44 protein-coding genes (1 of these 44 running past the window's edge) are annotated in these 57671 nt (G+C 72.3%); 17 read left to right on the top strand and 27 right to left on the bottom strand.

Annotation, left to right across the window (positions count from 1 at the left end; genetic code table 11):
- The 12 genes from ACZ3I3_RS33000 to ACZ3I3_RS32945 form a co-directional block, all read right to left on the bottom strand.
- Positions 1 to 25, bottom strand: the start of a protein-coding gene (locus ACZ3I3_RS33000) for a snapalysin family zinc-dependent metalloprotease (RefSeq protein WP_467371011.1). 539 nt of this gene lie to the left of the window's left edge; the window shows 25 of its 564 coding nt (coding positions 1–25); it begins with the start codon at positions 23 to 25; its stop codon lies beyond the left edge, outside the window.
- A gap of 125 nt (positions 26 to 150) precedes the next feature.
- A complete protein-coding gene (locus ACZ3I3_RS32995) occupies positions 151 to 822 on the bottom strand; it encodes a hypothetical protein (protein ID WP_467371009.1) in 672 nt (223 codons plus the stop codon).
- A gap of 207 nt (positions 823 to 1029) precedes the next feature.
- Positions 1030 to 2235, bottom strand: coding sequence for a glycoside hydrolase family 64 protein (locus tag ACZ3I3_RS32990; RefSeq protein WP_467371008.1), 1206 nt, complete (start codon positions 2233 to 2235; stop codon positions 1030 to 1032).
- A gap of 186 nt (positions 2236 to 2421) precedes the next feature.
- On the bottom strand, positions 2422 to 9768 hold the full coding sequence (locus tag ACZ3I3_RS32985; RefSeq protein WP_467371007.1) for a MupA/Atu3671 family FMN-dependent luciferase-like monooxygenase: 7347 nt from the start codon (positions 9766 to 9768) through the stop codon (positions 2422 to 2424).
- A complete protein-coding gene (locus ACZ3I3_RS32980; protein WP_467371005.1) occupies positions 9765 to 13106 on the bottom strand; it encodes a type I polyketide synthase in 3342 nt (1113 codons plus the stop codon). Before ACZ3I3_RS32980 ends, ACZ3I3_RS32985 begins: the two co-directional genes overlap by 4 nt.
- Positions 13106 to 14386, bottom strand: a complete 1281-nt coding sequence (locus ACZ3I3_RS32975) for an MFS transporter (protein ID WP_467371004.1) — start codon at positions 14384 to 14386, stop codon at positions 13106 to 13108. Before ACZ3I3_RS32975 ends, ACZ3I3_RS32980 begins: the two co-directional genes overlap by 1 nt.
- Positions 14387 to 14706: 320 nt before the next feature.
- Positions 14707 to 16860 carry a glycoside hydrolase family 127 protein gene (locus tag ACZ3I3_RS32970; protein ID WP_467371002.1) on the bottom strand — a complete coding sequence of 718 codons (2154 nt, stop codon included), beginning with the start codon at positions 16858 to 16860 and terminating at the stop codon, positions 14707 to 14709.
- A 59-nt stretch (positions 16861 to 16919) separates the two neighbouring features.
- Complete coding sequence (locus tag ACZ3I3_RS32965; protein ID WP_467371001.1) at positions 16920 to 21062, bottom strand: Ig-like domain-containing protein; 4143 nt, start codon at positions 21060 to 21062, stop codon at positions 16920 to 16922.
- 2 nt (positions 21063 to 21064) lie between these two features.
- Positions 21065 to 23041: a glycoside hydrolase family 127 protein gene (locus ACZ3I3_RS32960; protein ID WP_467371000.1), complete on the bottom strand. Its 1977-nt coding sequence runs from the start codon at positions 23039 to 23041 to the stop codon at positions 21065 to 21067.
- A 39-nt stretch (positions 23042 to 23080) separates the two neighbouring features.
- The gene (locus ACZ3I3_RS32955; protein ID WP_467371118.1) at positions 23081 to 23902 is read right to left on the bottom strand and encodes a carbohydrate ABC transporter permease; all 822 of its coding nucleotides are present in this window, start codon (positions 23900 to 23902) and stop codon (positions 23081 to 23083) included.
- A 29-nt stretch (positions 23903 to 23931) separates the two neighbouring features.
- Complete coding sequence (locus tag ACZ3I3_RS32950; protein WP_467370998.1) at positions 23932 to 24888, bottom strand: carbohydrate ABC transporter permease; 957 nt, start codon at positions 24886 to 24888, stop codon at positions 23932 to 23934.
- Between the two features lie 44 nt (positions 24889 to 24932).
- The gene (locus ACZ3I3_RS32945; protein ID WP_467370997.1) at positions 24933 to 26249 is read right to left on the bottom strand and encodes an ABC transporter substrate-binding protein; all 1317 of its coding nucleotides are present in this window, start codon (positions 26247 to 26249) and stop codon (positions 24933 to 24935) included.
- A gap of 244 nt (positions 26250 to 26493) precedes the next feature.
- Between ACZ3I3_RS32945 and ACZ3I3_RS32940 the strand changes: the two genes are divergently transcribed.
- On the top strand, positions 26494 to 27522 hold the full coding sequence (locus ACZ3I3_RS32940; RefSeq protein WP_467370996.1) for a LacI family DNA-binding transcriptional regulator: 1029 nt from the start codon (positions 26494 to 26496) through the stop codon (positions 27520 to 27522).
- Positions 27523 to 27658: 136 nt separating this feature from the next.
- Here ACZ3I3_RS32940 and ACZ3I3_RS32935 read toward each other — a convergent pair whose 3' ends face one another.
- Positions 27659 to 28894 (bottom strand): glycosyltransferase, encoded by a 1236-nt coding sequence (locus tag ACZ3I3_RS32935; protein ID WP_467370994.1) that lies wholly within the window; start codon positions 28892 to 28894, stop codon positions 27659 to 27661.
- A 256-nt stretch (positions 28895 to 29150) separates the two neighbouring features.
- Between ACZ3I3_RS32935 and ACZ3I3_RS32930 the strand changes: the two genes are divergently transcribed.
- Complete coding sequence (locus ACZ3I3_RS32930) at positions 29151 to 30014, top strand: LLM class flavin-dependent oxidoreductase (RefSeq protein ID WP_467370992.1); 864 nt, start codon at positions 29151 to 29153, stop codon at positions 30012 to 30014.
- 19 nt (positions 30015 to 30033) lie between these two features.
- Here ACZ3I3_RS32930 and ACZ3I3_RS32925 read toward each other — a convergent pair whose 3' ends face one another.
- The 4 genes from ACZ3I3_RS32925 to ACZ3I3_RS32910 form a co-directional block, all read right to left on the bottom strand.
- The gene (locus tag ACZ3I3_RS32925; RefSeq protein WP_467370990.1) at positions 30034 to 31176 is read right to left on the bottom strand and encodes an NADAR family protein; all 1143 of its coding nucleotides are present in this window, start codon (positions 31174 to 31176) and stop codon (positions 30034 to 30036) included.
- Between the two features lie 120 nt (positions 31177 to 31296).
- Complete coding sequence (locus ACZ3I3_RS32920) at positions 31297 to 32304, bottom strand: trypsin-like serine peptidase (RefSeq protein ID WP_467370988.1); 1008 nt, start codon at positions 32302 to 32304, stop codon at positions 31297 to 31299.
- A gap of 239 nt (positions 32305 to 32543) precedes the next feature.
- Entirely contained in the window at positions 32544 to 33026 is a 483-nt protein-coding gene (locus ACZ3I3_RS32915) for an SRPBCC family protein (protein ID WP_388055917.1), read from the bottom strand.
- A 141-nt stretch (positions 33027 to 33167) separates the two neighbouring features.
- Positions 33168 to 33797: a flavin reductase family protein gene (locus tag ACZ3I3_RS32910; protein WP_467370986.1), complete on the bottom strand. Its 630-nt coding sequence runs from the start codon at positions 33795 to 33797 to the stop codon at positions 33168 to 33170.
- Between the two features lie 65 nt (positions 33798 to 33862).
- Between ACZ3I3_RS32910 and ACZ3I3_RS32905 the strand changes: the two genes are divergently transcribed.
- On the top strand, positions 33863 to 34588 hold the full coding sequence (locus ACZ3I3_RS32905; protein ID WP_467370985.1) for an ArsR/SmtB family transcription factor: 726 nt from the start codon (positions 33863 to 33865) through the stop codon (positions 34586 to 34588).
- 32 nt (positions 34589 to 34620) lie between these two features.
- On the opposite strand, the gene ACZ3I3_RS32900 is transcribed toward ACZ3I3_RS32905, so the two are convergent.
- Entirely contained in the window at positions 34621 to 34911 is a 291-nt protein-coding gene (locus tag ACZ3I3_RS32900) for a zinc-ribbon domain-containing protein (RefSeq protein ID WP_399416528.1), read from the bottom strand.
- A 173-nt stretch (positions 34912 to 35084) separates the two neighbouring features.
- Here ACZ3I3_RS32900 and ACZ3I3_RS32895 point away from each other — a divergent pair, with 173 nt between their 5' ends.
- Positions 35085 to 35576: a DUF5949 family protein gene (locus tag ACZ3I3_RS32895; protein ID WP_467370983.1), complete on the top strand. Its 492-nt coding sequence runs from the start codon at positions 35085 to 35087 to the stop codon at positions 35574 to 35576.
- Between the two features lie 54 nt (positions 35577 to 35630).
- Here ACZ3I3_RS32895 and pgm read toward each other — a convergent pair whose 3' ends face one another.
- Together pgm and ACZ3I3_RS32885 are read right to left on the bottom strand one after the other, a co-directional pair.
- Positions 35631 to 37271, bottom strand: a complete 1641-nt coding sequence (gene pgm, locus ACZ3I3_RS32890; protein ID WP_467370980.1) for a phosphoglucomutase (alpha-D-glucose-1,6-bisphosphate-dependent) — start codon at positions 37269 to 37271, stop codon at positions 35631 to 35633.
- Between the two features lie 237 nt (positions 37272 to 37508).
- Complete coding sequence (locus ACZ3I3_RS32885; protein ID WP_399416524.1) at positions 37509 to 37937, bottom strand: hypothetical protein; 429 nt, start codon at positions 37935 to 37937, stop codon at positions 37509 to 37511.
- 137 nt (positions 37938 to 38074) lie between these two features.
- Between ACZ3I3_RS32885 and ACZ3I3_RS32880 the strand changes: the two genes are divergently transcribed.
- Both ACZ3I3_RS32880 and ACZ3I3_RS32875 read left to right on the top strand, forming a co-directional pair.
- Complete coding sequence (locus ACZ3I3_RS32880; protein ID WP_274813646.1) at positions 38075 to 38221, top strand: hypothetical protein; 147 nt, start codon at positions 38075 to 38077, stop codon at positions 38219 to 38221.
- A 91-nt stretch (positions 38222 to 38312) separates the two neighbouring features.
- Positions 38313 to 39185: an SCO4651 family lipoprotein gene (locus ACZ3I3_RS32875; RefSeq protein WP_467370977.1), complete on the top strand. Its 873-nt coding sequence runs from the start codon at positions 38313 to 38315 to the stop codon at positions 39183 to 39185.
- A 7-nt stretch (positions 39186 to 39192) separates the two neighbouring features.
- Here the strand turns inward: ACZ3I3_RS32875 and ACZ3I3_RS32870 are convergent, their stop codons facing one another.
- Positions 39193 to 40143, bottom strand: coding sequence for a DUF1731 domain-containing protein (locus ACZ3I3_RS32870; protein ID WP_467370975.1), 951 nt, complete (start codon positions 40141 to 40143; stop codon positions 39193 to 39195).
- A gap of 114 nt (positions 40144 to 40257) precedes the next feature.
- Here ACZ3I3_RS32870 and ACZ3I3_RS32865 point away from each other — a divergent pair, with 114 nt between their 5' ends.
- Complete coding sequence (locus ACZ3I3_RS32865; RefSeq protein WP_467370974.1) at positions 40258 to 40587, top strand: antibiotic biosynthesis monooxygenase family protein; 330 nt, start codon at positions 40258 to 40260, stop codon at positions 40585 to 40587.
- 31 nt (positions 40588 to 40618) lie between these two features.
- On the opposite strand, the gene ACZ3I3_RS32860 is transcribed toward ACZ3I3_RS32865, so the two are convergent.
- Together ACZ3I3_RS32860 and ACZ3I3_RS32855 are read right to left on the bottom strand one after the other, a co-directional pair.
- Entirely contained in the window at positions 40619 to 41347 is a 729-nt protein-coding gene (locus ACZ3I3_RS32860) for a response regulator (protein ID WP_467370972.1), read from the bottom strand.
- Positions 41344 to 42666 carry a sensor histidine kinase gene (locus ACZ3I3_RS32855; protein WP_467370970.1) on the bottom strand — a complete coding sequence of 441 codons (1323 nt, stop codon included), beginning with the start codon at positions 42664 to 42666 and terminating at the stop codon, positions 41344 to 41346. Before ACZ3I3_RS32855 ends, ACZ3I3_RS32860 begins: the two co-directional genes overlap by 4 nt.
- A 237-nt stretch (positions 42667 to 42903) precedes the next feature.
- On the opposite strand from ACZ3I3_RS32855, the gene ACZ3I3_RS32850 reads away from it, so the two are divergent.
- On the top strand, positions 42904 to 44133 hold the full coding sequence (locus ACZ3I3_RS32850) for a serine hydrolase domain-containing protein (RefSeq protein ID WP_467370968.1): 1230 nt from the start codon (positions 42904 to 42906) through the stop codon (positions 44131 to 44133).
- Positions 44134 to 44157: 24 nt separating this feature from the next.
- Here ACZ3I3_RS32850 and ACZ3I3_RS32845 read toward each other — a convergent pair whose 3' ends face one another.
- On the bottom strand, positions 44158 to 45510 hold the full coding sequence (locus tag ACZ3I3_RS32845) for a diacylglycerol/lipid kinase family protein (RefSeq protein ID WP_467370966.1): 1353 nt from the start codon (positions 45508 to 45510) through the stop codon (positions 44158 to 44160).
- A gap of 323 nt (positions 45511 to 45833) precedes the next feature.
- Here ACZ3I3_RS32845 and ACZ3I3_RS32840 point away from each other — a divergent pair, with 323 nt between their 5' ends.
- From ACZ3I3_RS32840 to ACZ3I3_RS32825, 4 genes are all read left to right on the top strand, one after another.
- Positions 45834 to 46346, top strand: a complete 513-nt coding sequence (locus ACZ3I3_RS32840; protein WP_467370965.1) for an SRPBCC family protein — start codon at positions 45834 to 45836, stop codon at positions 46344 to 46346.
- A complete protein-coding gene (locus tag ACZ3I3_RS32835; RefSeq protein ID WP_467370963.1) occupies positions 46346 to 47404 on the top strand; it encodes an LLM class flavin-dependent oxidoreductase in 1059 nt (352 codons plus the stop codon). The genes ACZ3I3_RS32840 and ACZ3I3_RS32835 overlap by 1 nt, the downstream gene beginning before the upstream one ends.
- Before the next feature lie 70 nt (positions 47405 to 47474).
- On the top strand, positions 47475 to 48173 hold the full coding sequence (locus ACZ3I3_RS32830) for a hypothetical protein (protein WP_467370961.1): 699 nt from the start codon (positions 47475 to 47477) through the stop codon (positions 48171 to 48173).
- A 767-nt stretch (positions 48174 to 48940) separates the two neighbouring features.
- Complete coding sequence (locus ACZ3I3_RS32825; RefSeq protein ID WP_467371116.1) at positions 48941 to 50044, top strand: GNAT family N-acetyltransferase; 1104 nt, start codon at positions 48941 to 48943, stop codon at positions 50042 to 50044.
- A gap of 48 nt (positions 50045 to 50092) precedes the next feature.
- On the opposite strand, the gene ACZ3I3_RS32820 is transcribed toward ACZ3I3_RS32825, so the two are convergent.
- The gene (locus ACZ3I3_RS32820; RefSeq protein ID WP_467370959.1) at positions 50093 to 50680 is read right to left on the bottom strand and encodes an AMIN-like domain-containing (lipo)protein; all 588 of its coding nucleotides are present in this window, start codon (positions 50678 to 50680) and stop codon (positions 50093 to 50095) included.
- Positions 50681 to 50828: 148 nt separating this feature from the next.
- On the opposite strand from ACZ3I3_RS32820, the gene ACZ3I3_RS32815 reads away from it, so the two are divergent.
- Both ACZ3I3_RS32815 and ACZ3I3_RS32810 read left to right on the top strand, forming a co-directional pair.
- Positions 50829 to 53396, top strand: coding sequence for a SpoIIE family protein phosphatase (locus tag ACZ3I3_RS32815; RefSeq protein WP_467370957.1), 2568 nt, complete (start codon positions 50829 to 50831; stop codon positions 53394 to 53396).
- Positions 53397 to 53511: 115 nt separating this feature from the next.
- A complete protein-coding gene (locus ACZ3I3_RS32810; RefSeq protein WP_467371114.1) occupies positions 53512 to 54177 on the top strand; it encodes a GAF and ANTAR domain-containing protein in 666 nt (221 codons plus the stop codon).
- Between the two features lie 19 nt (positions 54178 to 54196).
- Here ACZ3I3_RS32810 and ACZ3I3_RS32805 read toward each other — a convergent pair whose 3' ends face one another.
- Positions 54197 to 54400 (bottom strand): hypothetical protein, encoded by a 204-nt coding sequence (locus ACZ3I3_RS32805; RefSeq protein ID WP_467370955.1) that lies wholly within the window; start codon positions 54398 to 54400, stop codon positions 54197 to 54199.
- A gap of 87 nt (positions 54401 to 54487) precedes the next feature.
- Between ACZ3I3_RS32805 and ACZ3I3_RS32800 the strand changes: the two genes are divergently transcribed.
- On the top strand, positions 54488 to 55216 hold the full coding sequence (locus tag ACZ3I3_RS32800) for an ankyrin repeat domain-containing protein (RefSeq protein WP_467370954.1): 729 nt from the start codon (positions 54488 to 54490) through the stop codon (positions 55214 to 55216).
- Between the two features lie 13 nt (positions 55217 to 55229).
- Here the strand turns inward: ACZ3I3_RS32800 and ACZ3I3_RS32795 are convergent, their stop codons facing one another.
- The gene (locus ACZ3I3_RS32795; protein ID WP_467370953.1) at positions 55230 to 55412 is read right to left on the bottom strand and encodes a hypothetical protein; all 183 of its coding nucleotides are present in this window, start codon (positions 55410 to 55412) and stop codon (positions 55230 to 55232) included.
- 217 nt (positions 55413 to 55629) lie between these two features.
- On the opposite strand from ACZ3I3_RS32795, the gene ACZ3I3_RS32790 reads away from it, so the two are divergent.
- Both ACZ3I3_RS32790 and ACZ3I3_RS32785 read left to right on the top strand, forming a co-directional pair.
- The gene (locus ACZ3I3_RS32790) at positions 55630 to 56451 is read left to right on the top strand and encodes a chitosanase (RefSeq protein ID WP_467370951.1); all 822 of its coding nucleotides are present in this window, start codon (positions 55630 to 55632) and stop codon (positions 56449 to 56451) included.
- Between the two features lie 87 nt (positions 56452 to 56538).
- Positions 56539 to 57528 (top strand): EamA family transporter, encoded by a 990-nt coding sequence (locus tag ACZ3I3_RS32785; RefSeq protein ID WP_467370950.1) that lies wholly within the window; start codon positions 56539 to 56541, stop codon positions 57526 to 57528.
- The last annotated feature ends 143 nt before the right edge of the window (positions 57529 to 57671 follow it).

Genomic DNA, 57671 nt, shown 5'->3' with positions numbered 1-57671 from the left:
CGCCGGTGAGCGTACGGACGTACATGATCGACCTCCTTGTGGGGGAAGGCAGTCGTGCTCATGACATTCCCTGGCTCACTGCCCCGCGGACAGGGAGGCGAATCCGTCAATCGCGTCCGCGGTCCGAGCAGCGGGAGGTACGGGCCGCGCTCAGGCCTCTTGCGTGAAGAGCTTGCCCCGGGTGGAACCCGTGGAGCACAGCTTCTTTTCCTCGGCCGTCATCTTGCGGGACTTGACCACGACCGCGCTGTGCTTGCCGTCCGTACCGTTCGGGGCCGGGCCGGTGACCACGTCGGGGACGAACCAGTAGTAGTGGCCCCACTTGGGGTCGTCGTAGTGGGTCTGCCACGTGCCCGTTATCTGCCGCATCACCTGGGCGCGGGAGATCCAGCCGACCTCTCCGGGCTTCACGTTCACGGTGAAGGAACTCGTCTCGGTGTGCGAGCTCTGCCACGTGTAGTTGTAGGTCGCGGTCACGCTGGCCGTGATGATGCCTTCGATGCCCCCGCCCGCCGTGACCGAGCCGCCCACCGAGTGGGAGGAGCCCACCGTGTCGGCCCAGGACATCGACTGGGAGGCGGGCGAGTCGGTGCAGTTGTAGAGGAGTTCGGAGACCTGGCGCGGCTCACCGAGGTACGCCCGGCCGAGTTGCGGGGAGTTGAAGGTGCACTTGCCTTCCCCGGACGCGCAGTCGGCCATGATCTGCTCGGCGGTGGGCTGTTCCTCGGCCGCTGCGGGTACGGCCGTCGCGATCACTCCGAGCGCGGTCGCCGTCAGCGCCAGCGTGCGGCTGCCGTAGCGCACTGTGCGGTTCTTCGTCATGGTTGGTGCCTCTCACCCTTGCATGGGGGGACAGTGACGACACCCCCCTGGTGCAGGAGGGTGTCCAGTCACCGCCTGGTGCCCATGAGGCTCACGTAAACCGCAGTCCATCTACACCAAGGAAAAGCAAAGTTGTAATTGATTTCCAGAAATGATGAAGACTCAACAGTGCTGTGGTGAGCCGGAGTTGGGCGGTCGGAGCCCAGGTCAGTTGAGGGGGTCGAGGGTGAGGTAGGCCTGGCGCGGGTTGCCGTCGTGCACGAGGGACTCGTGGTGGCCCACGTCGTCGAACGCGAAGGCGTACGCCTTGCCGTCGGCCATCTGGGCGTGGATCTTGCGGGCGTAGTGGTTGGTGACGACGTCCTTGTAGAAGGCGTCGGCATTCGAGTCGGGCTGCTGGGGGTTGACCAGCAGGGTGGAGCGGTTGAAGCCGGCGCACAGGGTGCGGGAGATCGGGCCGCGGACCTGGTCGTTCGGCGCGTCGAGCCGCCCGTGGCAGCCGAAGACGGAGGAGGCGTCCGGCTTCTGGAAGCTGGTGACGGTGGCACCGGCGCTGTTGGTGAAGTTCATGACGCCGCCGGAGACCCGGCCGTAGTACTTGGTGCCCGGCCGGTCGGCGAACGGGGTGACCGTGAGGGTCGAGGTGGAGTACTTCTGCCAGACGCGGTTGATGTAGTCGTCCATGACGGTGGCCGGCAGCGCGCCGGTCTCCAGGCCGTACAGCGGGGACAGGGCGCGCAGTACGGTGCCGTCGGCGCGGGTCTGGATCAGGTTGGCCCAGCCTCCGGGCTGCCCCCTGAGGGCGTTGAAGAAGCCGTTGTAGCCGCCGGGCTTGAGGCGGCCGGTGTTCGCGGTGGTTCCGTCGGACCGCTGCACTCCCACCGCGTACGGTGCGGAGAACATGTCGACCTGTGTGCTGTTGATCCACAGGCCCGCGTCGTTGAGTGTGTACTCCGACCAGTTGAACAGGATGTTCCGGTTGGGGTCGGACGGGTTCTGCACGGCGGGCTGGACCAGGCCGCCCGTGGTGAGTCTGAACACGAGTTTCTGGCCGTAGGAGAAGTAGACGCGGCCGGAGAACTTCGGCATGCGGATCGTGGTCGACCGGCCCGCCGCCGGGCCGGGGATCGACGCGTCGGGGGCGGGAGTCGGCGGATTGCCGCCCGCGGGCCAGGGGTGGAACGTGCCGTTGGCGTCGGCCCAGCCCTGCCGTCCTGTCGACAGGTCGGTGCCGAGGTTGTAGATGTACACCTGCTCGCCGCGGGCCGAGTTGTTGGTGATCTTCAGGGGGATCGTCGCCGGGACGGCGGCGTGGGCCGGCGTACTCGCTCCGGTCGCGAGAAGTGAGCCGGTCAGGGCCGTCGCGAGGGACAGCCCGACAGCCGCGAGGCTGCGTCTGAGCGTGCGTAACATGCTCTGTCTCCGTTCGACAGGTGGCCGATCCGGGAAGGGGTGAGAGCGCTCTCAGAGCGTGCCGCTTTGGTCCGGACCTGTCAATGCGGCGGGACGGATGCCCAGTTGTGTGCGTCCCACGGTCCGGCGTGGCTGTCCGTGACGCCGACCGCCCGGGGCGGCTGGGGGCGGCGTCACGGACAGTGGTCAGTGCCCGAGTGCCCGGTCGGTCTCCTCGCGGAGGAGATCGACGTAGTCGCGGGTCCAGGCCTCGATCGTGGTGCGGTCCCACAGGTCGGCCGAGTACTCGACGAAGCCCTTCAGTTCGTCGCCGGCCGGGACGAGGCCGAAGGTGAGCAACGTGCGGGACGCGGCGGGGGCCAAGTCCTCCACCGCTGTGGTCAGGCCGGGCAGTTCCACCTCGGCGTCCAGGGAGCTCTGGTACGCGAAGCCGACGTCCAGCCGGTCCGGTACGTCGACGCCCGTGCGCTCCTGCAACGCGGGGGCGATCCGGCGCACCGGCATGGCCTGGTCCATGCACTCCACCGTCGTACGGGCGACGCGGTCCGTCAGGTCGGCGAAGGCACCGGCCGCGCCGCCCCGCACCGGAAGCGCGAAGCCCGAGATCGTGCAGGCCAGCAAGGATTCGAACGCGCGGCGCTCACGGTTGGCGTAGGAGATGTTGAACACCACGTCGGACTGCCCGGACTTCTGCGCGAGCAGCCGGCCCAAGGCGGCCGCGGTGACCACGAACGGCGTCGTGCCCCGCTGCCGCGCGAGGTGTTCGACGGCAGAGCGCACATCGGCGGGGACCGTGAACATCACGGCGCCGCCCCGGCCGCTGGGGTGCTCGGGCCGGGGCCGGTCCACGGGCAGGCCGACCGTGAACGGCACGCCGTCGAGCTCGCGCAGCCAGAAGTCCAGCTTGCGTTCGTCGCCGGCTCCGTCGGCCTGTTCCCGCTGCCAACGGGCGTACTGGGCCGGCTGGCACGGCGCGGGTGCCAGGGTATGGGCCTCCTCTCCCCGCAGGGCGGAGCCGTAGAGCGCGGCCAGTTCCTTCAGCAGCAGGCTGACGGACCAACCGTCGCACGCGGAGTGGTGCAGGACGAGGAGCAACACCCAGGTGTGCTCGCCGGTGCGCAGCAGCCGCAGGGCCATCGGTGTGCCGCGGGTGGGGTCGACGGGTGTATCGGCGGCCCGGGTGCTCGCCTGGTCGACGGCCCGTCGCCGCTCGTGCTCGGGGCGTGCGGTGAGGTCCTCGATCGGCAACTGGACCGGGCCGGGCCGCAGGACCTGCTGTTCCCAGCCGTTCCCGCTGGCGGACAGGCGGGTCCGCAGTCCCTCGTGCCGTTCGACGAGCTGGGTGAGGGCGGTGCGCAGGGCCGCGACGTCCAGGTCTCCGGAGAGGGTGATCCGCAGGGCGACGTTGAAGACCTGCGGGAGGGGGTGTTCGGCGTGCACCGTGGCGAAGCGGGTCTGCTGGGCGGTGGCGGGTGCCCTGTGCTCCACCGTGCCGGGGGCGTCTCCGGCCTCGGCAACCGGGTCCGGTGTCATCTCCGTGAGCGTTTCGGCCAGGTGGGTCGTCATGGCCCGCAGTGTCGGCTCCTGGTAGAAGCTCAGCATCGGGTACTCGGTGCCGAACTCCTCCCGGACCTGGTTGACCAGCCGCATCGCGGTGATCGAGTGGCCGCCCAGGTCGAAGAAGGAGGTGTCGGCCGTGACGGTGTCGGCGTCGATGCCGAATTCGGCTGCCCAAAGGCGTCGTACGCGCCGTTCGATGTCCGGGCGATGGCCGGACGTCCGGTCCCCGCCGGTGCCGCTCCGACTGCGGCCCGGTGCCGTGGTGACGAGGTCGGGCGCCGGCAGCGCGGCGCGGTCCAGCTTGCCGTTGCCCGTCAGGGGCAGGGCGACCGGGATCCGCCAGGCGCGCGGCACCAGGAACTCCGGGAGCCGGGCGGCCAGTTCCTCGGCCAGGAGGTCGGCGAGCGCCTGCCGGTCGTCGGCCGAGGCGCCGATCGGGTCGGCGGGGACGGCGTAGGCCGCCAGATACGCCTCTCCCCGGTCGCTGCGGCGGGCCAGCACGGCCGCCTCGCGCACGCCGTCCAGGGCGTTGAGCACGCGGGAGACCTCCTCCGGCTCGACCCGGAAGCCACGGATCTTGACCTGGTCGTCGGCCCGGCCGCAGAACTCCAGTTTTCCGTCGTCCCTCCAGCGGACCAGGTCGCCGGTGCGGTACCTGCGGGCGTCCGGGCCGCCGTCGGGGTCAGGCAGGAAGCGCTCCCCGGTGAGTTCACGGCGGTGCAGATAGCCGTGCGCGACTCCGGGGCCGCCGACGTACAACTCCCCCGTCGTGCCCACGGGCACCGGGCTGCCGGCGGCGTCCAGCACGCTCAGCGTCACGTTGTCGACGGGGCGCCCCAGCGCGATGGGACGGGCGGGGTCCTGCTCACGCGGGGACACGGTCTCGGTGGTGCACAGGACGGTGACCTCGGTCGGCCCGTACACGTTCACCGTCTCGTACGGCGCCCCGGGCCGCGGGCGGGTGCGCAGGACGTCGCCGCCGAGCAGCAGGTGACGCAGGGGCGGCTGGTCTGCCGGGGGCAGGCGGAGCACTTGTTCGCCCAGGGCGGTGGGGAGGATGGAGAAGGTGACGCCCTGCTCGACGTACCACCGGGCCAGGGCGAGCGGATCCCTGCGCGGTTCCTCGCCGGCGATCGTGACCGACGCTCCCGCGGTCAGCGCCGGCCAGATCTCCAGAATCGAGGCGTCGAAGCTCTGGCTGCACACCACGGCACTGCGGTCGGCCGGGGTGAAGGCGAAGCGCCGGTGCTGCCACTCGCACAGGTCGACCACGCCGCGGTGCGTCAGCACGACGCCCTTGGGGGTGCCGGTGCTGCCCGAGGTGTACAGGACGCAGCACGCGGACCGGGTGTCGGAGGCGGGCATGGTGTCAGGCGGGTCAGTGCGGCCGGTCGCATCGGCCGGTACGACGCTCACGTGCCCGGGCAGGTTCAGCGCGGCGGCCTCGTCGTGCGTGGACACCACAGTCCGGGCCCCGCACTCGGCGATGACCTGCTCGGCGCGTGCCCGCCCCAGGGACGGGTCGAGCGGCACATAGGCGCGGCCCGCTTTGAGCGCGGCGAGCATGGCGACGACGAGGTCGGCGGAGCGTGGCAGCCACAGCGCCACCACGTCGGCGTCGCCGTCGGCTGTGCTGTGCTGCCCGCGCAGGACTGCGGCCAACTGTCCGGCACGCTCGTCCAGTTCGCGGTAGGTGAGGCGGCTGTCGCCGCTGATCACGGCCGTACTGTCCGGTCGCGCGGCTGCCTGCCGGGCGACGAGCGCGTGCACGGTGGTGTCCGCGGGCGGGCGGGCCGGGCCGCGTTGCCAGGACCGCGGTACGGGCTCCCCCACGGCGGCGGTCTCCACGGCGGCCGGGGCGAGCCGCGACAGCGGTGCCTCGGGAATGGCGACCGCGGCGGTGAGCAGGTCCCGGAAGGTGGCGAAGAACCCCTCGACGGTGTGCTGGTCGAACAGGTCGGTGTTGTACTCCAGATGGCAGCGGATGCCCTGCGGCTGGTCGGTGAAGTAGACGGTGAGGTCCGTCAGCGCCTTGTCCGGACCCACGTCGAGCGGTGTGGCCTCGATTCCGGGCAGGTCGAAACGGAACGGCTCGGCACGCTGGAACTCGGCGAACGTCTGGAACACCGGTGTCCGGTCGACCGCCCTGGCGGGGGCGAGTTCCCGCACGACCTTCTCGAACGGCACCCGCGCGTGGTCGTACGCGTCGAGGGCGACCGAGCGCACCCGGTCCAGCAGCGCGGTGAACGCCGGGTCGCCGGACAGGTCGAAGCGCAGCGCGAGGGTGTTCACGAAGAATCCGAGCACGTGCTCGACCCGCTCGGTCCGGTCCGAGAACGGGGTGCCGACGACGATGTCCGTCTGCCCGGTGATCCTGTGCAGCGTCGCCGCGTATCCGGCGAGCAGCGTCATGAACAGGGTGGCGCGGCGGCCCCGGCTCAACTCGCGTACCTGGCGGGAGAGTTCGGGGTCGAGTGTGTGGAACGCCGCCCGGCCGTTGGAGGTCATCGGCGTCGGGCGCGGCCGGTCGGTGGGCAGGGCGAGGACGGGCAGGTCGCCGCCGAGGGTGCGGCGCCAGTGGGCCAGGTCCGCTTCGGCCTCGGGGCTGTTCGCCGACGCCGCCTGTTCCCTCGCGTGCTGGGCACAGCTCCAGGTGAGGGCCGGAAGGTCGGGGGTGGTGCCGTCGCGTTCGGCCCGGTAGAGGGCGGACAGGTCACGGGCGAGGACGGTGGCCGAGGCCGCGTCGACCACGATGTGGTGCAGGGACAGGACGAGGACGTGCTCCGCCTCGCCGAGCCTGACGAGCCGGGTGACGAACAGCGGGCCTTCCGCCAGGTCGAAGCGGCGAGCGCTCTCGGCCGCCAGGACGTCCTGGAGGGCGGTCCGGGGGTTGCCGGTGCCGTCCACGACCTCGAAGTCGGGCTCGGCGGATGCCCGTACCAGCTGACGCGGCTCACCGCCGGTCTCCCGGAAGACGGTGCGCAGGCCCTCGTGCCGGGCGACGAGCCCGCGGAGTGCCGCGTGCAGGGCGGGTACGTCGAGGGTGCCGTCGAGGCGGACCGCCTTGACCTCGTTGTAGGCGGTACGCCCCGGGAGCAGGCGCTCCAGGAACCAGATCCGCTCCTGGCCGGGTGACAAGGGAGCGTCGGCGGGGGCAGGTTCGGCAGTGGACGGCCGGCGGTAGTCGCGGCGCAGTGCGTCCAGGCGGGGCAGGCCCGAGCGCAGCTCGTCGGGTGCGACACCGAAGTCGACGAGTGCCACGATCTCGTCGGCACCCGCCGCGGTCACCGCGTCCACGACCGGGCGGACCGTGTCCACCGTGCCGATCAGGGCGCGCTGGTCGCAGTAGCGGCCGTAGGCCCGGTGGAACACGGCCTCCAGATCGTCCTCGCTGAGCGCGGCCAGATCGACGCTGTGCCCGAGGCTGTTGGTGACGCCGCTGAACAGGGACAGGGACGCGCGCATGTAGCGGGACAGCGGTTCGTACGCCTCCGTCCTCGCGGTGTCGTGGTCCTCCGCGAGGTAGGTGTGCAGCAGGACGGCCACCCGCCCGGCGTCCGGGTCCAGGCCGTGCCGGGCCCGTGCGCTCCGGTAGCGGGCGATGTTCTCCGTGAGCTGTTCGACGCTCTGGGTCATCAGGTTGGTGACGATGCCCAGGCCGTGGCGGGCGGCCAGTTCGTACGAGGCGGGGTTGCCGACCACCGCGGTGTACATGGGCGGATCGTCCTGCACCGGCCGGGGGAAGAGCCGCAGGTCGGCGGCCTCGCCGTCACCGGTGGTGCGGCGCACCGCCTCTCCGCGCCAGAACCTGCGCACCTCCTCCAGCTGTTCGAACATCAGCTCCTTGTGCCGGCCGAAACGGTCCGGGAAGAAGGCGAAGTCCTTGGAGCTCCAGCCGCTGGCGACACCGATACCGACGCGCCCGCCGGAGAGGTTGTCGACCATCGACCACTCCTCCGCGACCCGGATGGGGTCATGGAGGGGCAGGACGACGGACCCGGCGTTGAGACGGATGCGCTCGGTCTCACGGGACAGCGCGGCCGCGAGCACCGCCGGGTTGGGGAACAGGCCGCCGAAGGAGTGGAAGTGGCGCTCGGGCATCCACAGCGCGTGGAAGCCGTGCCGGTCGGCGAACCGGGCGACCTCCATCAGGAGCTCGTACTGGCCGTGTCGGGGCGCCGAGGCGTCCTGCGGGTAGTCGCCGAAGAAGTAGACGCTGAAGTCGGCGGTACGTGGGCCGGTTTCGGCGGTACGTGGGGCGGCTTCGGCCACGCGTGCCGTGCGGGAGCCGGTGACCGCCGCGGTGTTCCAGGCCATGGACGCCACGGGCGCGGCGGATGTCGGCGCCGGCGCGGCGGTGGGTGCCGGGTCCAGTACAGGTGCCGGGTCCGGAGACGGAGTCGGAGCCGGGGGCGCGGCCTTCGGCATCACAGGCCGCTCACCCGGGAAGAACCCCGCCGACCGCAGCTCGCGCAGCGAGTCCTGTACGGCGTCGGCCACGAACTCGATGTCACCGTCCGAGTGGGCCGTGGACAGGAAGAAGTTGCGCCACTCCCAGACGTGCACGCCGCGCAGCATCAGGTGGTGGTAGAGGAGCTCCATGTCGGCCCGGTGCTCGAAGCGGAACTGGGAGCCGAAGTGGGTCATCCGCAGCGGGTACTCCTCGGCCTCGAAGAAGCCGTTGAGCGTCGCGGCCAGTTCCGCGGTACGCGCGTTGAGGCGCTCCTGGAGGTGCGGACTTTGCTCTTTGAGGTGCGTGAGGACGGCGCGGGCGGCGACCATCGACACCGGGTGCTGGATGTACGTACCGCCGAAGAACGTCGTGTCGGCGGGCGGGTAGCTGTCGTCGCCGTACGACCAGTAGCCGCCGTCGACACCGTCCATGATGTCGGCGCGGCCCGCGATGGCACCGATGGGAAAGCCGCCGCCGAGGAGCTTGCCGTAGGTGGCGAGGTCCGGGGTCACGCCGTACAGCTCCTGCGCGCCGCGCGGGGCGGGGCGGAAACCGGTCAGCATCTCGTCGAAGAGCAGCACGATGCCGTGGCGGCGGGTCAGCTCCCGCAGCTTGCGGACGAACTCGGCCGGTTGAAGCGAGGGGTGCCTGCTCTGCACCGGCTCCACGACGACCGCTGCGATGTCGTCGGCGTGCCGGGTGATCGCCTCCAGGGCGGCGTCGCTGCCGTAGTCGAGGACCAGCAGATCCGAGACGGAGGCCTGCGGGATGCCCCTGGAGACGGGCACGGTGATCTGGTCGGCGCCGCTGCCCGAGGAGCGGCCGAGGACGTTGTCGGCGTGGCCGTGGTACGCGCCCAGGAAGGTGACGATCTTGTCGCGGCCGGTGGCGGCGCGGGCCAGGCGGATGGCCGCCGAGTTCGCCTCCGTGCCGGAGTTGGCGAAGGCCACGCGCTCCAGTCCGGTGAGTTCGGCGAGGAGTTCGGCCGCCTCGCCGGTCTCGATGGCGCGGGGGCCGAGCTGGATACCGCGGGACAGGTGCTCGCGCACGGCCTCGGTGACGAAGTCCGGCTCGTGGCCGAAGAGGAGGACGCCGAATCCCATGGTGATGTCGACGTACTCGTTGCCGTCGACGTCCTCCAGCCGCGCCCCGCTCGCCCGGCGGCCCGCGATCGGGTACAGCATCTCCTTCGTGCCGCTGCGGAAGCCGACGACGGCACGGCTGTCGGCCAGGACGCGGCGGTAGCGCTGGGCGATCTGCTTGGAGGTGGGGGTCCTGGCGGTGTAGCGGCGGACGAGGTCGTCCAGGTGCTTCTGCTGGGCGTGCGGGGAGGCGTCCCGCACCATGCCGGAGTTCCTCGCGACCGACACCCGGGGGCCGTGGACGCGCGCGGGCTCCGGGGATCGCCGCTCCGGGTCGGGGGTTTCGTCGCCGATCTGCTGGGCGATCTGCTGGGAGAGCTCCTCCATCGCGGCCAGGTCACGGTCCAGTGCGGCGGATATGCCGTTCAGCCCGCTCACTTGGCCACCCTGCCGTTGAGCCGGTCCGTCACCGAGGCCGTCTGGAGCGCGAGCAGCTGGGAGAGCTGGGACATCATCTGGAGCTGTATCCGGGACATCTGCTGGATCTTGTCGGCCAGGTCCTCCAGCTCGTCGCGGGTCGCGTAGTCCGGAGCCGGGGCACCGGCGGCCGGGGCCGGAGCGGGAGGCGCGGCGGGAGCTGGTGCGGGAGTCGGGGCAGGAGCAGGAGGCGCGGCGGGAGCTGGTGTGGCAGCCGGCGCCGGCGCCGGTGGGGCAACCGCGGGCTCGGGGTCGGCCGCGGAGCGTGGTTGCGATGCGCCCACCCCGGTGGAACCCGTGCCCGCGGCGCCCACCGCCGTGATGCCCGCGTCCGGCATACGGGCCACGATGAACTCCGCGAGCCGCCGCGGCGTGCCCGTCTCCTCCAGCAACTGCCGCATGGTCACCTTGACCTGGTGCTCCTGTTCCAGTTCCCGCAGCACGCTGATCATCTGCAAGGAGTCGGCGCCGAGGTCGAAGAAGTTCGCGTCACCGACGATCGCCGACGGATCCCCGCCGAGATGCCGGGCGGTCGCCTCGACGATGCTGTGCAGTACGCGTGCGACCGCTGCCTCTTGCTGAACCACTTCGGCTCCCTTGCTCGCTGATGTTCCCGTGCTGAGGGCCGTCGGCGCCGGCCCCGTCCAGTGGTCCTGGTGCTGGAATCGGTATCCGGGCAGCGGGATGCGTCTGCCGCCGCTGCCGGCCAGGAGCGTCTCCCAGGCGACGTCCGCTCCCGCGCAGTGCAGCCCCGCGGCCGCACTCCAGAGGGCGCCGGGCCCGGTGCCGCGCCGCAGGGACGGCAGGGCCCGTACGCCGGGCAGGGCCCGGTGCGCCAGACTGCTGAGGGTGGTGTGCGGCCCGATCTCCAGCAGTACGTCGGGCTGCCCGGCGCCGATGGCGCGCAACGCCTCGTCGAACCGGACGGGCTCGCGGGTGTGCCGGAGGAGGTGGTCCGTGTCGGGGACCCAGCCGGGCGGGCGGGTCACACCGTCCAGGGCGCTGACGAACGGGAGCAGCACCGGGCGGAAGTCCACATCGTCGAGAGCCTTCCGGAACTCCTCCAGCATCGGTTCCATCAAGGCGGTGTGGAAGGCGCGGGTCACCGGCAGCCGCTGACCCGGTGTGCCGCGCTCGTCCAGCAGTTCGCACGCCCGGTCGACGGCGGCCACGGGACCGGCGAGGACCTGGGCACGGTCCCCGTTGGACACGGCCGCCTCCAGACCGGGAACCTCCGCGACCAGGGCGAGGGCGCTCGCCTGGTCGAGCGGAGCGGCCACCATCGCGCCGGGCGCGCAGCGCTGCCGCATCAGCCGGCCGCGTTCGGCGGTCAGACGCAGCCCGTCCTCGAGCGGCAGGGCTCCGGCCGCGTACAGCGCGGCGTACTCCCCGACGCTGTGCCCGGTCACGGCGTACGGTTCGACACCGCAGTCGCGCCACAGCCGGACGAGGGCGCATTGCAGGGCGAACAGCGCGGGCTGAGCGGTGTCCGTGCCCACGAGTGGCGCCTCCCCCGAGTCCTCCCCGCACAGCGCCGCGAGCAGGGAGTCACCGGTGAGGTCGCGGTAGTGCTGTTCGCAGCTGTCGAGCACTTCACGCGCGGCGGGGAAACGCGCGTAGAGGGCGGCGGCCATGCCGGGGTAGTGGCTGCCCTGGCCGGTGAACTGGAACGCCACGCGCGGGGCGCCCTCCGCGGGGGTCGTCCCCGTGGTCAGCGCCGCTGCGGGGGTTCCGGCGAGCCAGGCGTCGAGGGCGTCGGCGAGGGCTGCCGGGGTGGTGCCTCGGGCCGCGAGGCGGTGGCGGCCGTGGGTGCGGCCGAGGGCGGCGGTGGTGACCAGGTCCGACAGGTGCGGTGCGGGTGGCTGCCGTAACCGGTCGCGGAAGGCCCGGGCGTTGTCCGCGAGGGCCTGTGGGCTGCTTCCGGAGACGAGCAGCACGTCGGGAGGCGCGGCCGAGCCGGTCCTGGGCACGGGTTCCGGGGCTTGTTCCAGGATCAGGTGGACGTTGGTGCCGCCGACGCCGAGTGAGGTGAGGCCCGCGCGGCGGGGTGTGTCGCCCGCCGGCCAGGGCCGGGCGGCCCGGGGGATGTAGAAGGGGCTGCCATCGAGGTCGATGAGGGGGTTGGGCTCGCTGAAGTTCGCCATCGGCGGGATCACGCCGTGCCGCAGGACCAGCAGGACCTTGACGAGTCCGGCCAGTCCGGAGGCGGCGTCGAGGTGGCCGATGTTGGCCTTGGCCGAGCCGAGGGCGCAGTAGCCGGCGCGGTCGGTGTCCTCGCGGTAGGCACCGGCCGCGCCTTCGAACTCGATCGGGTCGCCCTTGAGCGTGCCGGTGCCGTGCGTCTCCAGGTAGCCGATGGTGTCCGCGCCGACGTCCGCGCGTCGCAGCGCCTGGCGGATGGCGGCGTGCTGGCCCTGGGCGCTCGGCGCGGTGAACGCCGACTTGCCCGCGCCGTCGTTGCTGACGCCCCAGCCGCGGATGACACCGTGGATCGTGTCGCCGTCGGTGACCGCCCGGGCCAGCCGCTTCAGTACGACGGCCAGGACGCCGGTGCCTCCCACGGTGCCGTCGGCGCCGGCGTCGAAGGCCCGCAGACGGCCGGACCTGGACAGGATCGAGCCCTTGACGTAGCGGTAGCCCAGGACCTGCGGAACGTGGACGGCGGTGGCGCCGACGAGGGCGATGTCGCAGTCGCCCATGAGCAGCGACTGGGCGGCCGCCTGCACGCCGACCAGCGAACTGGAGCACCCCGTCTGAAGGTTGACGGCGGGGCCGGTCAAACCCAGCCGGTAGGCGACGCGGGTGGCGGCGAAATCGGCGTAGTTGCCGACGGTGATCTGCATGTTCGCCACCCAGTCGGACGTGGGATGGCTGGGCAGGACGTTGTTGAGCAGGTAGTTCTGGAAGGTGTACAGGTGGTATCCGCTGCTGGCGTAGACACCGACGCGGGTGCCGCCGCGTTCGTCCGGGTAGCCGGCGTTCTCCAGGGCGTGCTGGGCGCACTCCAGGAACATGCGCTGCTGCGGGTCGGTGAGCCGGGCCTCGCGTGGGCTCATCCCGAAGTGCTGTGCGTCGAAGCCGGCGATGTCCTCCAGGAGGCCGGAGGCGCCGACGAAGTCCTCCGCCTCGTACTCCTCGGCGGGGACACCGGCGGCGGCGAGTTCCTCGTCGGTGAAGCGGGTGATGCGGTCGGTGCCGTCCCGGATGATGCGCCAGAAGTCCTCGGGCGTGTCGGCGCCGGGCAGCCGGAAGGCCAAGCCGATGACGGCCATCCGCGGGTCCGGGTCGCTGGCGTCCATCAGCCGCGTTCCTCCGTCATGGTCGGTGTGTCGCGGCCGGCGGCTTCTGCCGCGGGCGGGGCGGTTGTCGTCCTGCCCCGGCTGACCAGCCACAGGAGCAGTGCCGCGCACAGGGCGATGGCGAGGCCGTGGAAGGCGGCCACCACCTGGAGCGGCGAGAAGGTCTCCAGGAGCGCGCCGCTGACCAGCATGCCCAGTCCGAAGCCGGTGTTCTCGGCCGAGGCGGTGAGCCCGAAGAGGCGGCCGCGCTGGTCGTCGGGGGCGGTCTGGAGCCTCGACACGTAGACGATCTCGGTGAATCCGTCGGCGGCTCCGGCGACGAGCGCGGCGATGACGGCCGGCACGGTCGGCAGCCCGCTGAAGACCACGATGAACCCGGCGGACATCACACAGGCGCCGAGCGCGAACGCCCGCTCCCCCGGTGTCCGCCCGGTCTTCTTGGTGACCCGGCCGATCACCTGCTGGGCGACGATGTTGCCGATGGCCCAGGTGGCCCAGAACTGGCTGATGAACGTGGCCGGATGGTCGGGGTCCAGGCCGCTGGAGTAGATGGGGAGGGCGACGTTGTGGGAGGACGAGCCCAGCCCGTCGACCGCCCGGATGGCGATCATCGCCATCAGCAGCGGTGCCGTGCCCAGCAGCATCCGGGCCGTCCAGCGCGCGGCGCCGGAGCCCTTCGCGGCGCCGGAATCCTTCCCGGAGCCGTCGCCCGCGGAGTCGGTGGCCGCCCTGGTGCGGACCGGAAGCAGGGACAGCACGGTCGCGGAGACCAGGAAGGTCCCGGCGTCCAGGGCGAACGCCGCCGAGTAGCCGAGCTCCGCGACCACCACGCCCGAGGAGGCGAACCCGGCGATCATGGCGAGTGAACGCCCCGTCACCAGCAGCCCGTTGGCCCGGACCCGGTGCTCGGCGCCGACGATCTCTGGGATGCTGCTGCGCAGGGCGACCTGGGAGAGCGTCGAGCAGCCGCCCGTGACCACGGCCAGGACGTACAGCAGCCCCGGGCGCGTGCCGTCGGGGGCGAGCAGCAGCGACAGCAGGGCCACGGCCTGGCACAGGTCGGCGCCGACCATCAGGCGCTTGCGGTCGTGGACGGAGACGAGCCGCCCGCTCACCCAGCCGGACACGACACTGGTCGCCAGGCGTACAGCCATGAAGAGGCCGGCGGCCAGCGCGCTGCCCGTGGCGTCGTAGACGAAGACGTTCAGCGCCACCATGTTCAGGTAACTGCCGTACGCCGAAATGCCGTTGCCCAGGACGAGCAGACGGAAGTACCTCATGCACCTTCCCCTGGTCTGCATGAAGGGTGTGACTGGAGTGAGACCGCGATCGCCCTGCCCGCCTGCTCAGCGGCGATACGGGATCCAGACGGACGGCGGTCGCGGGCCTGGTCGCCCGTCGCGTCCGCCGGTCATGCCCCCTCGCAGGCCCAGCACAGAAACCATTCCCCCCAAGAGGCCGCCGGACGGCGGCCATCGGTCCGCAACCCAAGCAGACCCGGACTGACGCGATCAAGACTCCAAGACTGGTCTAGACGACTTTCGGTCCGGATTTGGCGATTTCGGAACGCTCGGGGAGCGGACCTGGCCTCACCTGGCGTTCAGCGGCGCAGGTCCGCCCGGTTCGCCGCCGCGATGACGGCGTCGTGTTCGGCTCGGGTGAACAGGTTCTCGGCCAGCCAGCGGCCCGCGAGGGTGCGTACGGCGCGGACGAAGTGCGCGGAGGCCGGGAAGGGAGCCTGCTGCCACAGGACGTCGAGGAAGGTCCGGCCGTCGGTGCGGGCGTGATTCGGCACGCCCGAGTCGGAGGTGCCGAACACGATGACGGGTTCGGAGCGGGTGAAGTAGGCGTGGTAGGGGGCGTCGTCGCCGATGTGGAAGGGGGCGAGGGTCAGGTTGTGCGTGGTGAAGTGCAGGGGGCGGCCCGTGGGTCTGATCGCGTCGGCCAGGTCTCCGCGGAGGGTGAAGTCCTTGTAGAAGGAGAAGGTGCGGAACTGCTGTTCGGCGCTCCGGGCGGTCAGGAGGAGCGGGCCGTAGAACAGCGACTGGACGTCCGGATCGTCCAGGGCGCGTTCGATCCGCAGACGGTAGGGCGTCGAGACGCGGACGCGGTCGCCTCGGCGCCAGTTCCTGTTCAGGGTGAGGTAGGTGCCGGGCTCGGCTTCGGCCCGGTGCGGGGCTCCGTTGACCGTGACCGTGACACCCGCCGTGGCCCAGGACGGGATGCGGAGTTTGAGGGCGAGCCGGCCGCCGCCCTCGCGGAACGTCAGGGTGCGGACGCCCTCGGCCGGGTAGTCGCTCGTCTGCTCGATGACGAGGCCGCGCTCCGGCCAGCGCAGGGTGGAGGCCAGGTAGAGGTTGACGTACAGGGCGTTGCCGTCGGCGGAGCGGAAGTAGACCGAGTCCTGGTACTTGGTGTGGTTCTCCATGCCGGTGCCGCCGCAGCAGGTGCCGGTGTTGCCGAACTGGCGTCGTACGCCCGGGCCCATTCCGACGAAGTAGGTGACCTCGGGGCTGTCGGTGCCGGGGGCGTCCCGGCGCGAGGCGAGGATGTGATTGGTCAGGCCCCGCTCGTAGTAGTCCATGTAGGCGGGGTCGGGATCGTGGAAGAAGAGCTGCCGGCTGAGCTTGAGCATGTTGTACGTCGCGCAGGTCTCGGCGTTCTTGTCGTCGAGGGTGGCCGCGATGGCGTCGCGGGCGCGGAACATCTCGCCCTGCCCGGTGCCGCCCAGGGCGTACGTGCGGGGTCCCGCGACCATGCCCCAGAAGTTGCGGGCGGCGCTGGCGTACTGCTCCTCCCCCGTGTGGTCGAACAGGCGGAGGTAGCCGGTGAACTGCGGGATGTGCTGGTTGGCGTGTCTGCCCTCCAGGATGTCGCGGTCCTCGGCGCAGGCGGTCAGCAGCGCGGTGTTGTCGAAGCAGCGGGCGGCGGCGAGATGTTCCTCCCGGCCGGTGAGGGCGTACAGGTCGGTCATGACCTCGTTCATGCCGCCGTACTCACCGGCGATGTAGATCGACCACATGCGCTCCAGCTGGGCTTTGGGGAGGTGGCCCAGCCGGCTGTGCACCCAGTCGCCCATCTTCGCGGCGATGGTCAGCGCCTGTGGGTTGCCGGCCAGGGTGTGGGCGTCCAGGAGGCCGCGCATGATCTTGTGGCAGGTGTAGTACGGCGCCCAGATGGTGGGGTAGGTCGTGTAGCTCTCCAGGAGGATGAACTGGGTCTCCGGGTAGGCCGCCAGGTAGCCGGGGTGACTGGGCTTCGGAGTGCCGTGTTCGGCGAGGGCCTGCTGGCATTCGCCGAGGGCCCGGACCAAGTGGTCGAGCTTGGACTTGAGGGCGGCCTCGCGGGTGTCGGCGTACGCCTGGGCGACGAGGGTGAGGAAGTGGCCGCCGTAGTGGCCGCGCAGGTTGCCGTCGGCCGTCTCCCAGCCGCCCGGCGGTCGTGCGCCGCGTGTGTCGAGTCCGGCGTTGGCGCGGAAGACCGCCAGGATGCGGTCGGCCGGGTACGCGCGGGCGTAGTCGAGCATCAGGTCGCGTTTGGTGCGGAAGACCCCTCGGCCGAGGCTGACTTCGTGCAGGGCGAAGGGCCGCACCGGCCAGGCGGGCGGGGCGGGCAGCGCTCCCCCGGTCTTCGCCGTGGAGGTCGCCGGGGCGGCGTGGGCGGCTTGGGCCAGAGGCCCGGAGGACATGAGCGGGGTGGCCGCGGCGCCGGCGGTCAGGCTCAGCACGCGGCGCCGGGTGGGTGGCTGGGACATGGCGCACTCCGATCGTCGTGGATGGTCAGCGGACGGAAGAGGCCCCTCCGGCGCGAGGGTCATCCGGGGGACGTCACGGTGACCGTGGCCGTGGCGCGGTGCGACGTGCCCGGCACGGTTCCCCCGACCTCGAAGGTTCCGGGACCGGCGTACTGGTCCGGGTCCACCGGGTCCCAGGTCACCTTTGTGCGGCTGTCCTTGGAGCCGTCGTTGTAGGTGGCGACCACCGTGGCGGGGAGCGCGGGCGGCTTGCCCGGGCGGGTGGTGACGCGTTCCTCGGCGAAGCCGGTGATCTCCACCGCGTCGGTGTGCCGTACCCACACGGTCGCGGTGACCGGTTGCGCGGTGCGGTCGGCGAGGCCGGTGATCGTCACGCTGGTGCCGCCCTCGGCGACCTGGTCCTCGGTCAGGGCGGGCCAGGCCACGGGTGAGCGCGCCGTGGAGCCGTCGGCGTACACCAGCGTCACGTGCCCGGGCAGGTCGGGGACGGTGCCGCGGAGGGTGGGGATGTGGGTCTCGCGTACCGACTCCGGTGTCTCGGCGTAGACCTTCCACTCCTGGACGCCGAGGGCGAGGTTCGGATGTCCGGTGAGCTTCGCGCGCAGCGCGGTCGTGGTGACCGGCGTGAAGGTGGTCCGGTTGTAGCGGTCCTCGGCGGTGCCGTAGCCGCCGGCGCCGGGGACCTCGCGCCAGGTGTCGCCGTCGCGGTACTCGATGACCCAGGACTCGGGCACGCCCACGCCGTCGGCCGCGCCGGGCTGCGCGTCGCGGAAGAAGTACAGGTCGGAGCCGGCCACGCGGACGGGGTCGTCCCAGGTGTACTGGATCCACTGGGTGTCCTTCTGCGGCCAGCTGCCCCAGCGCGGGGCGTCGGAGGACGAGGCGGGCTCACGGCCGTCGTTGATCGCGTTCACCGACTCCCAGCCGGAGGTGTAGGACGCGGTGGGGGTGGCGGACGGTGCCAGGTTCAGCTGGCCGCCGCCGGGCTTCTCGGCCTTCACCACCACCCGCTTCGACGACGTCGACGCGCCGTCGTCGGCGGTGAGTTCGAGGGTGTACGTGCCTGCCTCGGTGAACCGGGCGACGGTGGTGGGGGCGCGCGGGTCGTCGAAGATGACGGCGCCGCCGTCCGGGCCGTCGGCCGCCTTCCAGGAGGCGGAGAGGGTGCGCTGCGGCAGCCCGTCGTCCTCGACGATGCCGGTGAGCCTGACCTGGCCCGGGCGGGTGTGCGCCGGGTCCTGCCAGGCCTCCACGTAGGGAGGCCGGTTGCGGGCCGTCGGCGGGCGCGTGCCGGTGTCGTAGGCCTGGATCTCCTTCAGGCCGCTGGTGTGGCCGTCGCGGTGGCGCAGCAGCACCCGCAGCTTGGGCGTCGTCACCTCCTTGAAGCGCACCTGGTTGAGGTTGGCGCGCGGATACGGCGGTGACTTGGCGGAGCCGGCCACGTCCTGCCACTGACCGTTCCGGTCCTCGTACTGCACGGTGTAGAGGGCCGGTTCGGCGTATCCGCCGGGCCGTTTGTCGCTGGAGAAGTGGAGCCGGACGTCGTCGACCGTGCGGGGGCGGCCGAAGTCGAGTTCGTACCAGTCCTCGGTGTTGCCGGAGCCGCGGGCGCCCCAGTAGGGCTCGTTGACGGTGAAGCCGTCGACGGCACCGCCCACGCCGCGGCCGTCGGCCTCGTGGGAGGCGCGGACGGTGGCGCCGGCCGCGAGGTTGTCCCCGGCCCCGCCGGTGAGGTCCCGGCCGGCCTTGGCGAACAGGTCGGTGACGCGGTCCTTCGCACCGTAGGTGACGTCCTGCGGGTTCGCGACGGCCGTGCGCAGGCCGGTGGTCCTCGCCTTGGCTGCTCCCCCGCCGGGGAAGGTGACCTCACGGGTGGCGGGGTCATAGACGAGGTGGGCGAGGCGGTCGGCGGTGAGGGCGAGCTTCCCGTCGAGGTAGACCGAGTAGCCCTCGGGGACCTGGCGGCCGTACGGCCGTTTCCCGTCGCCCGGTTCGTCCCAGAGGACGGCCACGTCGGTGCCGCGGTAGTTGATGTCGGTGACGGCGAAGTGCGGCCAGTCGATGTCGATCGGCCACAGCTCGATCTTCCGGTCGGTGCGCGGCCGGAAGCCCATCGCGTCCTCGATGACCGTCCAGTTGGTGGTGCCGAGGATGGTGTGGTGGATCCAGGAGCGGTAGCCGATCTTCTGCGGGTCGGCGCTGCCGTCGGCCCAGAACTCGTTCTGGTCGGGCCGGCGGTTGTCACCGTCGATGTAGTGGGCCCAGGCGTTCCAGGACAGCAGCTTCTTGTACCAGGTGCTGTCGATGTACTTGTTCGGGTACTTCCGCAGCACCGAGGACAGGAAGCGGAAGGTGACGGTGGAGTTGATGACCGAGAAGTTGTTGCTCCCGGGGTGCCCCTGCTCCGCCGCCTCCGCCTTGTCCGCCTGGTTGGCGGTGAAGAACGGGAAGACGGGGTACTGCTTCGCGTCCGCCCACAGGCGCAGCGCTTCGAGGTACTGCGGGTCCTCGTCCGGGGTGGGCATCAGGCCCACGCTGTACGGGTAGTAGTTGTTGATCTCCTTCCAGGGCACCAGGGTGTCGCTGTCGACGTGCCGGTGCTTGAGCAGCTTGTCCTTCGGGTCCCAGAGGTGTTCGAGGACGGCTTTGCGCACGCGGTTCGCCGTCGCGCGCATCTCGTCGGCCTTCGTCTTCTCGCCGAGGAGGTCGTACGCGCGGGCGGCCGCTGTCGCGTTGCTGTAGACGTACGCGGATTCGGCGCGGTCCAGGTTCCCGGGCTTCCAGTCGAACGACACCGCGTCGGCGTCGTTGCCGGTCATGGCGCCCCAGTCGTACTCGATCAGTCCGTTGCCGTCCCCGTCGTAGTGCTCCAGCTGGCCGCGGACGTCCTTCTCCGCGTACCGCGCGAGGTTGCGCACGATGCCGTCGGGGCCGCCGTGCACCTGGTAGGAGCGCCAGGCCGCCTCGGAGATGTACTGGGTGTAGCTGTTGGACCAGTTCTCCGGGTCGCCGGGGTTGTCGGTGTACTTGCCGTTCTTCGAGACCTCCCCGGCGGACACCCACGGGCCGTAGGAGTAGGCCGGGTCACGCAGGTACTTGAGGTCGTCGACGAACATGCCGACCGTCAGGGCGATCGCGTTGTTGTAGCCGAGCACACCCTCCATGGAGGTGGGGAACTGGTAGTCGCTGCCCGGGATGTCGGCGTCGAGGTAGTTGTAACGCAGCAGCCACCAGCGGTAGTACAGCGTCTTCTCGATGTTGTCGTCGGGGATGTCGAGGTACGGCAGGTTCTCGGCCCACCAGCGGTTGTACGTCTGCACGTGCGAGCGGAAGGCCGTGTCCGGGGCGGCGGTGCGCACCGCGTCGTACTCGGGCCGGGAGTCGGTGATCTCCTCGGTGACGAAGCCGAGTTGGACCTTGGTGGTGGCCGTCCCGCCCGCGGGCAGGGCGAGGGTGCGCGTCAGGGACTCGTCCTCGGGGGTGAAGCCGTCACCGCTGAGGCGGGGGAAGACGGTCGTGAGGTTGTTCTTCGCGGGCACCGCGCCGGTGAGCTCCCGGCCCTCGGCGGTCGTCGCGTACGGGGACGTGGCGCGCAGCCGGACCTCGCGGCGCTCGGACCCGGTGTTGGTCAGGGCGAGGTTCGTGACGGCGACGTTGGCCTCGGTGATGAACTTGGTCTGCGTCACCTTCAGGCCGGTGGCCTCGTGTGTGAACTCGCTGCGCCAGTAGCTGGGCGTCTGGGTGCGGGCGCCGGTGTTCTCGCGGAGGGCGAGGTTCTCGCCGTCGGCGTTCAGGGTGAGCGTGTACGCGGAGCGGTTGTCGATGCTCTCCCAGTAGGCGGCCTTGCCTGCGAAGCCGAGCCTGGCGGGGTCGTGTTCCTTCATGAAGACGGCGCGGCCCCGGGTGAACAGCCAGTCGCCTGCCGGGTCCTCGCCCTTGCGGACCAGCATCCGGTCCATCCAGAAGTCGGTGCCGTTCCCCCCTTTCCGGTCGGCCTCGTACTGGGCGCGCAGGGTGCGGTGGACGGTGAAGCCGGCCGGGAGGGCGGGCACGGGGTCGTCCGTGCCGGAGTAGACCGGGTAGCCGATCGCCGAGTTGTCCGCCGCGGCCGGTGCGGTCACGGCGAGGGGGGCCAGCAGGCCCAGGGTCAGCGCTGCGGCCAGGGCGCCGCGGCGGTGCCGTCTTCGCGGTGCTGCGGGCACGACTACCTCCGGGTGGGCATGGTCGGGGACTGGGTGAGGGGCAGCCACACGCGCATGGTCGAGGGACCGCGGTTCGCCCACGAGTGGTACGGGACGAGCGTGATCCCCGTGCGGTCGGCCGTCGGTGCGGTGGCTTGGCCGAGCGGGCGGTACGGCCATGCGGTGTCGTGCGGGTCGGCGGGGGCGGCGAGTTCGCCGGGGGCGACGACCGTGCCGTCCGGCCCGTCCTCCGGTTCGGCGGACGGGTCCACGCGGAGCGCGTCGACGTCGTGTCCGTCGGGCAGGTCGGTGGACTCGGCGCAGTAGACGAGGGGGCCGCGCTGGACGGCCACCGTGCCGCGGGTCGCGTCGATGCGCTGGTCGGACCCGATCCAGCGCGGGCTGACGGGCAGTTCGAGGCGTATCTCGTCGCCGGGCCGGAAGATCCGGGTGAGCCGCACCGTGCCCGGGGCGGCCGTGCGGCGTTGCCCGTCCGGGTCGACCAGCCGGGCGGTCGCGCCCGCCGTCCACGCGGGGACGCGCAGGGACAGCGTCCAGGGGCGGGCCGGGGAGCGGCTGATCCGCACGGTGACGGTCCCGCCCGACGGGTAGTCGGTGCGGACCCGCAGCGCCACGCCCTGCCCGTCGGCCAGGCTCGTGGCGAGTTCCGCGTCGGCGTACTGGTGCAGCTGGAGGCCGTCGTCGTCCGCGGTCGCCAGGTACGCGGGCAGCTGGGCGAGGGTGCGCGCCACGTTGGTCGGGCAGCACGACACGGCGAACCAGGGGGCGCGCAGGCCCGAGTCGGCGCGCGGGCTGACGCGGTCCGCCGGGGGCATGGTGCCGCGGTGGCGGCGGTGCAGGGTGTTGGCGTAGAAGAAGGCCCGGCCGTCCTCGGACGGGGATGTCGCGATCACGTTGAACAGGGTCCGCTCGGCCAGGTCCGCGAAGCGCGGTTCGCCGGTGGCGAGCAGCAGCCGCCAGGCGAGCAGCACGGAGGCGACACCGGCGCAGGTCTCCGAGTAGGCGCGGTCCGGTGGCAGGACGAAGTCGTCGCCGAAGGACTCGTCGCGGTGGTGTGAGCCCATCCCGCCGGTCAGATAGGTGCGCCGGGCGACCGTGGCCTCCCACTGCCGTACGACGGCGGCGAGCAGGGCGTCGTCGCCGGTCTCCACCGCCACGTCGACGGCACCCGCCGCGAGGTAGAGGGCGCGCACGGCGTGGCCGCGCAGGACGCCGGCCTCGCGGACGGGCACGTCGTCCTGGAAGTAGGCGCGGCCGAACTCGATGTCGGCGAGGGTGCCGTGGCCGCGCCGGTCGAGGAACGATGCGGCCTGGTCGAGGTAGCGCTGCTCCCCCGTCAGCCGGGCGAGTTCCACGAGGGCCGTCTCGATCTCCGGGTGTCCGCAGAGGCCCGGGTTCCGGCCCGGGCCGAAGGCGGCGCAGACGTGGTCGGCGGCCCGGCGGGCGATCTTCGTCAGCTCGCCCTCACCCCGGGCGCGGGCCTGGGCGACACCCGCCTGGATGAGGTGCCCATGACAGTAGAGTTCGTGGCCCCATTCGAGGTCGGTGTAGCGGGGCTGCTGTCCGGGGCGGCCGAAGGCGGTGTTCAGGTAGCCGTCCGGGTCCTGGGCGGGGGCGATCACGTCGGTCAGGGCGGCGGTCTCCGCGTCGTACGCGGCGCCTTCCCACGCCATGGCTTCGAGCAGCTTGTAGATCTCGGAGTCGGCGAACTCCCGCCCGCGCCGGTCCCGTTGGATCCGGCCCTCGGCGGCGGCCCGGAAGTTGCCGGTCCAGCCCTCGCGTTCCATCCAGTCCCGGCAGTGCCCGAGTGTCGCGGTCGCGTTGGTGTGGCGGCGCCGGGCCCAGAAACCCCCGGTGATCCTCACCTCGTCGAGGCCGAGCGGGCGCAGCCGGCCGCGGGTCGGCGCCACGGGCAGGACGGGCGCGTGTGCCGTGTTCCCCTTCACCGGTTCATGCCTTCGGTACGTCCCTTCGGTCATGGTCGGATTCCCCGCGGTCATGGTCGGATTCCCCGCGCCTCAGCCCTTGAGCGCGCCGGACATGAAGCCCCTGATGTAGTGCCGCTGCAGGAGCAGGAACAGCAGCAGGCAGGGCACGGCGAGGACCACCACGCCCGCCTCGGTCGCGCCGTAGTCGACGGCTCCCATGCTCTGCTGCCGCAGGTTCGCGACGGCCAGGGGCAGCGGTGCTTTCTCGCTGTCGGAGATGAGGATCAGCGGTGCGATGAAGTCGTTCCAGGCGGCGAGGAACGCGAACAGGCCCACGGTGATCAGCCCCGGGCGCACCGCCGGGAGCAGGACCCGGCGCAGGGCGCCCGCCGTGCCGCAGCCGTCGACCAGTGCCGACTCCTCCAGTTCGCGCGGCACCGCCTCGAAGGAGATCCGCATCATGAAGGTGGCGAACGGCAGTTGGAACATGGCGAGCACCAGGCTCAGCCCGATCAGCGAGTTCTCCAAGTGCAGCCTGCCCAGCAGGACGTAGAGCGGGATGAGGAGCGTGGCGTACGGGACCATGAGGATGGCCAGGGTCAGCAGGAACAGCAGGTTCCGGCCGGGGAAGTCGAAGCGGGCGAAGGCGTAGCCGCCGAGCAGGGACACCCCCAGGGTCAGGGCGACGGTCAGTGCCGAGACGATGGTGCTGTTGAGGAGGTACCGCCACAGGCCCGCGTCGTAGTCGAGCAGGGTCCGGTAGTTGCCGAGGCCGTAGCCGGACTGCTGGGCGGTGCCGGGCTGGCCGCTGACCGACGCCCAGGCGTTCCACAGCAGGGGGAAGAGGAAGATGACGGCGAGGCTCGCGGCGACGACGTAGTGGGGCGTGCGGCCGAGGGCGCGGGTGAGCACCGTGGTGTCCCTTCTGGGTGCGGCGGGGGTCATGAGTCGTCGGCGTGGCGCAGGCCGCGGAACTGCAGGGCGTTCAGCAGGAGCAGCGCGGCCAGGACGACGATCGACAGGGCGGCCGCGGTGCCGAGGTTCAGCCGTTGGAAGGCCTCCCGGTAGATCAGCTGGACGACGGTGACGGTGCTGTTGTCCGGTCCGCCCTTGGTGAGGATGAAGAACTGGTCGAAGGCGAGCAGGGAGCCGGTCACGCACAGCAGCAGGCACAGGGCGAGGGAGGGCCGCAGCAGCGGCAGGGTGATCGAGCGGAAGATCTGGCCGCGGCTCGCGCCGTCCATCCGGGCCGCCTCGTACACCTCGTGCGGGATGCGCTGGAGCCCGACGAGCAGGATGAGCATGTAGAAGCCGGCGAACTTCCAGACGATGAGGAAGACCGTCGACAGCAGGGCCGAGGTCGGGCTGCCGAGGAAGGACACGGGGTCGCCGACCAGGCCGGATTTCTCCAGCAGGCGGCTGAGGGGGCCGGTGGTGGGGCTGTACAGGCCCCAGAACAGCAGGGAGGCGGAGGCCAGTCCGAGGGCGCTGGGCAGGAAGTAGACCGTTCGGAAGAACCCGGCTCCGGGGCGGGATTCCTGCACGAGCAGGGCGAGACCCAGCGCCAGGGCGAGGAGTACGGCCGTGACGATCACGGTGTAGAGGAGCGTGAAGCGGATCGCGGGCCAGAACAGGGTGCTGCCGGTGATGTCGCTGTAGTTCTCGGGGGCGTTGAGGCCGCGGTCTCCCGCCAGCAGCGGCCAGTCGCTGAGCGACATCTGCCCGACGAGCAGCAGCGGCAGCAGGAAGAACACGGCGACGAAGACGGCCGTGGGGGCCGCGTAGGCCAGGCCCTTGGCCCTGCGGGACCGCCACCAGGGCGGGGCGGCCGCCGGGGCCGGGCGTCGGGGTGGTACTCGGGGTTCGGCGGCCGTTCGGTCGGGCGCCTTGACCTGCATGGCTCTCCTCTACCGTGCGACGTGGGAGGGGCGGGGCCGGTCGCTCAGTCCGCGAGTGAGGCGGTGACCGCCTCGTTGTCCTTCGCGACGGACGTCCCGTCGCCGAAGACCGCGCCCCGCATCAGGGCCAGCCACGGCCCGTTGGGGTCGTTGAAGGTCTGGCCGAACTTCAGGGCGTACGGGGTGCGGCCGTGCGCGACGAGTTCGTTGATGGTGACCAGGCGCGGGTCGGCCTTCGAGTGCTTGTTGGACGCGAGGTCGGTGCGGGCCACCACGTCCTTGTGCGCGGCGACCACGTCCACCTGGGCCTTGTCGCCCAGGGACCAGGCGAGGAAGTTCCAGGCCTGGTCCGCCGATTCGCTGGTGGCGGAGATGCCGATGGCGTCGCCGCCGACGAAGGTGGACTTGCCGCCGTCGGGTCCGGGGATGGGGGCGACACCGAGGTCCAGGTCCTCGGGCATGAGCCCGAGGGTGGTGGACGGCATGGGCATCACGCCGACCTTGCCCTTCGGGAAGACGCCGGTCCAGGTCGTGCCCGTCTCGTCGCGCGCGCCGGGAGCGACGATGTCGTCGCGCACCCAGCCGCGGTAGGTGTCGTAGACCTTCTTGGCGGTGCCGGAGGCGAGATGCGCCTCGGTGCCCTCCTTGTTCAGGACGTCCTCGCCTGCCGCCCAGACGGACGGCCACCAGGTGAAGACGCCGCAACCGCCGCAGTTGCCGCCGAAGAACGTGCCGTCGACGCCGCCGCCCAGCGCGTCCACGGCCCGGGCCTGCCGGTCCCACTCGCGCAGGGTGGCGGGCGGCTTCTCGGGGTCGAGCTTCGCCTTCCGGTAGAGGTCCTTGTTGTAGAAGAGCACCGAAAGATCGAGGGTGTGCGGGACGACGTACTTCTTGTCCTCGTACGTGCCTGCCTTGATGTGCGACGGGGCGAGGTGCTCGGCGAACGGCAGGGCGGCGATGCGTTCGGTGAGGTCCGCGAAGAGGCCGCTGGAGGTGTAGTTGGGCACGAACACGACGTCGGAGGCGAACAGGTCGGGCAGGTCCTTGGATCCGGCCGCCGCGCCGACCTTGGCCTGGTAGTCGTCGGTGGGGACGACCGTCAGCTCGATCTTGTTCTTGTGGCTCGCGTTGTACGCCTCGACCAGGGCCTCGCTCTGCGGCCGGGTCGCCGCACGCGTCCACATCGTCAGTTTCGTGCCGTCGTCGACGCCGTTGGCGTTCGCCGCTCCCCCTCCTCCCCCGCCGCCCGAGCCACCGTCCCCCGACCCGCAGGCCGTCATCAGGCTCGCGGCGGCGAGCAGCGCGGTGATGCCGGTGACAAGGCGGCGCAGGTGTCCACGTGGTCCGGCCGTGCTCCCCATGGTCGATCCCCTCGTGTCGCGGCGGACCGTGCGCGGGCCTGCCGGTCGGGACGATGGCTGTGGTGGCACTGAGCTGAGCGACGGAAAGAAACCGAAAAGGCTTTCTGAGACGCTAGAACTCGACTCACCACCCGTCAATCCCCCTGTAGCAGACGGGCCTTGGCCCATCACCGAAACCACTGAGAGTCTCTTGACCGAAACGCCTCGCGTAGTGTGGAACGCGAGACGAGACAGGAGAACACCCATGGCAGAGGCCACCCGCCCCGCTCGTTCGCAGCCGGCCACGCTCAGCGATGTCGCCCGGCTGGCGGGCGTCTCGATCGCCACGGCGTCCAAGGCCCTCAACGGCCGCAGCCAGGTGCGGGCGGAGACCAGACAGCGGGTCGTCGAGGCGGCCGAGCGGCTGGCCTTCCGGCCCAACCAGGTGGCCCGCGGCCTGCTGGCCGGGCGCACGGGCACGGTGGGGCTGCTCACCAGCGACCTGGAGGGCCGGTTCAGCATCCCGATACTGATGGGTGCCGAGGACGCCTTCGGAGCGGGCGAGGTCGCGGTGTTCCTGTGTGACGCCCGGGGGGACGCGATCCGCGAACAGCACCATGTCCGCGCGTTGCTGGGCCGCCGGGTCGACGGCCTCATCGTGGTCGGCAGCCGGACCGATCCGCGTCCGTCCCTGGGCCGGGAACTGCCCGTCCCCGTCGTCTACGCGTACGCGCCGTCGGAGGATCCGGAGGATCTGTCCATCGTCCCGGACAGCGTCGGCGCGGGCCGCCTCGCGGTCGACCACCTGCTGGCCTGCGGCCGTACCCGGATCGCCCACATCACCGGTGACCCCGGGTACGCCGCGGCGCGGGAGCGGGCCGAGGGCGCCCGGGCCGCGCTCGCCGACGCCGGACTGACGCTGGTCGGCGAGCCGGGCTTCGGGGCGTGGTCGGAGGGCTGGGGCCGTGCGGCCACCGCGATGCTGCTCGACCGCCATCCGGAGGTGGATGCCGTGCTGTGCGGCAGCGACCAGATCGCCCGGGGCGTGATGGACATGCTGCGCGAGCGCGGCCGTCGGGTCCCGGAGGACGTGGCGGTGATGGGCTTCGACAACTGGCGGGTCCTGACGTCGGCGTCCCGGCCGCCGCTGACCAGTGTCGACATGAACCTGGAACAGGTCGGCCGGGCGGCGGCGCACGCCCTGTTCACGGCGATCGCCGGCACGCGGCGGTCGGGAGTCGAGACGCTGCCCTGCCGGGTGGTGATCAGGGGATCGACGGTGCCGCTGACATGAGCTGGTGAGCAGTCATGGAGCGAGGGTGACCGGGCGCGGGGAGAGAGCGCCCGGGCACAGGGCGAGGGCGCCCAGCACGGGGCGAGGGTCATCGGTCACGGGGCGAGGACGCCCGGCACGGGGCGAGGGTGATCGGTCACGGGGCGAGTCGGTCGAGCGCGGCCAGGACCGGTGCCACACCGTCCTCCTCGGCCAGCCGGTGTGCCAGGGCCTGGGCGCGGTGGCGGTGGGCGGGGTCGCTCGTGGCGCGGCGCAGGGCGGGGGCGAGGGTCTCGGCGGTGAGGTGGCGCAGCGGGACTGCGCGGGGCGCGGTGCCCAGGGCGACGAGACGGGCCGCCCAGAAGCCGCCGTCGAACTGCACGGGCACCGGCACGGTGGGGACGCCCGCGCGCAGGACGGCGGCGGTGGTGCCGGCCCCGGCGTGGTGGACCACGGCGGCCATCCGGGGAAACAGCGGCGCGTGCGGTACGTCGCCGACCGTGATCACATCGTCGGCGGCGAGGCCCGCCCACCCCTGCTGGATCACGCCGCGCAGTCCCGCCGTCCGCAGGGCGCGGACGATCTCGCCGCTGAGGCGCTCGGGGTCCGGCACGGTGGCGCTGCCCAGGCCGACGAAGACCGGGGCGGGTCCGGCGGCGAGGAACTCCTCCAACTCCCGGGGCAGCGTACGGGTGTCGTACGGCCACCAGTACCCGGAGATCTCCAGTCCGGGCCGCCAGTCCCGGGGGCGCGGCACCACCAGTTCGCTGAATCCGTGCAGCACGGGCCACCGTGCCCGCTCGTGGGCCCGGCGGAGCGCGGCCGTGCCGGGCAGGGTCATGCCGTGCCGGGTGCGCAGCCGGCGCATGGCCTGGGTGAAGACCCCGTCGACGGCGGCGGCGACGGCCACTCCGCCCAGGCGGTTGCCCATGGCGCCGAGCGAGCGTCCGCCGAGCATCGGCGCGCCGAACTCGCGTGTCGGGTGCTGGGGTTGGAGGAACAGTCCCAGGCTGGGCAGGGCCAGGCCCTCGGCGATGGCGACGCCGAGCGGTGCCACGGCACCGGCGGCCAGGACGACGTCCGCGCCGCGGGCCGCCTGGACCAGGGCGTCGGTCATCTCCTCGGCCGCGGACCGTGCCATCCTCGCCGCGCGCAGCAGTTTGCCGAGCCCGGTGGTGCTGGCGTGCAGGCTGCGTCCGCGGTCGGAGTGGGACACGGCGTGCGGGTCGACCGGGGTGGGATGGAACCGCACTCCGGAACCGGCGGCCAGCGGCTCGAACCGGCCGTGGGTGACGAGCGTGACCTCATGCCCGTTCCGCGCCAGCCCCGCTCCCAGCCCGGTGTACGGCGCGACGTCGCCGCGCGATCCAGCCGTCATGATCACCACGCGCATGGACCCAGTGTGGACCGGCCGGGCGGGCGACACGCGGTGTACCGCGCCCGGCGTCCGAGAATCGCCGGTGCGGGTGATGCCCGGGGCGGTGAAGGGCGGGTGAGCGGGCGGGGCCTCGTTCATGTCCCCGTACGCCTCGCGCGGCCGCCCCTCGGGCCACACGGCGTGGAATCCCTCCCTCTGTGGTCGATGCGTCACATCCGGTTCGCCCGGCACCGGGTGGGTAGGTGATCCCCCTCTCAAGCCGGAGGTGGACATGGACATCGGTATAGGCCTTCCCAACACCGTTCCCGGGACCGAGGGTTCGGTTCTGGTGGAGTGGGCCCGGCGGGCCGAGGAGGCGGGGTTCAGCACGCTCGGGACGATCGGGCGGCTGGTCTACCCGGGGTACGAGGAGCTGGTCGCGCTGAGTGCGGCCGCTGCGGTCACCAGCCGGATCCGGCTGACGACGAGTGTGCTGCTGGGGCCGCTGTACACGAACAGCGCGCTGCTGGCGAAGCAGGCGGCCTCGCTCGACCGGCTCTCCGGGGGGCGGTTCGTGCTCGGTGTGGGGCTGGGCGGGCGTGACGACGACTTCGCCGCGAGCGGTCTGTCCACCGACGGCAGGGGGCGCCGCCTTGAGGACCAGCTGACGGAGATGAAACGCGTCTGGGCGGGCGAGGAGCGGGGCCTGGCCGGTGCGATCGGGCCGGAGCCTGTGCGCGAGGGTGGTCCGGAGCTCATCCTGGGCGGTTCGACCCCGGTCAGTTTCCGGCGGGTGGCCCGGCTGGCCGACGGCTGGATCATGGGCGGTGGTACGCCGGAGATGTTCGCGGAGGCCTCGGCCGGCATCGACACCGCGTGGAAGGAGGCGGGGCGTACCGGCGCGCCGCGCAAACTGGCGCTGGCGTACTTCGCGCTCGGCCCGGACGCCCGGGCACACGCGGACGGCTATCTCCAGCACTACTACGGGTTCCTCGGCGACGCCGCCGCGCAGGTCGCGGCGAGTGCCGCGGTGAGCGCGGAGATGGTGGCGTCGTACGCCGACGCGTTCGCCGCGGCCGGCTGTGACGAGCTCATCTTCGTACCGGCGGCCTCGGGGCCGGAGCAGGTGGGGCTGCTCGCCGAGGCGACCGGCTGAACCGCCGGCGCACCGTCGCTCACCCTGGTGTGGTGGCCGGTTCCGGGAGGGTGATTCCGGCCTGCTCGGCACGGAGTTCGGAACGGACGAGTTCCAGGAGGCGGCCCGTCCAGTTCCGGCCGCGGCCGCCCTTGTCGCCCCAGTAGCCGGAGTCGGAGTCGTCGTAGACGAGTGTGGCGTCACGGGTGTCCAGGAGGATCCGGGCGAGGGCCGGGTGCCGGGTGTACTTGGCCCTCAGCAGGGCGGTCATGACGGCGGTGCGGGCCTGGTCCCACCCGTCGCGCCGGGGAGCGCCGGCCGCCGTGTTCCGGGCGGCGTATCCGGTGTCCGCGTCCCTGATGGCGGCCCGGGCACCGGGGTCCGTGGTGGAGAGGGCCCAGTACGCGTGGGCGACGGAGGGGTAGGTGACGCCGTCGGCCGGGACGGGGGCGGGGTAGTCGTTGCGGAGGGCCTTCGTGCCCGGGTCGTCCGAGGGCGTGCGGGAATAGCTCTCGTACAGGTGGATCGCGGGGGCGACCGGTGTCGCGGGTCCGTCCGCCGGGACCCGCGCGGACCGTTCGCCGATCCACTTGGCCCGGTCCTCGAAGTAGGCGATCGCCTCGTCGTACGCCTCCCGCGAGACCGGCTCGCCGGTCGGGGCGCCGTCCAGGTGCTCGCCGGGTCCGGTCACCAGGACCCGGAGCGGCCAGTCCTTGCGGTCCATGTCGCCGAGCGCGTAGTGGCGTTGGGTCTCGGGGATGGCCAGGTAGGCGGCGCGGGCGGCGGACCGGTTCTCCTCGGTCCGGTCGGCGAGGAACGCGTCGACGGCGGCCAGGCAGCGGTCCGTGGAGTCCGGGCGTCCGTTGAGCTGGTCGATGGTGTCCCGGACCTCGGCCAGCAGCAGCTCGGGCGTGAGCCAGGTGCGCGGCTCGCTGAACCGCCACACGGCCAGCTCATGGGCGGACACCCTTGCGCCGTCCGGGAGTTCGGTGGCGACCCAGCCGCGGCGCAACTTCTCCGCGAACTCCTCCAGGGTGACCAGGCCCCAGCAGTTGATCAGCCCGTCCGCGTAGATGAACAGGTCGGTGAGGAAGTAGTCGCCGTTGCGGATGAAGGCGTGTCGCCAGGTTCCGGGGACGCGGACGCCGTCCGCCATGCGGTAGGTGATGCGGTTGCCGATCATCCCGGCATTGTGTCGGAACCACCGGCTGGCGCAACGTGTTTGCTTGCCGCACTGCGGCGCCCGAAAGCCGGGTCCTCCCCACCGCCGGACGGAGGACCCGGCTCCCGGATGGCCGGTGGCTCAGGACGACTGGGCGCTCTGGTACAGGTTCTGCGCGTCCGCGCCGAAGTACGGGCCGTACATGGCGTTGGGCAGGAAGTTGTACTTGAAGCTGTTCACCGAGGACTGCAGCCCGGTCCCGGTGGCCTCGTTGAACTGGGTGAACCACGGGCCGCCGCTCGATCCACCGGTCATGTTGCAGGTCAGACCGTGGTCGCTGGAGAGCAGGAAGTCGCGGTAGGTGGTACCGCTGCAGTAGATGAACTTCTGCCCGTCGTAGGGAGCGGCGGCCGGGAAGCCGAAGGCGTACATGGCCTTGTTGTAGCCGGTGTTGAAGGCCAGGCCCTGGCCGCCGACGACATCGGTCAGCTTCTTTCCGTCCAGCGGGGCGACCACGGCCGCGCCGATGTCGTAGTTGATGTCCTCACTGGCGGTCCACTGCGGCGTGGCGAGGGTCTTGGACGCCGTCCAGGTGCCGTACGGGGTCTGTCCGTCGTGGTAGCCGGGAGCGAACACCCAGTTGGTGTGCCAGGCCCCCTCCAGCTTCACGCAGTGGCCCGCGGTCATCACGGTGCTCTTGTTGGCGCTGGTGACGGCGTTGCCGGAGCAGGAGGCGGTGCGGCCCTGGTAGGTGAAGAACACCCGCCCCGCGGTCTTGGTCACCGCGCCGCCCCCGGTCCAGGGGCCGCCGCCGTTCGGTATCGCCAGGGGGCCGGAGTCGGCGGCGGGCGTGCTGGGTGCCACGACGGTCGCCTTGCCCTTGCGGGGTGCCGAGGCCCGCACGTCGGAACGGTCGACGGACAGGACGTCGAGCGGGGTGGCCTCGCGCATCCGCTGCGGGGTCCAGAAGGCGAGGGCGCGTTCCCTCGCCGAGGGCCCCACGGCTCCGGGGTCGGGCGCGGCGCTCGCCGGTGCGGCGACGACGCCGGTCGCCAGCAGCGCGGCGACGCCGGCGAGTGCGCCGAGGAGGGTGGGCCGAACGCGGGTGCCGCTGCCGCAGGAGCGAAGGCTACGGAGTGTGCCTGTCACGCGGTCTCCTTCTGCTGTGGGGGCCGGATGGCGGGGCTCATCCACCCGGTCAGGCAGGGGTGTCGCTGCGAATCAGAGGGCAGCGTGCCACCAGGAGACCGATTTGGACAGGTGCATGTCACCGAGATGGCCGAAACGCCACAGGTTCCCCGCGTCAAGGACACGGAAGCGGGCACAAAGGGACCCGGCCTCCACCGGTTGGGGTGGAGGCCGGGTCCGTGAGCCCGGGGCCCTGGGTGTCAGAGGGGGGTGGGGCCGGTCTCGCCGCCGGGCTGGATGCGGCCGCGCCAGGCGCCGGACTCACCACCGCGCTTCTCGATGTACTGCTTGAAGCGCTTCATGTCGCCCTTGATCTGGCGGTCGATCGCGCCGAGCATGTCGCCGGCCTTTTCCACGGCTCCGCTGGGCTCGACGTCCATCACGAGCTCCACCCGGGTGTGGGTGTCGTCCAGGCGCTGGAAGCGGACCGTGCCCTTCTGGTGGGTGTCTCCGCTGGTCGTGCGCCAGGTGACGCGCTCGTCGGGCAGCTGGTCGACGATCTCGGTGTCGAACTCGCGCCGCACTCCGGCGACCTTGGTCGTCCAGTGGTTGTGACGGTCGTCGAGCTGCCTTACCTCCTCGACGCCCTCCATGAAGTTCGGGAACTCCTCGAACTGCGTCCACTGGTTGTAGGCAGTGTGGATGGGGACGTCGACTTCCACGGTTTCCTTCACGGTGCTCATCTGCATGCCTCCGTTTTCCTGATCGACTGCTGGAGGCCCATCGGCCCACACACAGGTCCGGGCCCGTGGCGGACGAGTACCCGGGATCATCCGGTTCCCACACGGTTCGGTGCCGTCCCGCAAAGGCAGGGTGCGGGCGGGTCAGACGGCGGAGGCGGCGGCCGCGGCCGTCTCCGAGCGGAAGCCGTGGCCGACCTCGGGAGCCAGGCCGTGGTAGTGGCGGAAGTTGTAGATGAGCGGGCTCCAGACGGCCGGGTCGATGTGGTGGGTGCCGGGTACGACGACGCGGTCGGCGGCGTGGACGCGCAGGACCTCGCACTCGACGCTGAAGAAGCGGCCCGCTCCGCCGGGGGTCAGCGCGGCGGCCCGTGCCTCCAGCTGGAGAGCGCACTCGGCGACGCGCGGCGGCTTCACGAGGTCGGCGGCGGCCGGGGTGAGCCCGGCCGCGGCGAACTTGTCCGGCTCGTAGCGGTACAGCGCCCGCTTGGCCTCGGGCACCGGATCGGCACCGGTGAGCGGTGCGAGGCGTTCCACGTGCTCCCACAGCTCGGGCGAGGCGACGTTGATCACGAGTTCCGGGCGCTCGACGAGGTTGCGCACGGTCCGGCTCTCGCTGCCGATGCCCAGGACGATGTGCTGCCCCAGGGCCCAGGCGGAGGAGATCGGGGCGAGATTGCAGGTGCCGTCGTCGTTCTCGCTGGTCAGCAGCACGACGGGCGTGCCGAAGTAGAGGACGCTCGGCCGGATCACTCGGTGGGTGTCGGTCGTCATGACCCAGACGCTACGGGCGGGACGTTTCGATGCGCGTCGAAGTGTCGGCCGGGGACAATCGGCCGGTGACCAGTCCCGACGTCCATGCCGAAGAACCGGATCTCGCCTCGCTGGGGGCGCTGCTGGCCGATTCCACGCGCGCCGCGATCTGCCTCGCCCTGCTCGACGGCCGTGCCTGGACGGCCTCCGAGGTGGCCCGCCTCGCCGGTGTCGCGCCGTCCACGGCCACGAGCCATCTGAACCGGCTGGTGGCCGGTGGTCTGCTGGCTCAGGAGCGCCGGGGGCGGCACCGCTATGTGCGACTGGCCGACTCGGGCATCGCGGAGATGATCGAGGCGCTGGCGGCCAGGGCGCCGCGCCGGCGGGTCCCGGTCCGTTCGCTCACCGCCGCCCGGCGGCACCGCGGCGTCGGCTTCGCCCGTGTCTGTTACGACCATCTCGGCGGCTCCCTCGCCGTGGCGATGACCGATGCCATGACCGCTCGCGGGCTGCTGTCCTGGGAGTCCGGCCCGGCGCTCACCGCGTCGGGCACGGCATGGCTGACACGCCTCGGGATCACGGACGAGGCGGCGGGAGCGGCGGGGCGTCCGCATGTGCGGACCTGCCTGGACTGGACGGAGCAGCGACCGCACCTGGCGGGCGCGGTCGCCGCGGCCCTGTTCCACCGCGCGCTGGAGGCGTCCTGGCTCGTGCCGGGCGACGGCTCCCGCGTCGTGCGCCTGACGGAGCAGGGGCGCGACGCCCTCCGACGGCACCTGGGCCTGGCGGACGAGGCGCTCAGCACCGGCTGAGCACCTCCCCGCCCCGGGAAGCCCGGCCGGGCTCAGAACCGGTGCTGCTGCTGCTGCGGCTGCCCGTAGGTCTGGCCGCCGTCGCCGCTCGCGCTCTGGGCCTGCAGCTGCTCCGCCTGTTCCTTGGTCACCTTCTGTTCCGCACCGCAGAAGGTGCACTGCGTGAGGTGCTTCGTCGAGATCGGGAACAGCGGCACGAAGAACAGCGTGAACTTCGTGACGCGCTTCCTGAGCGTGTGCGCGGCGGGGTTGCCGCACTGGCCGCAGACCAGCGTCAGTATCGCCAGCTGGTACAGGTACCCCTTGGTGCCGAAGATGATCACGTGACGGTCCTTCCCGGGTCGGATCTTCCTCCAGTGTCCTGTATCGCGGTCCGCCCCGACGAGCCGGTGTCCACGGGAGATGTGCCCTCGTTCGTGTGGAGAGCCCTGCGGGGCGTGGTCCAGTCGGGTGACGGCGGGCCGGGGGCCGCCCGGTGCGCCGATACGGTTCCGCGGTGACCTCGATCTCACCCGAAACGCAGTCCGTGCACACCGACGACCTGGGCTCCCTCGTCGTCCTGTCCTGGCGGAGCACGACCCCCGACGGGGACGTTCCGTACCTCCTGGCCTGCTCCCTCGGAGACGGTGCGAACGGCCCGGAGGCCACGTCGAAGGCCATCGAGCAGTTGCTGACCGACGCCGGCCTCCCTCCGGGCGAGGGCCTCGTCCACGCGACCCAGCGGCCGAGTCTGCCGGTCGCACTGCTCGTCGTGCCCGGGTCGGCCGTCCTGACCGTGAAGCATCTCAAGTCCCAGTTCGTCCCGCCGGAGACCTGGCTGGACGCCGTGGGCAAGCTCGGGTACGCCTACCTCATCTTCGCCACCCGGCCGTGGCCGGAGGGCGCCGAGCCCGGCGACGTCGAGACGCTGGCCGCCTTCACGTCCGACGACGACGTGCTCACCTCGGCGGCGCACGTCGTCCTGCCCGCCCGCAGCCTGCGGAGCTGAAGCCCGCCCGGCCCGGGCCACCGTGGGGTGGCCCGGGCCGTGGCGTGCCGGTGCTCAGCTGGAAAGCGCCGTCAGCACCACGGTCTTGGCCTCCTCCTGGACCTGGCGGAGGTGGTCGGGGCCGCGGAAGGACTCGGCGTAGATCTTGTAGACGTCCTCGGTGCCCGAGGGGCGGGCCGCGAACCAGGCGTTGTCGGTGGTCACCTTGATGCCGCCGATGGGTGCGCCGTTGCCGGGGGCCTCGGTGAGCACAGCGGTGACGGCGTCCCCGGCCAGGGTGTTCGCGCTGACCTGGGCCGGGGAGAGCTTGGCGAGCAGGGCCTTCTCCTCGCGGGACGCCGGGGCGTCGATCCGCGCGTACGCCGGTTCGCCGAAGCGGGCGGTGAGCGCGGCGTAGTGCTCCGAGGGGGTCTTCCCGGTGACCGCGGTGATCTCGGAGGCGAGCAGCGCCAGGATGATGCCGTCCTTGTCGGTGGTCCACACGGAGCCGTCCCGGCGCAGGAAGGACGCCCCGGCCGACTCCTCCCCGCCGAAGCCGATGGTGCCGTCGACCAGCCCGTCCACGAACCACTTGAACCCGACGGGCACCTCGGCCAGTTCGCGGCCGAGGTCGGCGGCGACCCGGTCGATCATGGCGGAGGAGACCAGGGTCTTGCCGACGCCGGCGGCCGCGGGCCAGCGGTCGCGGTGGGCGTACAGGTAGGAGATGGCGACGGCGAGGTAGTGGTTGGGGTTCATCAGGCCCGCGTCGGGGGTGACGATGCCGTGCCGGTCGGCGTCGGCGTCGTTGCCGGTGGCGACGTCGAAGCGGTCGCGCTGTTCGATGAGCGAGGCCATCGCGTACGGCGACGAGCAGTCCATGCGGATCTTGCCGTCCCAGTCCAGCGTCATGAACCGCCAGGTGGGGTCGGTGTGCGGGTTGACCACGGTGAGGTCGAGGCGGTGCTGTTCGGCGATCCGGCCCCAGTAGGCGACGGACGCCCCGCCCAGCGGGTCCGCCCCGATGCGCACGCCCGCCGCGCGGATCGCGTCCAGGTCGAGCACGCCGGGCAGGTCGGTGACGTAGGTGCCCAGGAAGTCGTAGCGGCCGGTGGTGGCCGCGGCGAGGGCCCGGGCGTGGGGGATGCGTCGTACGTCCTTCAGGCCGCCGCGGATGATCTCGTTCGCCCGGTCCTGGATCCAGGAGGTCGCGTCGGAGGCGGCGGGCCCGCCGCTGGGCGGGTTGTACTTGAACCCTCCGTCGGCGGGCGGGTTGTGGGACGGGGTGACGACGACACCGTCCGCGAGGCCGGTGGTGCGCCCGCGGTTGTGGGTGAGGATGGCGTGCGAGACCGCCGGGGTCGGCGTGTAGCCGTCCGCTTCGTCGATCAGCACCGTCACCTCGTTGGCGGCGAACACCTCCAGCGCGGTGACCCGCGCGGGCTCCGACAGGGCGTGGGTGTCGGCGCCCAGGAACAGCGGGCCGTCGGTGCCCTGGGCCGCGCGGTACTCGCAGATGGCCTGGCTGGTGGCGGCGATGTGGTCGTCGTTGAACGCGCCGGCCAGTGAGGTTCCGCGGTGTCCGGAGGTTCCGAACGTGACGCGCTGCCCCGGGTCGTCCAGGTCGGGATGGAGCGCGTAGTACGCGGTGACCAGCCGAGCGACGTCGATGAGATCTTCGGGACCGGCCGGACTGCCCGCTCGCTCGTGCTGCATGGGCCCGCTCCTCCACGTGGTGTGATCCTTCGCTTGCGCACTCATCCTTCCTCGTCACAGCCGTGACGCGCGAGAGGGGCACCGCTGTGAGTGCCGGATGTGCGCCAGGCCACGCGGCGAACCGCCGGACCGCGGCACGCACCACGAGGAGGCGGCGCCGCGTACCACCGGGACTCCCGGTGATGCGCCGCGCCGCCTTCCTCCTGGTGGGCGCTTCGCCGGCGCCCTGGCCTCGGGTCAGATCCGCCCGCCGGTGAGCCGGGTGAGCGGGCCGTACGCCTGGCGCTCCGCGCGGCGTCCCACCGCGTACGACGCGGCGGTCAGGGCGGTCAGGCCGGCCCCGACGCCCGCGGCGACGGCCTTGCGGTGGGCGATCACCGTCCAGGCGGTCTTCGCGGTGGCGGCGACCTGGCCGGAGGCCGCGACGACCGCCTGGCGGCCCGCCTCGACTCCCTTGGCCGCGGTCTGCACGGCCGCCGTCGTCGTCTCTGCGGAGCGCTCGGCGCCGGCCTTGACGGCTGACGCCGCGTCATCGGCCTTCGTGGTCGCGCGCTTGGCGGCCTGGGTCGCCGGCGCGGTCGCCTTGTCCGCCGTGCGACGGGCCTTGGACTCCGTCGCCCGTATGGTGGTCGGCTTCTGATTCGTGCGCTTGTTCTCTTCAGTCATGGACTCCGACTTGCCTCTGACTCCCGCGGCAAACACGTTCGGCCGCGCACCGTCCGGGCGGGCGCAGGGCTGAGCACCTCGTCGGAGGGGTAAGCGAGCTACAGGCAAGACGACGTCAGAACACGAGGGAGTGCACCATGGCCGGCATCCTGAATCGCATCAAGCAGTTCGCCCGGAGCCCGCAGGGGCGGCGGGCGGTCGAGCAGGCACGGCGGGCCGCCGCCGATCCCCGCAAACGGGCCCAGGCCCAGCGGCTGCTGGGGAAGCTCCGCGGACGCCGCTGACCGGGCCGGAAACCAACTCCTCGAACACACGCGTGTGTTCATGCCCGGCAGGGGCACTTGGGTCGCACCACACCTGAGAGGAGCTGGTTCGATGCGCAGGGCAGGGAACGGCAGGAAGGTCTGTGCCTTAGGCGTCGCCGGTGTGCTGGCCGGCACGGTGCTGGCCGGCTGCGGCGACGACGACGGCACGGGTGACGGCGCCGGGGATTCCTCGGCGCAGGGCAACGCGCAGGAGCAGGGCACACAGGCGGTGCGCTCGGCCTACGACAGGACGGCCGAGGAGGACACCGCCAAGGTGAGGCTGCGGGTGCAGACCTCGGCCCAGGGCGCCTCGGAGACCGCGAACGGGCAGGGCGCCGTGGACCTGGACGACGGCGACAGCGTCGTGACGCTCACGGTGCAGGGGCAGCGGATCGAGCAGCGCGTGGTCGATCAGGTGCTGTACCAGAAGATGCCGAAGGGGCAGGCGCCGGGCGGGAAGCCCTGGATCAAGATCGACCTGGGGAAGGTCTCCGCACAGCAGGGCTCGGGCGACCGGTCCATGAGCGATCCGGCGCAGTCCGCGGCGTACGCGAAGGCGATCACCGACAAGGACGTGACCAAGAAGGGCACGGCCACGATCGACGGCGTCGAGACCACGCGGTACCGCGTCTCCGTCGACGTCGCGAAGCTGCCGGGCGGTGATGCGCTGCGGCAGCAGGTCGGCCCGACCCTCCCGATGGATGTGTGGCTGGACGAAGAGGGCCGCATGCGCCGTCAGCAGATCGACATGACCCTCAAGGCGGCACCGGGGTCGACGGAACGGTCCTCCACGGACGCCTCGTCCTCGCCCCGGAAGGTCACGGTGCGCACGGCCACCGACTTCACCGACTTCGGCACCGACGTGGAGGCGGACGCGCCCCCGGCCGGGCAGGTCACCGACATGACCGGCAAGGCCCTGGAGCAGGACGGGAAACAGGGCTGACCCGGGCTCACCCCACGCCACGGCTGTGGAACCGCCGTACGAGGTCGTCCGCGGCCGCCGGCCAGTCGGGGAGCCCGAACGTGAAGCCCGCGTCCAGGAGGCGGCCGGGGACGACGCGGCGGCTCTTCAGCAGCAGTTCGGTGTCCGAGCGCAGGACGAAGGCGCCGGCCCCGGCCATCCAGCGCGTCGCGGGCAGGCCCACCGGGACGCCCCACGCGGCCCGCAGGGCGCGCATGAAGTCGCGCTGCGGCAGGGGCCCGGGAGCGGCGAGATTGACCGGCCCTGTGATGTCGTCCCGGGCGACGAGGAACTCGACCGCCCGGACGAAGTCCTGGTCGTGGATCCACGACACGTACTGTGCGCCGCCGGCGACGGGGCCGCCGAGGCCCAGCCGGGCCAGCCGCAGCAGGACGTCGAAGACGCCGCCGCGGTCGGGGCTCATCACCATGGCGGCGCGCAGGGCCACCTTCCGGGTGTGCGGGGTATCGGCCGTCTCCTGCTCCCGCTCCCAGGCCTTGGCGATGTCGACGCTGTAGGACCAGTAGCCGGGGGCGTCGGGTTCGCTGCCGCCGATCACGCCGGTGGCCTCGTCGTTCGGCGCGTCGTAGCGGTGGGCGTAGACGGTCGCGGTGCTCATCTGGAGCCAGACCCGGGGCGGCCGGGCGGCCGCGGCGATCGCCTCGCCCACGACCCGGGCGGAGTGGACCCGCGAGTCCATCATCTCCCGGAGGTTGGCGGGGGTGTAGCGGCAGTTGACGCTCCGGCCGGCCAGGTTGACCACGACATCGCTGCCGTCGATCTCCTCCGCCCACGGCCCCGGGGTCGCGCCGTCCCAGTGCACTTCGCCCTGCAGCCGTGGGCGCCTGCTCAGCACCACGACGTCGTGTCCGGCCGCGCTCAGCGCGCGCTTCAGGACTGTGCCGACCTGCCCGGTCCCGCCGGGCATCACGATCTTCATGTCACTCCCCCTCGACGTGTGGGAACGACCCTAGCCCATATTTGAACGCGTTCAAAACTCTCGATGGCGTCGGCCTTGGCCTGTGCGGATGCGCCATCGGGCAAGATGGGGCCCATGAGCGTAGTCAAGATCAATGTGCTGACCGTGCCCGCCGAGCAGCGGGAGACGCTGGAGAAGCGGTTCGCCTCCCGCGCGCACACCGTGGAGAGCTCCGACGGCTTCGAGTGGTTCGAGCTGCTCCGCCCCGTGGAGGGCACCGACACGTACCTCGTCTACACCCGGTGGCGTGACGAGGCGTCGTTCCAGGCCTGGATGGAGGGACCGATGAAGGCCGCGCACCGGGGCGGCGGCGAGGGCGGCGAGCGCCCCAAGCCGGCGGCGAGCGACTCGACGCTGTGGTCGTTCGAGGTGGTGCAGCAGGCGGGGCCGAAGAGCTCCTCCTGAATCCACAGGGCCCTTCGATCCACAGGGCCCTCTAGCCGTCGCCCTCTTCCCTATCGGGTTCCGCCGCGAGGACGATGATCGCGATCTGTACGCGGTTCTCCAGTCCGAGTCTGGTCAGGATGCGGTTGACGGTGCTCTTCACGCCGGCTTCCGTGAGGCCGAGCGACCCGGCGATCCGCGCGTTCGGGAGCCCGCGGGCGACCAGTTCCGCGACATCTCGTTCGCGCCGCGTGAGCGCGGCCAGCGGGTCGCCCGGGCCGCCGGGCGACCCGTCGGCCGGTGACAGGCGGGCCCGCACGCAGGACAGCAGGGGCGGCGGCAGGTCGGTGAACGCCCGGATCAGCCGCCGTGTGACCGTCGGCGCGAGCATCGCCTCGCCGGCCGCGACCACACCGATCGCCTCGGCCAGCAGTTCCGGCGTGGTGTTCTTCAGCAGGAACCCGCTGGCCCCGGCGCGCAGCGCGGCGTGCACGTACTCGTCGAGGTCGAACGTGGTCAGCACCAGCACGCGCGGACGGGGCCCCTCGTGCGGCCAGCCCTTCAGGATCCGCGCGGTCGCCTCCACCCCGGTCATGCCGGGCATCCGTACGTCCATCAGCACCACGTCCGGGCGCAGTTCGTACGCCGCCTCGACGGCCCGCGCGCCGTCCGCCGCCTCGCCCACCACCTCCACGTCCGTACGCCGCCGCAGCATCACCCGCAACGCCGTCCTGACCAGCTCCTGGTCGTCCACGGTCAGCACCCGCACCGGCGGCGTCATCGGCACTCCTCCGGCGCGTGTGCTCCCTCTGCGAGCACGTACGGGCTGCCGTCCTGCGGCCGGAACACGGCCACGACCCGCCAGCCGCCGGCCGGGAGCGGTTCCGCGCGGAGCGTGCCGCCGAACAGCGCGGTGCGCTCACGCATGCCGATCAGCCCGAGCCCGGAGCCGGGCATCGGGCGACGGTCCGGGGCCGGCGCGGCGTTCTCCACCGTGACGGTCAACCGGCCCTCTCGGCAGGCCAGTTGGACGCGTACGGGTACGGCGCCGGCGTGTTTGCGTACGTTGGACAGTGCCTCCTGGACGACGCGGTACGCCGAGACCTGCACGGCGGCCGGCAGCTCCACGACGGGCCCGGTCACCGTGAGCGTCACCGGGCAGCCCGCCGCCTCGGACTCCCCGGTCAGCCGTTCCAGGTGGCGCAGGGACGGCTGCGGGAGCGGCGCGGCGCCACTCTCCGGCGTCGGGTCCGCGAGCAGCCGGACCAGACCGCGCATCTCGTCCAGCGCGGTGTCCGCCGCCTCGCTGATCGCCGCCACCCCCTGACCGGCGGCGCGCGTGTCGTCCGGCAGGACGACGGTGACCGCATGCGCCTGCAAGGCGATCGCGCTGACGTGGTGCGCCACCAGGTCGTGCAGATCACGGGCGATCCTGGCGCGTTCGGCGGCCACCGCGCGCCGGGCGCTGACCCGCTGCTCGGCGCGGAGCCGTTCGGCCAGGTCGCGCAGGCGCGCGGCGTCGGCGTACAGCCGGCGCCGTGACGCGCCCAGCAGCCATACGGCGGCGGCCAGCGCGGCGGCCACCAGGTAGTCGGCAAGCCCCAGGGGAATGGCCGTGTCGGCCGACGAGAACACGTTCAGCCGGCCGCCCGCCGCCTCCGGGGCGACCAGCGTCGCGGTGAGCGCGACGGGAGCGAGGAGGCTGCGGGGCGCGGGCGCGTGCCGTGCCACCGAGTAGCAGGCCAGGAACACGGACTGGGCGTTGTCACCGGCGGGGTCGAGCAGTTCGCCCGCCAGATAGCAGGCCGCCGCGGCGGCCAGTACCAGCCCCGGACGCGAACGCCGCCACACCAGCGGCAGACACGCCCCGACGAGCAGTGCCATGACGGCGGCGGAAGGGCCCGCACCGTCGGGCCAGGGCTGGCTCAGCCGGAGCAGCACGGCGATGCCGGTGAAGACGGCAGCGACGAGCACGTCCGCCGGGCGGCCGGCGAACCCGCGGCGCAGTGTGGCGGCGGAGGCCCGCACGGAACCGCGCGGCGCCCGTACGGACCGTACGGACCGGTCCGTTCCATGCCGCCGCCGCGAACCCCCCGTCATGCCCAACCCCGTCTCCGTCCCGGTTTCCCCGTCCCCGGTCCCCGCCCGCAGAGCGGTCTTCGGCCCCGCGGCCCCGCGGCCCCGCCCGCATCGTATGACCGGTGATAGCAGGAGACGCAGGGCACGGAACGAAAGTTGCGCCGCCCGACCCTCCCGGCGGACGACGCCCGACCGGGGCCCCGCTCCTAGCGTCGGTGGTGCTTTCCGCAGACAACGTCCGTACCTCTGGAGGATCCCGTGTCAGCCACCCCGCCCCGACGGCCTTCCCGGCCGCGCCGCCGCCACGTCACGCTGGGCATCGCCGCCGCCCTCGCCATGGCGGTCGCCGTGCCGCCGGCCGTCACCCACGCCGTCGCGGGGGTGAGCGAGGACGGCGGTTCCGCCTCCGCCGCCACGCGGGACACACCGTTCCAGCGCGACGCCGACGCCGTACACGACACCGGCGCCATCGGCGTGCAGGCCCGGGTGAGCGGTGGCCGGCCTGCTCCCGCCACCGTGACGAGCGGCACCGCCGACCTCCGTACGGGCCGCCCCGTGCCCGAAGGCGGCTACTTCCGGATCGCCAGCAACACCAAGACCTTCGTGGCCGCCGTCGTGCTCCAGCTCGTCGGCGAGCGGAAGGTGGCGCTGGAGGACACCGTCGACAAGTGGCTGCCGGGCGTGGTGCGCGGCAACGGCAACGACGGCCGGAAGATCACCCTGCGCCAGCTGCTCCAGCACACCAGCGGCATCCACGACGACTACCCCGGCATCGACACGGCGCAGGAGTACTACGAGGTCCGCTTCCACCCGTTCACCCCCGAGCAGTTGGTCGAACGGGCCATGCGGCACCGCCCGGACTTCCGGCCCGGCAAGGGCTGGGGGTACTCGAACGTCGGCTACGTCCTGCTCGGCATGGTCATCGAGAAGGCGACCGGCCGCACCTGGCACGACCAGGTACGGGACCGGCTGCTGAAGCCCCTGGGACTGCGGCACACGTACTACCCGGGCGACTCCCCCACCGTCCGGGAGCCGCACGCGCGCGGGTATCAGCGATTCGCCACGGCGCCGAGGCTCGTTGACGTGACCCTGTACCAGGACCCCAACGCGTCCGGCGGCCTCATCGGCACCACGGCGGACCTGAACCGCTTCTTCCGCGACCTCCTCGGCGGCAAGGTCCTGAAGCCCGCGCAGCTCAGGGAGATGAAACGCACGGTCCCGCTGAACGACGAGTTCCAGGTGCCGTACCCGGGCGCGCGGTACGGGCTCGGGCTCATGAAGAACAGACTGCCGTGCGGCGGCTGGTCCTGGGGCCACGGCGGGGACGAGATCGGCTACATGAGCCGGAACGCGGTGAGCGACGACGGCCGGGTCGCCGTCACCGCCTCGATCTCCACCGGGTGGGCCACCTCCGTCGAGGACGCGCTGCGGCAGCACCGGGCGGGCATGCGGCTGGTGGCGAACGCGTTGTGCCGCGACGGGATCTAGGGGTGTCTCCTTCTGGGCCCCCGCTCAGGGGCGCCAGGAGCGCGAGGGGGCGGCCGTGCGGCCGACCGCCGCGGCCAGTTTGCGGAGGCGGCGCCAGTCCAGGCGCGGCGGCACATCGGGGACCCCGGGGCGGTTGCGGGGCACCCGGACGCGCAGGGCACGGCGGGCGATGCGGCAGCGGACGGGGGCGGGCAGGGTGAGTGCCTCGCCGTCCAGGCCGACCTCCAGGTGCGGTGCGTCGGCCTCGACGACCACGTGCTGGGCGGTGAGCATCGTGAGGCCCTCAGGGCGGGGGGCCAGCAGGAGTTCGGCCGCTTCCACGGCGCTGTCGACGCGTACGGCGAGCACGCCCAGCTTCCCGGAGTCGAGCCGCTGGCGCCGGCCGAAGCCGAACGGATCGTCCATGCGGTACGGGTTGTTGCTCACGAGCACGGCCTGCGGATCGGCGATCACGGTGCCGTCGGCGCCGGCGGTCAGCCGCGGGCCGCTCTGCCGGGTGAGCAGTTCGGGCAGCCGCTCCAGCGCCGCGCCCACCTTGTCCTCGCGGTAGCCCGGGCTCTGCACGACGGCCCCGTACGCGCCGAACGACGCGTTGTTGACGAAGGGGCGGTCGTCGGCGAAACCGAGGTCGACGCGGAGTTCCACCCCGTCGGTGAGGGCGTCGAGGCACGTCGACGGATCGTCGCGGTCCAGGCCCAGGTCCATGGCGAAGTGGTTGCGCGTGCCGGCCGAGATGACGAGGAACGGCAGGCCGTGTTCCGCCGCGACGGCGGCGACCAGAGCCTGCGTGCCGTCGCCGCCGGCGACGCCGAGCAGGTCGGCTCCGTCGGCCACGGCGGCCTTGGCCAGGGCGGTGACGTCCTGGTGCTGGTCCGGGTCGAGGAGGACGACGCGGGCGCCCAGCGCCTCGGCCTTCTCCTTGATGCCGAACTTCCCGACCTTGCCGCCGCCGGAGCGGGGGTTGAGCAGGAGGAAGGGGCGCTTCGGCGGTGGCGTGCGGTACTCCTTGACGCGTACCGGCCGCAGGCCCGTGCTGCGCAGGGCGTAGCGGCCGCTCCAGACCGCGAGGCACCACAGCAGCAGGGACGCGAAGACCACCCAGAGCAGATTGGCGACCGCGAAGAGCGTGATGACGGCGACGGGGGCGACGACGGCCAGTGCGGCCGCCGCCGTGCGGACCGGTCCCCGGCGGGACAGGACCCACCAGAGCGCGGCCGCGGTCAGGGCGAGTCCGGCCAGGCCGGCCGCGAGCAGCAGCAGTCCCTTGAGACCGCCGGTCACGAGGGGCAGCGACGCCGCCAGCACCACTGAGGCCAGGGCTCCCCTGGCCGCCCATCTCTGCCGGCGGTGATTCCGCTCGCTCATCGCCGATCCCATGTCGTCCTCCGCTCGAAGGCGCGGGCGGACCTTCCGGACCGCGCCCGGCCGTAAACATCGTGCCCGCCGACGGATCGGCATGGCTACCGCCATCCCTGATGACTCCCCCGCCCTGAGTGGCGTCAGACGTGACGATCTTCGGGGGCGAAGCCATCGGTAGCGTACGCGGCCCCGCGAGCGCGCTTCCGCGCACCGGGGCACTTCGGCGCCCGCCCGCTCCACCGCTGTCGGCAATGGACGCGCACTCCCCCTTGACCTTGTGAGTCTTATTAAGCAACTCTGCTGCCTGTGACAGTTCCTGTCGACGAGGAGGCCGGCACGCGATGGAGTGGACGGGCGCGCGGTACGCGGACGGACCGACGGTCGAGGCGAGTACGTGGATCGCCGCCCCACCGGGGCGGGTGTGGGCACTGGTGTCCGATGTGACGCGGATGCCGGAGGTGAGCGAGGAGCTCCAGTCGGTGCGGTGGATCGACGAGGCCACCGCTCCCGTGGTCGGGGCCCGTTTCGTCGGGCGGAACAAGCACGAGGCGTTCGGCGAGTGGGAGACGACCTCCACGGTCGTCGCGTGCGAGCCCGGGCGGATGTTCTCCTGGGCGGTCGGGGATCCGGACGAACCCAGTGCCGTCTGGCGGTTCGCCCTCGCACCCGTGAACGGCGGGACCGAGCTGTCTCAGTGGATGCGGATGGGGCCCGGTCGCTCCGGGCTCTCCTTCGCGATCGACGCCATGCCGGAGAAGGAGCAGAAGATCGTGTTCGTGAGGTTGCGGGAGTTCGAGCGCGGCATGACCGCCGCGCTGGAACGCATCCGGCAGTGGGCGGAGGCGGAGGCCTGATGCGGACGGCGACAACCGTAGAGGCGTCCGGCCTCGGCTCCTGGTCCCGGCAGGCCGACTTCGTCGTCGAGGCCGAGAAACTGGGGCTCGACGTCTGCTGGGTGGCCGAGGCGTGGGGCTCCGACGCCCCGTCCGCCCTGGGCTTCTACGCGGCCCGTACGGAACGGATGCTGCTGGGCTCCGCGGTCATGCAGGTCGGGACGCGCACGCCGGTGGCGCTCGCCCAGACGGCGATCACCCTGTCCAACCTGTCCGGGGGGCGCTTCCTGCTCGGGCTCGGCCCGTCCGGTCCGCAGGTGATGGAGGGCCTGCACGGGGTGCCCTTCGCCCGCCCCCTGGCACGCGTGCGCGAGACGGTGGAGATCGTGCGGCAGGTGCTCGCGGGCGGCAAAATCTCCCACTCGGGCTCGGAGTTCGAGATTCCGCTGCCCGGCGGGGAGGCGGTGCCGATGCGCCTGTCCATGCGGGCCGAGCACGCCGTACCCCTGTATCTGGCCGCGCTGTCACCCGCCATGCTGCGGCTGACCGGCCAGGTCGCGGACGGCTGGCTCGGCACCAGCTTCGTACCGGAGGGCGCGGCGGACGCCTACTTCGCTCCGCTGGACGAGGGGCTGGCCGCCGCCGGCCGCGGCCGTGAAGGCTTCGACGTCTGCCAGGGCGCCGAGGTCGCCTTCGCCCCCGACGAGGAGGCGCTGGGCGCCATGGTCGCCGGCCGGAAGAAGGAACTCGCCTTCAGCCTGGGCGGCATGGGCTCCGCGTCGGCCAACTTCTACAACCGGGCCTACAGCCGGCAGGGCTGGGCCGAGGTCGCGGCGGAGGTACGGGAGCGCTGGCAGGCGGGCGACCGGGACGGTGCGGCCGGTGTGGTCACCGACGAGATGGTGCTGGCGACCACGCTCATCGGCACGGAGGAGATGGTGCGGCGGCGGCTGGGCGTCTGGCGGGACGCCGGGGTGAACACGGTCCGTCTCTATCCGGCCGGTGAGACGCTGGAGGACCGGCTCGCCACCCTCGGCCGGGCGATCGAGCTGGTCCGTGAGGTCGGCGGCACCGCCTGAACACGATGGCCGGGTAGGCTCCCTTGCCGATCATCGGACGACATGAAAACAGGGGGGCTCCGTGCGGGCCATGGCTACCGTGACGACGACCGCACTCGCGTGCCTGCTGGCCGGTGCCGCACTGACCGGGTGCGGCACCGGCGGTACCGGTGGTACCGGCGAGGAGAAGTCCGCGGGTGACATCCTCGACGAGGCCAACGCGACCATGCGCAAGCTGAGTTCGGTCACGGTCGACATCACCAACCGCACGAAGAGCGGTGGTTCGGTCACCAACCGTCTCGTGACCGACCTCGACAGCCGGTGCCGATCCAGGACCACCTGGTCCGGGGGCGGCACGCTGGAGCAGATCCGGCTCGGCGAGACGGACTACGTCCGGCCGGACCGGGCCTACTTGCAGAAGTGGAAGAACTACCCGGGCGTCACCGGCGAGCAGAAGCTGTGGGTGAAGACACCGGTGGACCCGGCCGCCCGGGGCGGCGACGGACTCGCCTCCTGCGAACGGCCCTTCGACTCGTTCGGCACGGCACGCAAGGGCGGCTCCACCCGCGTCGAGGATACGCAGGCCGTCGAGCTGATCGTGACCGACAAGGCGGACAAGAAGGGGACGTACACCTTCTACGTGGCGGCCGAAGGCAAGCCGTACCTGCTCAGGACGGTCTACAAGAGCGCCGCACAGCAGACCACCACCTCGTTCGGCGACTTCGACGAACCGCTCGACATCCGGGCCCCGAAGGCGGGCGAGGTGCTGAGCCTGCCGGGCGGCAACTGACCCGCCGCCACTGGAGAGCAGGCGAGTGCCGACAGCGCTTTCCGTTGGAATTCCGGCAGCAAGTGGCCGAGCGGGGCGAATCGGCTCACAAGGGCTTGACGGGGCGGGATGCGCTCGGCCTACTTGAAGGCGCAGCCGGCCGTGTCGGGGGTCTGGTCCGGCGTCGGCCACTTGGGCCGGATCGCTCCGTCCTCCCCCGCCGAGACGCAGGTCAGGGGTCTGATGGTGCGGCGACGATGGGCAGCGGCGGTGGGTTTGGTGGCCTGCCTGCTGTTGCTGCATCTCGCCGTCCCGGGGCTCGCGCCGGGCGGGCGCGCGGCTGACGCCACGGTCACGGCGGCGCTGAACGCGGTGGAGCCGGGGGCGGCTTCGGACGCCGGGGGTGAAGGGACCGGAGTCGAGGGGACCGGAGCCGAGAGGGCCGGAACCGAGAGAGCCGCAGCCGAGAGGGCCGGGGAGCCCTGTCCGCGCGAGGAGGAGCCGTCGGTCCGGCAGCCGGCGGCGCGGACGCCGAGGACGGCGGGAGCGGCGCGAGCGGGCGCCGTGGTGACCGGCGCGTCCATGGTGGACCGGGGCGGTACGGACGTCCGGGCGGCGGGAGCGGGCCGGAGTCCAGGGGTGGCCGCAGCCGCCCCGAACACAGTTGAGCTGCAGGCGTTTCGCTGCTGAGCGACGGCAGTACCGACCAGGGCCTGCGCCCTGCGGCCCGGAGTACTGCCTGGTGCCGGTACGCGGTGATGTGCAGGCCTTCGTGTGTCCCCATGCCGATGACACAGGAGGCGGAGTTGCCCGGAAAGCGTGTTCTGATTCTCAAGCCGGACGAACTGAGCCCGTCCGACCAGAAGATGTGGCGGGAGATACGGACGGAGTCCGGTGCCCCGGCGAATCCCTTTCTCGACCCGGCGTTCACCACGGCGGTGGGGCAGGTCAGGCCCGCGGCCCGAGTGGCGGTGCTGCTCGACGACGGCTCCCCGGTCGGGTTCTTCCCGTACGAGAGGGGGCCCTTGGGGCAGGGCCGGGCCATCGGGCTCGGTGTGTCCGACAGCCAGGGGGTCGTCTTACGCCCCGGGATCCGGCTCGACGCCCGCAGGTTACTGCGGTCCTGCGGGCTGTCGTCCTGGGAGTTCGACAACCTCGAAGCAGGTCAGGGGGTGTTCGTGCCGCACGCGGTCGAGGAACTCGCCTCCCCGGTCGTCGACATCGGCGAGGGGTTCGAGCGGTACACGCGGCGGCTGCGCGCGAAGTCGCCGAGTTTCCTCAGACAGACCCTGGCCAAGGAACGCAGGCTGGCACGGCAGGTCGGCGAGGTGCGGTTCACGTACGACGCCCGGGATCCGGGTGCCTTGCGGGCGCTGATGGAGTGGAAGTCGGCGCAGTACCGGCGGACCGGCCGGCGCGACCGGTTCGCGCAGGAGTGGATCACCCGGCTGGTGGGGCTGCTCGGGCAGAGCGAGGATCCGGAGTGCCGTGGCGTGCTGTCCGTGCTGTACGCGGCGGACCGGCCCGTGGCCGCGCACTTCGGTCTGCGCTCGCGCACGGTGCTGTCCTGGTGGTTCCCGGCGTACGACCGCGACTACGCCAAGTACTCCCCCGGACTCGTGCTCCAGCTGAGGATGCTTCAGGCCGCGGCGGCGGACGGCGTCGAGACGGTCGATCTGGGGAGCGGTCCGGCCCGCTACAAGGAGTCGCTCAAGACCCGTGACCTGCGGGTGTACGAGGGGGTGGTGGTACGGCCGGTGCCGGGCGGGGCCGTCCACTGGCTGAGCCGGGAGCCGGCACGGGCCGCCCGTCGCTTCGTCCGCAACCGGCCCCGCCTGGCCGGCGCGGCAGCGCGGGCACTGGAGGGGGCGGGGCGGCTGCGCGGTCACTGAGACCGGCCTGGCCGGGCGCCCGGCTCCGGGGAACCGGGCGCACCACGGTCACCTCGTGGCGGTCCAGCTGTGGGCGACGTCCACGATGACGCGGCCGTCGAGCTGCAGCACCCGGAAGGGCAGCCGGGCGCGGACGCCGAGCCCGACCTGGGTCTCGCCCTCGAAGCTGCCGGCGAACCGGGTGTCCCGGAAGGTGCGGTAGCCGGTGAGGTCCACGCCCGGCAGCGGGCGCGAGACCCGGCCGGGATACGTGGCGGCGCCGGTCTCCGGGTCGTAGGCGGGTGCTGCGACCCGCACCTCGAGGACGGCTCCGCCGGCCACGGGTATCTCCCGGCCCGAGCCGTCCTGGTAGAGCCGCTCGACGTAGCGGACCGAGTAGCCGATGTCGCTGCCCCCGCCGGGCACGTCGATGACCATCCGGTCGAAGCAGGTGTGACGGCCGGTCCGGATGTCCTCCACCGGCGCGATCGTGCCACTGGTGTCGGTCTTGGGCAGGCTGCCCCAGCCCGTCGGACAGGCCGTGGCCTGGGCGGCGGTCCGGGCGGCGACCGGTGCGGCACCGGCCGGGACGGCTGCCACACCCACCGTGGCGCCCACGAGCGCGAGAGTCGCGCATGCTGTTCTGATTCGTACCATTACCGCCCCCGAGGCTCATGTGTTGCTGGTATGGGGTGAGACGTCCGGACGGACCGAAAGGTTGCACCCACCGCGCCGGACCGCCGACCATGGCACATCCTGGTGGGGAGCGATGGGGTCCGGTGCGTCCGTACCGGGAGGACGCGAGATGGATGAGTCAACCGCCGTACCGGACGGCCCGCGGTCACCCGATGGCCGGAGCCGGGGCGGTGGTGACGGCCGGGCCCGGACCGGGGACACCGGCTGGGTCGAGGATGCCCTGACCGCTGCGCTGATCGAGGCCGTACGAGACCTCGGGGGGTACGGCGGACTGGTCTACCTGCGCTCCCGCGACCGGCGTTCGCTCGTGCTCGCGATGGTGACCGGGGTGCCACGGTCGCTGCTGAGAACCTGGTGGCGGGTGCCGGTCGGCGGTGCGCTGCCCATGGCGGAGGCCTACCGGCGCAACGAGACGCTGTGGCTGCCGGACGAGCGCGCCACCATGGTGCGCTTCCCGCACTTCACCGCCGGGCTGCCGTACTCCTTCGGCTCGGCCTACCGCCCCGTCCGGGCCGGCGGCGAGACCGTGGGTGTCCTGGTCGTCCTGCGTTCGGCCGGCCGGTCGCCGATCGAAGCGGAGGCCGTGGAGCCGGCGCTGCGCCCGGCCGGGCAGGCCATGGAGGAGCGTCTGACCCGCCTCGCCGCAGAACGGCCGGGCGCGGAATCGGCCGCTGACCGGGTCGAGTACGACGGCGAACCGGTGGGCGTGCGGCTGCCCACGCCCGCCGTCCATCCCGTCCGGGTCGGGATCATCGACTGGGACCTGGACAGCGACCGGTGCACGGCGGACGACGAGGCGCTCGCCCTCCTCGGCATCGGCCGGGCGGACTTCGGCGGCACGATGGCGGAGATCGTGGCCCGGGTCAGCCCCGACGACCTGCACGAACTGCGCGCGTGCCGGCACGACGCGCTCACGCTCGGCCGGGTCAGTTCCCGGCACTTCCGGGTGCGGGACGACTCCGCGGGCGAGGCGGAGGCCGGCTACCGGCCCGTCGAGCTGTGGGGGCATCTCGTGCGCGGCGGCGCCGGTTCCGGCCGGGTCCTGGTGGGTGCCCTCGTCGACGCGGTCAGCGGCCTCAGGGCGGCCGAGGCCGCGGAACGGCTGCCCGACGGTGTCTTCTCCCTGGACCAGGACGGCCGCGTGACGTACGCCAACCACCGCTGCGAGGAACTGCTGGGCGGCGGCCGGGAGGCGCTCCTGGGCCGCTATCCGTGGGAGGTGATCACCTGGCTCCGGGATCCGGCGTACGAGGACCGCTACCGGGCGGCGATGCTGTCGCAGGAGCAGGTGTCGTTCCTGGTGCGGCATCCCGCCGGGACCTGGCTGAGCTTCGTGCTGTACCCGGATGTGCACGGGCTGACGGGCCGGGTCCGTCCGGCCGGGCCGCCCACGGAGGCCGGGGCGGCGCGCGAGGCAGGGTCCGCCGCCGGTCCCGTACCGGGTGCCGTGGCGCCGCCGCCCGGGCCGGTCGCGGCGGCGCGTGCCGGGGCGCTGTACCACGTGGTGCAGATGGCGAGCGTGCTCACCCAGGCGGTCACCGTCGAGGACGTGTGCCGGGCCGTGTCCGAGCAGCTGCTGCCCGCGTTCGGCGTCCGGGAGCTCGCCCTGTACACGGTCCGCGACGGCCGGATGTACCTGTTGTGGGAGTCGGGCTATCCCGAGGGCTTCCTCGCCCCCTTCGAGGGGGTCACCCTCGACACGCAGCTGCCCGGTGTGCACGCGCTGACCACGCGGCTGCCGCTGTTCTTCGAGTCGCCCGAGGACCTCTCCGTCGCCTACCCGGGCATCACCCTGGACCGGATGAGCGCCTGGTCGTTCCTACCGCTGATCGCCTCGGGGCATCCCGTCGGCTCGTGCATCCTCGGCTGGGACACCCCGCACCGGTTCACGCCCGACGAGCGTTCCGCGCTCACCGCGCTGAGCGGGCTGGCCGCGCAGGCGCTGGAGCGGGCGCGGCTCTACGACGCCGAGTCCGCCGTCGCCCGCGGTCTTCAGGAGGGGCTGCTGCCGCACCGGCTGCCCGCCGTCGAGGGGCTGCGCACCACCGGCCGCTATCTGCCCGGCACCCAGGGCATGGCCATCGGCGGCGACTGGTACGACGTGGTCACCACCGGGCGCGGGGTGGCCCTGGTCATCGGGGACGTCGAGGGTCACAGTGTCGGCGCCGCCGCGGTGATGGGCCAGCTGCGCAGTGCCGTGCACGCCTTCGCGGCGAGCGAGTGGCCGCCGCAGGAGGTCATCACGCACACCAACCGGCACCTGGCCGAGCTGGAGGCGGATGTCTGCGCCACCTGCTGCTACATCGAGCTGGACCCGCGTACGGGGCGCGCGTCGGCCGTGCGGGCCGGGCATCCCCCGCCGCTGCTGCGCCACCCCGACGGGCACGCCGAGACGCTGGATCTCGCGGGCGGCGTCATGCTGGGCGTGCAGCTCGACGCGGACTATCCCGTCACGGAGCTCACGCTGGCCCCCGGCAGCGTTCTAGCCCTCTACACCGACGGGCTCGTGGAGCAGCCCGGCAGCGACATCGAGACGGGCATCGAGGAGGTCCGCCGCTGCCTCGCCGACACCCCGGCGGACTCGGTGGAGCAGCTCGCCGACCGGCTGGTGCGCACGGCCCGCCGCGCCCGGGAGCGGCCCGACGACGTGGCGCTGCTGCTGACGGCGTATCGCTGAGCGACCGGGCTGCCGACGCATGCAACCGGTGTGCGCGGCGTTGCGCGGGGTACGGTGGGCGGGACGGGCGAGCAAGGCGGTGGTGGCGGTGGAATGGCAGCGGTACGCCGAGCAGATGGCGATGCTCGCTCGCGATCTGGTGGCGCAGGACTCGGTGCAGGCGACACTGGACGAGATCTCGGCAGCCGCCGTGAAGCTGGTCGAGGGCTGTGACGCGGCCGGGATTCTGGCGGTGTCCAAGGGCAAGGCGGTGACGCTCTCCGTCTGCGGCGACATGGTCGAGGAGTCCGACCGGCTGCAGGGCGAGCTGGGCGAGGGACCGTGTTTTGACGCGGCCCGGCGCGTGGACGGTGAGCGGCTGTTCCGCATCGCCGACATGACGAAGCCGCAGCCGTCCTGGCCGCGGTTCTCCCAGGCGGCCCGCGACCTCGGGATCGGCAGCATGACCGGTGTGCTGCTCTACACCGGCGACGAGGACTTCGGCGCCCTCAACATGTACTCGCGCCGGCCGGGGGCCTTCGGCCAGGACATCGAGGCGGCGGGCTGGCTGCTCGCCTCCCACGCCGCCGTCGCGCTGGCCACCGCCCGCACCGTCGACCAGCTCGAGCACGCACTGGAGACCCGGCATGCCATCGGGGAGGCCATGGGCATCCTCATGGAGCGTCACCGGCTGAGCGAGGACGAGGCCTTCGACGTGCTGCGGCGCATCTCCCAGCACCACAACATCAAGCTGCGCGACGTCGCCCAGCGCGTCCGCGTCGACGCTCCCGGCCAGACCTGACCGGAGCGCTGCGGCGACCTCACGCCGGGCCGCCGCCGGAGTGGGAGGTGCGCGGCAGGAGCACCGTGATGGCGTCGGCGCGCTGTCCGGTGGGGGCCGTGTGGCGGACGAGCCTGTCGATGAGCCGTGCCAGGTCGTGGCCGTCGCCGGCGTCCGGACGCCCGGCCAGGCCGGAGGTGGTCCGGGTCGTGTGGAGTACCAGTCGGGCGGCGCGCCGGAGCACTGGCCGGGCGGCATGCCGGAAAGCACGTCCGGGCGGCGTGCCGTGCTGGCAGAATCGGAGGCCTCGACGGCGACCGGGAGGCCGGCCTTGCAGACGCTGACATCGCAGGATCCACTGGCCGTCGCCGTCACCGAGGCGATCCGGGGCGGTGATCTGCCCAGGCTGCGGCAGCTGCTGGCCGAGCATCCCGGTCTGGCCACCGTCCGCGTCACCGAGCACGGCGAGGACGGCAAGGGCACGCGCAGTCTGCTGCACATCGCGACCGACTGGCCCGGTCACTACCCGCATGGCCCCGAGGTGGTCGCCGCGCTGGTCGCCGCCGGGGCCGATCCCAACGCCCGCTTCGGCGGCGCGCACGAGGAGACGCCGCTGCACTGGGCGGCCAGCAGCAACGACGTGCCCGTCCTGGACGCGCTCATCGCCGCCGGGGCCGACATCGAGGCCCCGGGTGCGGTGATCGCCGGCGGCACACCGCTCGCCGACGCCCGCGCCTTCGGCCAGTGGCGTGCCGCGCACCGGCTCGTCGAGCACGGCGCCCGCACCACCCTCCAGGACGCCGCCACGCTCGGCCTGCTGGACCGGGTCCGGGCGTACGTCGAGGCCGATGAGCCGCCCGCGCCCGACGAGATCACCAGCGCCTTCTGGGGCGCCTGCCACGGCGGTCACCTGCCCACCGCGCAGTACCTCCACGGGCACGGCGCGGACATCGACTGGTGCGGCTACGACGACCGGACCCCGCTCGAGATCGCCCGGGCCCAGGACGCGGACGACGTCGTGCGGTGGCTGCGCGGCCTGGGGGCGCGGACCCGCTCATAGCGTCCGCGGTGTCTCACAAGCAGTAGCGCACGAGCCACTCGTCCTGGTTGTACGCGGTGCGCGCCGGGTCGAGCACGCCGGCCGCCCGTTCCTCGACCGTGTCCTCCAGGCGCACCGGCTCCGGCAGTGTCCCGAACCGGGCCTGGCGTGCTGCGGCCTCCGCCTCGTTGCTCCGCTGCGACGTCGCGTCGTCCACGGCGATTCCCCTCTCCGGCTGGTCTCCTACGACCGATCGGCCTCCCTGGGCAATGAGTTGACGTACGAGCCGGGCTCATGGTTCCCGCGAGGGCCGCTTGTTCGACCCTACGAACTTTCCGCTCGGCTGTTTCCCTTGCGCGGCGCCAGTGATAGTAAACCTTCCTATCAGTTCTGCACGGCCAGCTCTTCCAACCCCCACCTTGCTTGGAGGCCCCGTGAGACACCCCTCGACGCCGGCGGCGCGCCGCACCGTTCTGGCGCTGTTCGGCGCGACCCTCGCCGCCGCCCCGTTCCTGCAGCCGCCGCCCGCCACCGCATCCGCCCGTGCGGCCGGGCTCGACGACCCGGCGAAGAAGGAGATCGCCATGCGGCTCGTGTCGAGCGCGGAGAACTCCTCGCTCGACTGGAAGGCGCAGTACCAGTACATCGAGGACATCGGCGACGGCCGCGGCTACACCGCCGGCATCATCGGGTTCTGCTCCGGCACCGGCGACATGCTCGACCTCGTCGAGCTGTACACCGACCGCAAACCCGGCAACGTCCTGGCGAAGTACCTGCCGGCGCTGCGCAGGGTCGACGGTTCCGACTCGCACGACGGGCTCGACCCCGGCTTCCCCGGCGACTGGCGCAGGGCGGCCCGCGACGCCGAGTTCCGCCGCGCCCAGGACGACGAGCGCGACCGGGTGTACTTCGGCCCGGCGGTCCGGCAGGGGAAGGCGGACGGGCTGCGGGCGCTCGGCCAGTTCGCGTACTACGACGCCATCGTCATGCACGGCGACGGCAACGACCCCCTGAGCTTCCGCAACATCCGCAAGCGGGCGCTGCGCACGGCGAACCCTCCGGCGTGGGGCGGTGACGAGGTGAGGTACCTCGACGCCTTCCTGGACGCACGCGTGTGGGCGATGAAGCAGGAGGAGGCGCACAGCGACACGAGCAGGGTCGACACGGCGCAGCGGGTCTTCCTGCGCGAGCGCAACCTCGACCTCGATCCGCCGCTGGACTGGAAGGTCTACGGCGACAGCTACCACATCGGCTGACGACCGCGGCCCGGGCAGGATTGGTCCAGCAAGCAGGCACCGAAGTGGACCCCTTCCCGGGCCGCCCGGCTGCCTAGCGTCGCCCGTATGAACGCCACCACCACGCGCGGTGCTCTTCTCGCCGCGCTCGCCTGCGTCCTCGTCGGAGCGTCCTTCACGGCCAACAGCGTCCTGGGCGACTACCCGTACGCGGGCGGCCAGTTCCTGCGGTACGGGCTGGCCTGTCTGCTGCTCGTGCCGCTGGCCGGCAAGGGCGCGGCCGCCCGGCTGCGGGCGCTGACACGTCGTCAGTGGCTCCGGCTCGCGTTGCTCGCCGCGGTCGGCATGGTCGGATTCAACCTGGCCGTCATCGCCGCGGAGCGCACGGCGGAACCGGCGGTTCCGGGCGTGTTCGTGGGCTGTGCGCCGGTGGTGGTCGCGGTGCTCGTGCCCCTCCTGGACGGTCGTCGGCCTCAACGAGCCGTGCTGTACGGGGCGTTGCTCGTGGCCGTCGGTGCCTGCGCCGTCCAGGGCTGGGGGCGCACCGACGGCGCGGGCATCGCCTTCTCCGTGTGCGCCCTGGCGGGGGAGGTCGGGTTCGCCGTGCTCGCCGTGCCCGTACTGCGGCCCCTCGGTCCCCGGCTGCTGTCCGCCACGGTGTGCGCGGTCGCCGCGCTGGAGTCGGCGGCGGCCGGACTGCTCGCCGACGGCGCCGGGTGGCTGCGGCGGCCGGACACCGTCGAGACCCGCGCGCTGCTGTGGCAGGCGGTGGTGGTCACGGTGGTCGGATTCGTGTGCTGGTACATGGGCATGCAGCGGATCGGAGCGGAACGCGCCACCCTGTTCTCCGGCCTCATCCCGGTCGCGGCGGCCTGCACCGCACCGCTCGTCGGCACGGGCTCCTACGGTCTCGCGCAGGCGGCGGGCAGCGCGCTGGTCGGCCTCGGTGTCGCCCTCGGGTCCGGGGCGCTGACGCGGCCGGGCAGAGGCGGACCGCAGGTGATCCCCGCCGGCGGCCGCACTCCCCCGGCGGCCACCTTCCGGGGGAACGGCCGCCCTGAGGAGCGTGGTGAAGCCGTGTCCGGCACGCCGGAGTGATCCCGCTTGCCCTAGGTGTATTGATCACGAGCGTTGTTGACACTGACGGGGCTTGATCATGGCGAAGACCTCCGGTGTGGTGGAGCTGTCTAGGACTGCACCGCACGGAGGTCTTCGTGTCCCACCGTAATGCCCGGCTGACC

The organism is Streptomyces sp. NPDC016851, from assembly GCF_055562795.1.
The sequence above is the reverse complement of the archived record's forward strand: the minus strand, read 5'-3'. Positions and strand labels throughout refer to the sequence as shown.

Bases quoted from the DNA above. Each gene is read 5' to 3' on its own strand.
- ACZ3I3_RS32925 (WP_467370990.1), bottom strand. From the start codon at position 31,176: ATGATCGGCAACCGCATCACCTACCGCATGGCGGACGGCGTCCGCGTC.
- ACZ3I3_RS32950 (WP_467370998.1), bottom strand. From the start codon at position 24,888: ATGCAGGTCAAGGCGCCCGACCGAACGGCCGCCGAACCCCGAGTACCA.
- ACZ3I3_RS32810 (WP_467371114.1), top strand. From the start codon at position 53,512: ATGGCGATGCTCGCTCGCGATCTGGTGGCGCAGGACTCGGTGCAGGCG.
- ACZ3I3_RS32840 (WP_467370965.1), top strand. From the start codon at position 45,834: ATGGAGTGGACGGGCGCGCGGTACGCGGACGGACCGACGGTCGAGGCG.
- ACZ3I3_RS32855 (WP_467370970.1), bottom strand. From the start codon at position 42,666: ATGACGGGGGGTTCGCGGCGGCGGCATGGAACGGACCGGTCCGTACGG.
- ACZ3I3_RS32960 (WP_467371000.1), bottom strand. From the start codon at position 23,041: ATGACCGAAGGGACGTACCGAAGGCATGAACCGGTGAAGGGGAACACG.
- ACZ3I3_RS32930 (WP_467370992.1), top strand. From the start codon at position 29,151: ATGGACATCGGTATAGGCCTTCCCAACACCGTTCCCGGGACCGAGGGT.
- ACZ3I3_RS32940 (WP_467370996.1), top strand. From the start codon at position 26,494: ATGGCAGAGGCCACCCGCCCCGCTCGTTCGCAGCCGGCCACGCTCAGC.
- ACZ3I3_RS32915 (WP_388055917.1), bottom strand. From the start codon at position 33,026: ATGAGCACCGTGAAGGAAACCGTGGAAGTCGACGTCCCCATCCACACT.
- ACZ3I3_RS32990 (WP_467371008.1), bottom strand. From the start codon at position 2,235: ATGTTACGCACGCTCAGACGCAGCCTCGCGGCTGTCGGGCTGTCCCTC.
- ACZ3I3_RS32830 (WP_467370961.1), top strand. From the start codon at position 47,475: ATGGCTACCGTGACGACGACCGCACTCGCGTGCCTGCTGGCCGGTGCC.
- ACZ3I3_RS32975 (WP_467371004.1), bottom strand. From the start codon at position 14,386: ATGAGGTACTTCCGTCTGCTCGTCCTGGGCAACGGCATTTCGGCGTAC.
- ACZ3I3_RS32835 (WP_467370963.1), top strand. From the start codon at position 46,346: ATGCGGACGGCGACAACCGTAGAGGCGTCCGGCCTCGGCTCCTGGTCC.
- ACZ3I3_RS32825 (WP_467371116.1), top strand. From the start codon at position 48,941: ATGACACAGGAGGCGGAGTTGCCCGGAAAGCGTGTTCTGATTCTCAAG.
- ACZ3I3_RS32875 (WP_467370977.1), top strand. From the start codon at position 38,313: ATGCGCAGGGCAGGGAACGGCAGGAAGGTCTGTGCCTTAGGCGTCGCC.
- ACZ3I3_RS32885 (WP_399416524.1), bottom strand. From the start codon at position 37,937: ATGACTGAAGAGAACAAGCGCACGAATCAGAAGCCGACCACCATACGG.
- ACZ3I3_RS32935 (WP_467370994.1), bottom strand. From the start codon at position 28,894: ATGCGCGTGGTGATCATGACGGCTGGATCGCGCGGCGACGTCGCGCCG.
- ACZ3I3_RS32945 (WP_467370997.1), bottom strand. From the start codon at position 26,249: ATGGGGAGCACGGCCGGACCACGTGGACACCTGCGCCGCCTTGTCACC.
- ACZ3I3_RS32865 (WP_467370974.1), top strand. From the start codon at position 40,258: ATGAGCGTAGTCAAGATCAATGTGCTGACCGTGCCCGCCGAGCAGCGG.
- ACZ3I3_RS32880 (WP_274813646.1), top strand. From the start codon at position 38,075: ATGGCCGGCATCCTGAATCGCATCAAGCAGTTCGCCCGGAGCCCGCAG.
- ACZ3I3_RS32970 (WP_467371002.1), bottom strand. From the start codon at position 16,860: ATGTCCCAGCCACCCACCCGGCGCCGCGTGCTGAGCCTGACCGCCGGC.
- ACZ3I3_RS32815 (WP_467370957.1), top strand. From the start codon at position 50,829: ATGGATGAGTCAACCGCCGTACCGGACGGCCCGCGGTCACCCGATGGC.
- ACZ3I3_RS32995 (WP_467371009.1), bottom strand. From the start codon at position 822: ATGACGAAGAACCGCACAGTGCGCTACGGCAGCCGCACGCTGGCGCTG.
- pgm (WP_467370980.1), bottom strand. From the start codon at position 37,271: ATGCAGCACGAGCGAGCGGGCAGTCCGGCCGGTCCCGAAGATCTCATC.
- ACZ3I3_RS32910 (WP_467370986.1), bottom strand. From the start codon at position 33,797: ATGACGACCGACACCCACCGAGTGATCCGGCCGAGCGTCCTCTACTTC.
- ACZ3I3_RS32870 (WP_467370975.1), bottom strand. From the start codon at position 40,143: ATGAAGATCGTGATGCCCGGCGGGACCGGGCAGGTCGGCACAGTCCTG.
- ACZ3I3_RS32980 (WP_467371005.1), bottom strand. From the start codon at position 13,106: ATGGACGCCAGCGACCCGGACCCGCGGATGGCCGTCATCGGCTTGGCC.
- ACZ3I3_RS32860 (WP_467370972.1), bottom strand. From the start codon at position 41,347: ATGACGCCGCCGGTGCGGGTGCTGACCGTGGACGACCAGGAGCTGGTC.
- ACZ3I3_RS32785 (WP_467370950.1), top strand. From the start codon at position 56,539: ATGAACGCCACCACCACGCGCGGTGCTCTTCTCGCCGCGCTCGCCTGC.
- ACZ3I3_RS32820 (WP_467370959.1), bottom strand. From the start codon at position 50,680: ATGGTACGAATCAGAACAGCATGCGCGACTCTCGCGCTCGTGGGCGCC.
- ACZ3I3_RS32845 (WP_467370966.1), bottom strand. From the start codon at position 45,510: ATGGGATCGGCGATGAGCGAGCGGAATCACCGCCGGCAGAGATGGGCG.